General features: G+C 42.9%; 47 protein-coding genes, 2 tRNA genes and 1 other RNA gene (1 of these 50 running past the window's edge). 17 read left to right on the top strand and 33 right to left on the bottom strand.

Going from position 1 to position 57,671, the window contains the following annotated elements:
- Positions 1–166: 166 nt before the first annotated feature.
- Entirely contained in the window at positions 167–1,564 is a 1,398-nt protein-coding gene (locus IM792_RS05205; RefSeq protein ID WP_194100716.1) for an MBL fold metallo-hydrolase, read from the bottom strand.
- 124 nt (positions 1,565–1,688) lie between these two features.
- On the bottom strand, positions 1,689–2,465 hold the full coding sequence (locus IM792_RS05200) for an SAM-dependent chlorinase/fluorinase (RefSeq protein ID WP_194100715.1): 777 nt from the start codon (positions 2,463–2,465) through the stop codon (positions 1,689–1,691).
- Between the two features lie 100 nt (positions 2,466–2,565).
- On the opposite strand from IM792_RS05200, the gene IM792_RS05195 reads away from it, so the two are divergent.
- From IM792_RS05195 to IM792_RS05180, 4 genes are all read left to right on the top strand, one after another.
- On the top strand, positions 2,566–3,525 hold the full coding sequence (locus IM792_RS05195; protein ID WP_194100714.1) for a PhoH family protein: 960 nt from the start codon (positions 2,566–2,568) through the stop codon (positions 3,523–3,525).
- 126 nt (positions 3,526–3,651) lie between these two features.
- On the top strand, positions 3,652–4,596 hold the full coding sequence (locus IM792_RS05190; protein ID WP_194100713.1) for a phosphoribosylaminoimidazolesuccinocarboxamide synthase: 945 nt from the start codon (positions 3,652–3,654) through the stop codon (positions 4,594–4,596).
- A gap of 51 nt (positions 4,597–4,647) precedes the next feature.
- Positions 4,648–5,025: an STAS domain-containing protein gene (locus IM792_RS05185; protein WP_194100712.1), complete on the top strand. Its 378-nt coding sequence runs from the start codon at positions 4,648–4,650 to the stop codon at positions 5,023–5,025.
- Positions 5,026–5,046: 21 nt separating this feature from the next.
- Positions 5,047–5,964, top strand: a complete 918-nt coding sequence (locus IM792_RS05180; RefSeq protein ID WP_194100711.1) for a ribonuclease Z — start codon at positions 5,047–5,049, stop codon at positions 5,962–5,964.
- 3 nt (positions 5,965–5,967) lie between these two features.
- Here the strand turns inward: IM792_RS05180 and IM792_RS05175 are convergent, their stop codons facing one another.
- The 4 genes from IM792_RS05175 to IM792_RS05160 form a co-directional block, all read right to left on the bottom strand.
- A complete protein-coding gene (locus tag IM792_RS05175) occupies positions 5,968–6,930 on the bottom strand; it encodes a YpdA family putative bacillithiol disulfide reductase (protein ID WP_194100710.1) in 963 nt (320 codons plus the stop codon).
- Between the two features lie 147 nt (positions 6,931–7,077).
- Entirely contained in the window at positions 7,078–7,737 is a 660-nt protein-coding gene (fsa, locus tag IM792_RS05170) for a fructose-6-phosphate aldolase (RefSeq protein ID WP_194100709.1), read from the bottom strand.
- Positions 7,738–7,827: 90 nt separating this feature from the next.
- Positions 7,828–7,927, bottom strand: an RNA gene (gene ffs, locus IM792_RS05165) — signal recognition particle sRNA small type.
- 100 nt (positions 7,928–8,027) lie between these two features.
- Positions 8,028–8,579: a 2'-5' RNA ligase family protein gene (locus IM792_RS05160; RefSeq protein ID WP_194100708.1), complete on the bottom strand. Its 552-nt coding sequence runs from the start codon at positions 8,577–8,579 to the stop codon at positions 8,028–8,030.
- Positions 8,580–8,657: 78 nt separating this feature from the next.
- Here IM792_RS05160 and dinB point away from each other — a divergent pair, with 78 nt between their 5' ends.
- A complete protein-coding gene (gene dinB, locus IM792_RS05155) occupies positions 8,658–9,842 on the top strand; it encodes a DNA polymerase IV (RefSeq protein WP_194100707.1) in 1,185 nt (394 codons plus the stop codon).
- 55 nt (positions 9,843–9,897) lie between these two features.
- On the opposite strand, the gene IM792_RS05150 is transcribed toward dinB, so the two are convergent.
- The 8 genes from IM792_RS05150 to queG form a co-directional block, all read right to left on the bottom strand.
- The gene (locus tag IM792_RS05150; RefSeq protein ID WP_194100706.1) at positions 9,898–15,492 is read right to left on the bottom strand and encodes an MG2 domain-containing protein; all 5,595 of its coding nucleotides are present in this window, start codon (positions 15,490–15,492) and stop codon (positions 9,898–9,900) included.
- Between the two features lie 65 nt (positions 15,493–15,557).
- Entirely contained in the window at positions 15,558–15,962 is a 405-nt protein-coding gene (locus IM792_RS05145; protein WP_194100705.1) for a hypothetical protein, read from the bottom strand.
- A gap of 53 nt (positions 15,963–16,015) precedes the next feature.
- The gene (gene topA / locus IM792_RS05140; protein WP_194100704.1) at positions 16,016–18,346 is read right to left on the bottom strand and encodes a type I DNA topoisomerase; all 2,331 of its coding nucleotides are present in this window, start codon (positions 18,344–18,346) and stop codon (positions 16,016–16,018) included.
- Between the two features lie 206 nt (positions 18,347–18,552).
- On the bottom strand, positions 18,553–19,641 hold the full coding sequence (gene mnmA, locus IM792_RS05135; RefSeq protein WP_194100703.1) for a tRNA 2-thiouridine(34) synthase MnmA: 1,089 nt from the start codon (positions 19,639–19,641) through the stop codon (positions 18,553–18,555).
- 216 nt (positions 19,642–19,857) lie between these two features.
- The gene (locus IM792_RS05130) at positions 19,858–21,225 is read right to left on the bottom strand and encodes an NAD-dependent succinate-semialdehyde dehydrogenase (RefSeq protein ID WP_194100702.1); all 1,368 of its coding nucleotides are present in this window, start codon (positions 21,223–21,225) and stop codon (positions 19,858–19,860) included.
- Positions 21,226–21,728: 503 nt separating this feature from the next.
- Positions 21,729–22,979: a glutamate-5-semialdehyde dehydrogenase gene (locus IM792_RS05125; protein ID WP_194100701.1), complete on the bottom strand. Its 1,251-nt coding sequence runs from the start codon at positions 22,977–22,979 to the stop codon at positions 21,729–21,731.
- Between the two features lie 9 nt (positions 22,980–22,988).
- Complete coding sequence (gene proB / locus IM792_RS05120) at positions 22,989–24,065, bottom strand: glutamate 5-kinase (protein WP_194100700.1); 1,077 nt, start codon at positions 24,063–24,065, stop codon at positions 22,989–22,991.
- A gap of 144 nt (positions 24,066–24,209) precedes the next feature.
- The gene (gene queG / locus IM792_RS05115; RefSeq protein ID WP_194100699.1) at positions 24,210–25,169 is read right to left on the bottom strand and encodes a tRNA epoxyqueuosine(34) reductase QueG; all 960 of its coding nucleotides are present in this window, start codon (positions 25,167–25,169) and stop codon (positions 24,210–24,212) included.
- A gap of 156 nt (positions 25,170–25,325) precedes the next feature.
- Here queG and IM792_RS05110 point away from each other — a divergent pair, with 156 nt between their 5' ends.
- The 3 genes from IM792_RS05110 to IM792_RS05100 all read left to right on the top strand — a co-directional run bounded on the left by IM792_RS05110 (position 25,326) and on the right by IM792_RS05100 (position 27,503).
- Positions 25,326–26,792, top strand: a complete 1,467-nt coding sequence (locus tag IM792_RS05110) for a hypothetical protein (RefSeq protein WP_194100698.1) — start codon at positions 25,326–25,328, stop codon at positions 26,790–26,792.
- 125 nt (positions 26,793–26,917) lie between these two features.
- Positions 26,918–27,310 carry an STAS/SEC14 domain-containing protein gene (locus tag IM792_RS05105; RefSeq protein ID WP_194100697.1) on the top strand — a complete coding sequence of 131 codons (393 nt, stop codon included), beginning with the start codon at positions 26,918–26,920 and terminating at the stop codon, positions 27,308–27,310.
- A complete protein-coding gene (locus IM792_RS05100) occupies positions 27,300–27,503 on the top strand; it encodes a hypothetical protein (RefSeq protein ID WP_194100696.1) in 204 nt (67 codons plus the stop codon). Before IM792_RS05105 ends, IM792_RS05100 begins: the two co-directional genes overlap by 11 nt.
- Positions 27,504–27,545: 42 nt before the next feature.
- Here IM792_RS05100 and IM792_RS05095 read toward each other — a convergent pair whose 3' ends face one another.
- From IM792_RS05095 to ruvB, 3 genes are all read right to left on the bottom strand, one after another.
- Positions 27,546–28,394 (bottom strand): polysaccharide deacetylase family protein, encoded by an 849-nt coding sequence (locus IM792_RS05095; RefSeq protein ID WP_194100695.1) that lies wholly within the window; start codon positions 28,392–28,394, stop codon positions 27,546–27,548.
- Positions 28,395–28,479: 85 nt separating this feature from the next.
- Positions 28,480–29,559, bottom strand: a complete 1,080-nt coding sequence (locus IM792_RS05090) for a Gfo/Idh/MocA family oxidoreductase (protein ID WP_194100694.1) — start codon at positions 29,557–29,559, stop codon at positions 28,480–28,482.
- Between the two features lie 27 nt (positions 29,560–29,586).
- Entirely contained in the window at positions 29,587–30,609 is a 1,023-nt protein-coding gene (gene ruvB, locus IM792_RS05085) for a Holliday junction branch migration DNA helicase RuvB (RefSeq protein WP_194100693.1), read from the bottom strand.
- A 222-nt stretch (positions 30,610–30,831) separates the two neighbouring features.
- Between ruvB and IM792_RS05080 the strand changes: the two genes are divergently transcribed.
- Complete coding sequence (locus tag IM792_RS05080; RefSeq protein WP_194100692.1) at positions 30,832–32,040, top strand: GAF domain-containing sensor histidine kinase; 1,209 nt, start codon at positions 30,832–30,834, stop codon at positions 32,038–32,040.
- A 236-nt stretch (positions 32,041–32,276) separates the two neighbouring features.
- Here IM792_RS05080 and IM792_RS05075 read toward each other — a convergent pair whose 3' ends face one another.
- From IM792_RS05075 to IM792_RS05060, 4 genes are all read right to left on the bottom strand, one after another.
- Positions 32,277–33,017, bottom strand: a complete 741-nt coding sequence (locus IM792_RS05075) for a type II CAAX endopeptidase family protein (protein ID WP_194100691.1) — start codon at positions 33,015–33,017, stop codon at positions 32,277–32,279.
- Between the two features lie 61 nt (positions 33,018–33,078).
- Positions 33,079–33,459, bottom strand: coding sequence for a hypothetical protein (locus IM792_RS05070; RefSeq protein WP_194100690.1), 381 nt, complete (start codon positions 33,457–33,459; stop codon positions 33,079–33,081).
- A gap of 258 nt (positions 33,460–33,717) precedes the next feature.
- Positions 33,718–34,998, bottom strand: coding sequence for a DNA polymerase IV (locus tag IM792_RS05065; RefSeq protein WP_347343793.1), 1,281 nt, complete (start codon positions 34,996–34,998; stop codon positions 33,718–33,720).
- A 59-nt stretch (positions 34,999–35,057) separates the two neighbouring features.
- Positions 35,058–35,669: a WbqC family protein gene (locus IM792_RS05060; RefSeq protein ID WP_194100689.1), complete on the bottom strand. Its 612-nt coding sequence runs from the start codon at positions 35,667–35,669 to the stop codon at positions 35,058–35,060.
- Positions 35,670–35,705: 36 nt separating this feature from the next.
- Between IM792_RS05060 and IM792_RS05055 the strand changes: the two genes are divergently transcribed.
- Both IM792_RS05055 and IM792_RS05050 read left to right on the top strand, forming a co-directional pair.
- On the top strand, positions 35,706–36,587 hold the full coding sequence (locus IM792_RS05055) for a lysophospholipid acyltransferase family protein (protein WP_194100688.1): 882 nt from the start codon (positions 35,706–35,708) through the stop codon (positions 36,585–36,587).
- Complete coding sequence (locus IM792_RS05050) at positions 36,587–37,624, top strand: glycosyltransferase family 2 protein (RefSeq protein WP_194100687.1); 1,038 nt, start codon at positions 36,587–36,589, stop codon at positions 37,622–37,624. The genes IM792_RS05055 and IM792_RS05050 overlap by 1 nt, the downstream gene beginning before the upstream one ends.
- A gap of 59 nt (positions 37,625–37,683) precedes the next feature.
- Here IM792_RS05050 and IM792_RS05045 read toward each other — a convergent pair whose 3' ends face one another.
- Both IM792_RS05045 and lepA read right to left on the bottom strand, forming a co-directional pair.
- Positions 37,684–38,565: a tetrahydrofolate dehydrogenase/cyclohydrolase catalytic domain-containing protein gene (locus tag IM792_RS05045; RefSeq protein ID WP_194100686.1), complete on the bottom strand. Its 882-nt coding sequence runs from the start codon at positions 38,563–38,565 to the stop codon at positions 37,684–37,686.
- A gap of 106 nt (positions 38,566–38,671) precedes the next feature.
- A complete protein-coding gene (gene lepA, locus IM792_RS05040) occupies positions 38,672–40,459 on the bottom strand; it encodes a translation elongation factor 4 (RefSeq protein WP_194100685.1) in 1,788 nt (595 codons plus the stop codon).
- 80 nt (positions 40,460–40,539) lie between these two features.
- Between lepA and IM792_RS05035 the strand changes: the two genes are divergently transcribed.
- The 4 genes from IM792_RS05035 (at position 40,540) to IM792_RS05020 (ending at position 48,075) form a co-directional block, all read left to right on the top strand.
- Positions 40,540–41,397: a fructosamine kinase family protein gene (locus IM792_RS05035; protein WP_194100684.1), complete on the top strand. Its 858-nt coding sequence runs from the start codon at positions 40,540–40,542 to the stop codon at positions 41,395–41,397.
- Between the two features lie 276 nt (positions 41,398–41,673).
- Complete coding sequence (locus IM792_RS05030; RefSeq protein ID WP_194100683.1) at positions 41,674–43,095, top strand: VCBS repeat-containing protein; 1,422 nt, start codon at positions 41,674–41,676, stop codon at positions 43,093–43,095.
- A 258-nt stretch (positions 43,096–43,353) separates the two neighbouring features.
- A complete protein-coding gene (gene katG, locus IM792_RS05025) occupies positions 43,354–45,627 on the top strand; it encodes a catalase/peroxidase HPI (RefSeq protein ID WP_194100682.1) in 2,274 nt (757 codons plus the stop codon).
- A 246-nt stretch (positions 45,628–45,873) separates the two neighbouring features.
- Positions 45,874–48,075: a PA14 domain-containing protein gene (locus tag IM792_RS05020; protein ID WP_194100681.1), complete on the top strand. Its 2,202-nt coding sequence runs from the start codon at positions 45,874–45,876 to the stop codon at positions 48,073–48,075.
- Here IM792_RS05020 and IM792_RS05015 read toward each other — a convergent pair whose 3' ends face one another.
- The 8 genes from IM792_RS05015 to IM792_RS04980 all read right to left on the bottom strand — a co-directional run bounded on the left by IM792_RS05015 (position 48,076) and on the right by IM792_RS04980 (position 53,799).
- Positions 48,076–48,333, bottom strand: a complete 258-nt coding sequence (locus IM792_RS05015; protein ID WP_194100680.1) for a hypothetical protein — start codon at positions 48,331–48,333, stop codon at positions 48,076–48,078.
- Positions 48,334–48,448: 115 nt separating this feature from the next.
- Positions 48,449–48,522 (bottom strand) — tRNA-Pro (locus tag IM792_RS05010).
- A 333-nt stretch (positions 48,523–48,855) separates the two neighbouring features.
- Complete coding sequence (locus IM792_RS05005; RefSeq protein ID WP_194100679.1) at positions 48,856–49,587, bottom strand: polyprenol monophosphomannose synthase; 732 nt, start codon at positions 49,585–49,587, stop codon at positions 48,856–48,858.
- Positions 49,588–49,637: 50 nt separating this feature from the next.
- Positions 49,638–51,119, bottom strand: coding sequence for an MFS transporter (locus IM792_RS05000; RefSeq protein ID WP_194100678.1), 1,482 nt, complete (start codon positions 51,117–51,119; stop codon positions 49,638–49,640).
- Between the two features lie 113 nt (positions 51,120–51,232).
- Positions 51,233–52,156: a hypothetical protein gene (locus IM792_RS04995; RefSeq protein WP_194100677.1), complete on the bottom strand. Its 924-nt coding sequence runs from the start codon at positions 52,154–52,156 to the stop codon at positions 51,233–51,235.
- A 79-nt stretch (positions 52,157–52,235) separates the two neighbouring features.
- Positions 52,236–52,403, bottom strand: coding sequence for an Arc family DNA binding domain-containing protein (locus tag IM792_RS04990; protein ID WP_194100676.1), 168 nt, complete (start codon positions 52,401–52,403; stop codon positions 52,236–52,238).
- A gap of 9 nt (positions 52,404–52,412) precedes the next feature.
- Positions 52,413–52,931: a hypothetical protein gene (locus tag IM792_RS04985; RefSeq protein WP_194100675.1), complete on the bottom strand. Its 519-nt coding sequence runs from the start codon at positions 52,929–52,931 to the stop codon at positions 52,413–52,415.
- Positions 52,932–52,941: 10 nt separating this feature from the next.
- Positions 52,942–53,799, bottom strand: coding sequence for an SPFH domain-containing protein (locus IM792_RS04980; RefSeq protein ID WP_194100674.1), 858 nt, complete (start codon positions 53,797–53,799; stop codon positions 52,942–52,944).
- Positions 53,800–53,915: 116 nt separating this feature from the next.
- Between IM792_RS04980 and IM792_RS04975 the strand changes: the two genes are divergently transcribed.
- Together IM792_RS04975 and IM792_RS04970 are read left to right on the top strand one after the other, a co-directional pair.
- Complete coding sequence (locus tag IM792_RS04975; RefSeq protein ID WP_228084930.1) at positions 53,916–55,979, top strand: HDIG domain-containing metalloprotein; 2,064 nt, start codon at positions 53,916–53,918, stop codon at positions 55,977–55,979.
- Positions 55,980–56,059: 80 nt separating this feature from the next.
- Positions 56,060–56,149, top strand: a tRNA-Ser gene (locus tag IM792_RS04970).
- A 109-nt stretch (positions 56,150–56,258) separates the two neighbouring features.
- Here the strand turns inward: IM792_RS04970 and IM792_RS04965 are convergent.
- Both IM792_RS04965 and IM792_RS04960 read right to left on the bottom strand, forming a co-directional pair.
- Positions 56,259–56,720 (bottom strand): PepSY-like domain-containing protein, encoded by a 462-nt coding sequence (locus tag IM792_RS04965; protein WP_194100673.1) that lies wholly within the window; start codon positions 56,718–56,720, stop codon positions 56,259–56,261.
- Between the two features lie 85 nt (positions 56,721–56,805).
- Positions 56,806–57,671, bottom strand: partial view of a DUF5982 domain-containing protein gene (locus IM792_RS04960; protein WP_194100672.1) — the 3' portion only. Its footprint extends 526 nt past the window's final position; only the last 866 of its 1,392 coding nucleotides appear in the window; its start codon lies off the right edge, out of view; its stop codon occupies positions 56,806–56,808.

The raw sequence follows: 57,671 nt of genomic DNA, 5'->3' as shown, positions 1-57,671 counted from the left end.
AGAAATCTGTCGCTTGGTTATGAACGCGTACAGATTTCTCGCTAACGCTTCGAAATGACAAAAGGAATAAAAATTACGTCATTGCGAGGTACGAAGCAATCCCCGAGAGATTTGCTTGAAGAATGTCCTAAAGAGATTGCTTCGTACCTCGCAATGACGCGATATTTTACAATATATAATCAACACCCTTTTCAGGAACCACAGCCTTATAACCCGCTCCCTCAATTGAAGTAGCCAAAGTATCCATGCTCGAAGTTTCGCCGTGTACCAGGAAAACAGTTTTAAGTTTACTCTTATCCTGAGATAGGATATTACCCATCAAATCATCATGATCGCCATGCGCGCTTAGTACGTCGGTTTGTTTGATGGTGGCGTAAACGGCAAGATCACGGTCTTTAATATGGACGATTGGATCGCCACGTAATAGGCGATGGCCAAGTGTACCCTTAGCGCAATAACCTATAAAGAGGATAGTGCAATAGTAGTTCTGGATGTTGTAGAACAAGTGATCCTGTATACGGCCACCCTCCAGCATACCTGCTGATGATATGATGATGCAGGGCTCAAAATAATTGGATACCTGCCTGCTATCCTTTAAGGTTTCAACATACGTAAGATTATCAAACTCAAATTCGTCGCCCTGTTTGTTATAAAATTCCTGAGCCTCGTCATTAACCAAATAATGGTATTTGCGGAATATTCGTGTGGCCATAACCGCCATCGGACTATCAACAAAAACTTTAACTGCTGGCAGTAAACCACTGCTAAATATTTTGTTAAGAGCAAACACGAGTGATTGTGTACGCCCAATACTGAATGCCGGGATAATCAAACGACCTTGTTCTTTGATGCAGGCTTTTTCGATGGTTTCAACCAAAGCCTGCTCAACGGTTCTATCTTTAGTGTGATAACGCCCGCCGTAGGTAGCCTCACTTACCAGGTAATCAACCGGGGGCAATGGCTCCGGATCATTAAGTACCGGGTAGTCCTTTCGGCCGATATCGCCGGTAAAGGCTATAGTTTTTTCTTGGCCGTTATCATTTACCTTCAACACAGCCGCGGCTGCGCCGAGTAAGTGCCCGGCGGGTATAAAGGTAAGCTCAACATCTCCAGTAAGGCGAAAGGGTTTGTTGTAGCCGATAGTTACAAAGCGCTCCATAGTATCCATTACATGCTTTTGCAGATACAATGGTTGCGAACCGCTATTGGCCTTACCACGGTTTCGACCATGCTTGCGACCCTTGTTAGCCTTGTTCATGAAAATACTAACAGAATCCAGGAGTAGCAATTCAGTCAGATCAGCAGTGGGAGCTGTGCTCAATATCTGGCCTTCATATCCCAGGCGTATCAGCGTAGGCAAATTGCCCGAGTGATCAATATGGGCATGGGTGAGTATCACTACATCAATATCCGATGGTCTGAACGGAAAGTCCTCGTTACTTTGCAGGTGCCTTTCACGCTCATAATCCAAACCACAATCAATCAGTATCTTATAATTGTTTACCTCAAGCAAGTGCATGCTTCCGGTAACCTGGCGGGCGGCACCATGTATAGTTAGTTTCATTAAATTACTATCAGTTAGTTACCTGCGGTGCAGGCTTGGCGGAGTAATTGTACTCCATCGGCTAAGTTAAGCCAAAATGAGCTGTTTACAGTTAGTTAAAATAAATGTTACAAGGTCCGCGAGTTTATTCAAACTCGATAATCACGCTATCGCCCAGGTTAAGGCCTAATAAGCCACTGGCGTTGCCTTTGTTAATGGCAATCTCTAAATGATCGCTAATGCCAAACAAGCAAAGCTTTTCGCCCTCCGGTACTTCGTTGTAATGCCAGCTCAGGTGGTTAATGGTTTCGTTGCGCTTAAAGTATAGCGTAAACCTGCGGCCTTGCTGTATGGTATTGAAAAACTCCTTGGTTATGTTGGTAATCACGTTTTGGAACGAATCAATATAGATCACCGCGCCTTTAATCAGGTTCCTTTCAACCACCGGTTGCAGGTTCATCTTTTTCTCGATGCCGTTAATTCGTAAACCTATCTCCTCAATAGGGTCGCCATTAGCCAGGTGGCATGCCGCCTTAACAAAAATATCAGCCAGCGGAAAGTGCAAAAACTTCAAGTCCTGCATAATGTTTATCTCATAAACCTCATCGGGTTCTTCGTCAAACATCAGCGAGAATATGCCATTATCGGCACCCACAAAAAAATGATTCTTGTAATGTATGGCCAGGTATTTGGTAAACGAGTTGTATACTGTATCAATACCTATTAGGTGTACCGTATTGTCGGGGAAATAGTGGTAGCTGTTCTTTAAAATAAAGGCAGCCTGCTGTATATTAAAAGTTGAAACGCTGTTGGTAATATCAACAATATTAACCTCGGGCAACAATTTTAAAATACTCCCCTTCAGTGCTGCAAGGTATATATCCTTATCGCCAAGGTCGGTAGTTAAAGTTATTATTGCCATTAATTATTTAAATATTTATTGCTAATCTTGTACAAGCGATAAGCGCTACAAATATTCAATTTTTAATTCATAAAAATCAGCAACTAAAAATCAATTTGTATTGAACGAGTTAAAATTATCAATCGAAAACATCAATCCTGCAGTGCTTTGGGGGCCTAATAATGATCATTTTGAGATCATTAAAAAACAATATCCAAAGTTAAAAATAGTTGCGCGTGGCAGTGAGGTAAAGGTACTTGGCGATGAGCATGAGCTGTCGGTTTTTAATGATAAGTTTAAGTATCTGCTTCAGCATGTTGAGAAGTATGATAACCTCAACATAACTGATATTGAGCGCATTTTAGGTTCAAAAGTATCGCTTGCCCCGGCTATTGATGCCCCTGTAGATAAATCAACCACAGGCGAGGTTATCGTTTTCGGGCCTAATGGCATTATGGTTAAGGCGCGTACCAATAATCAGCGCCGCATGGTGGATAGCATCCTGAAAAATGATGTTCTGTTCGCTATTGGCCCTGCCGGTACGGGTAAAACCTACACTGCGGTTGCCCTGGCAGTACGTGCCCTCAAAAACAAAGAGATAAAACGCATTATACTTACCCGCCCGGCTGTTGAGGCAGGGGAGAACCTGGGGTTTTTGCCGGGTGACCTGAAAGAAAAGATAGACCCGTACCTGCGCCCGCTTTATGATGCGCTGGATGATATGATACCTCCCGAAAAACTAAAGGTTTACCTGGAAAATCGTACTATCGAGATAGCTCCGTTGGCGTTTATGCGTGGCCGTACGCTTGATAATTGCTTTGTGATATTGGATGAGGCACAAAACGCTACTGATATGCAGTTAAAGATGTTTTTAACGCGTATGGGGCCTACAGCCAAATTTATTGTAACGGGCGACGTAACACAGATCGACTTACCTAAAAAACAGCAATCAGGCCTACACACCGCCTTGCGTATACTTACCGACATAAAGGGTATCGATATTATTTACCTGAGCGGTGAGGACGTAGTGCGCCACAAGCTGGTAAGGCGTATACTGGAGGCTTACGGGGATATACAGTAGAAAGACTATAGTCAATAGTTCATGGTTCATATATTTGTGCCATGAATTATAAATTATTGGTAACAATGCTATTTACAGTTTATAGTTATTTCCATGAACTATGAACCATCAACTATTAACTCATAAATGGACGCTATAAAAGAAACAAACTTCAATTTTGACGGGCAAAATGCTTTTTACAAGGGCAAGGTGCGCGATGTATATACTATAAAAGATAAATACCTGGCCATGGTGGTTACCGACCGCATATCAGCATTTGATGTGGTTCTGCCTGAGCCAATTCCGTTTAAGGGGCAGGTGCTTAACCAGATAGCCGCTAAGTTTTTAAAGGCTACTGAGGATATTGTACCTAACTGGGTGATCAGCGTGCCTGATCCAAGTGTTACCATTGGCCGTATATGCGAGCCGTTCAAGGTAGAGATGGTGATACGTGGCTACTTGGCCGGCCATGCCTGGCGTGAGTATAGCGCGGGCCGTAGAGAGGTTTGCGGTGTTGCTTTGCCCGATGGTTTGAAAGAGAACGACAAGTTGCCTCAGCCTATTATTACCCCAACTACCAAAGCAGCAGTAGGCCATGACGAGGATATATCAAAAGAACAGATATTGGCTAAAGGGATTGTATCTGCCGAGGATTATGAGAAACTGGAAGCTTACACACAGGCGCTTTATGCCCGTGGTACCGAAATAGCTGCCGAACAAGGCCTGATATTGGTTGATACCAAATATGAGTTTGGCAAGGCCGATGGTGTGATCTACCTGATAGATGAGATACATACGCCCGATTCATCGCGTTATTTTTACAGTGAGGGATATGCCGATCGTCAGGAAAATAATGAGCCGCAAAAACAGCTTTCAAAGGAATTTGTTAGAAAATGGTTGATCGAGAATAATTTTCAAGGTAAGGATGGCCAAACAGTGCCTGAAATGACCGAGGAAAAGGTATTATCAATATCTGAACGTTATATTGAACTTTATGAAAAAATAACGGGCGAAGCATTTGTCCGTTCGGCAAGTGATGATATTTTGAAGAGGGTGGAGGCTAATGTTAAGCAAGCTTTGGCTGACTTATAATTTTTTACATAAAATTAAAAATTTGCTATATTAGCTAATAAAAATTTGACCATGAAATTTACTGTTGACAAACACGAGAAGTACATATTGGTGAAGCTGAATGAATCAAAGTTAAATTCATTGGTTACTCCACAACTTAAATCCGAATTGATCCTGATCAATACCGAAGGCCAGCGCAACATCATCCTTGATCTGTCGCAGGTTAAATTCGCCGATTCATCAGGCTTAAGCAGTCTTTTAGTTGGCCACCGTTTGTGTAAAAATGCCGAAGGTGTATTTATACTTTGTGGTTTGAATGAAGCCGTTAATCGCCTGATAAACATTTCACAATTAGAGAGTGTGTTGAGCATTGTACCTACCTGCGAAGAAGCTATCGACCTTATTTTTATGGAAGAGATAGAAAAAGAGCTTAAAAGGGAACTAAAATAACTTTTTGATTGTTCTCCGGGTATGAAGTTTGAGGTTACTATACTTGGAAGCAGTTCGGCAACACCTATCTACAACCGAAACCCTACCGCCCAGGTACTAAATATTAACGAACATTTATATATGGTTGACTGCGGTGAAGGCAGTCAGCAGCAAATGATGCGGTTTGATATCAAAGCAAGCCGCATCGATTGTATATTTATCAGCCACCTGCACGGCGACCATTATTTGGGCTTGGTAGGTTTGCTATCATCACTGCATCTAAACGGCCGTAAAAAGGCCATGAACCTGTTTGGTCCTGCACCATTGATCGAGATCATTGAGATGCAGCTCAAATATTCAGAGACCACACTTCAATATCCGCTGGTATTTAAAGCTACAAGCCCCGAAAAGCCTGAGCAGATATTTGAAAATCATGATTTTACGGTAGAAACCATCCCATTGCTGCATCGTATAGCGTGCACCGGTTTTGTGTTTCGTGGTAAAAAACGTGCCCGCAAACTGATAAAAGAACGTATTGATGAGTTGGAGGTGCCGGTAGCATACTTTAGCGCTATAAAGGCCGGCAAGGATTATACAGCGCCCGATGGTACTGTACACCCAAATGCGGGCCTTACTATACCACCGGCTGAGCCTAAAACTTATGCTTATTGTTCGGATACTTTGTATAGCTCGCATTACTTTGAGCAGATAAAGGGTTCAACATTATTGTATCACGAAGCAACGTTTATGAATGATATGCTCGAAAGGGCTAAGGATACCTATCATACAACTGCCCTGCAAGCGGCCGATGTAGCCATACAAACAGGTGCGGAAAGATTACTGATAGGCCATTTCTCAGCACGCTACAAAACGCTGAATGATCTGCTTGACGAAGCGCGTTCTGTATTCCCTGATACGGAGTTGGCTGTTGAGGGGAAAACTTTTATTGTTGATGAATAACGGTTAAGCTTTCTGCTTATTCAGTATATCACTAACTATCATCTCCGCATGCACCCGTGAGTTTTCAATAAACCACAAATGCGTATCCAGCCCGCCGCAAACCACACCGGCAAGGTACATGCCCGGATTATTGGTTTCCATGGTGTCTTGATTATATTGCGGGATGAATTTATCTTCCGATAATTCAATGCCCAAGTTTTTCAGGAAATTGAAGTTTGGCTTATAGCCTGTCATCGCCATAACAAAATCATTGGGGATAGTTACAATGCCTTCGGGAGTTTTGATGTCGGCTTCATGCTCACGCACGGCTGCCAGCTCTGAGTTAAAATATGCTTTTATGCTGCCTTCCTCAATACGGTTAATAATATCAGGCCTTACCCAATATTTAACACGGCTGCTCACTTCGCTGCCACGTACCACCAGGGTAACATCAGCTCCTTTACGGTAAGTTTCCAGCGCTACATCAATAGCCGAATTGCTGGCACCCACCACTATCACTTTTTGCATGGCATAGTAATGTGGGTCTTTATAATAATGCTTTACCTTGGGCAGATCTTCACCGGGGATATTTAAATTAACCGCGATATCATAAAATCCGGTAGCCAATACTACATACTTAGCCTGATAGGAGCTCTTAGAGGTAGTTATATCATAATGCTCTCCGTTGTGTTTTACCTCCGTAACTTCTTCAAATAAATTGATGGGTATTTGGTTGGATAATGCTACGCGCCTGTAATACTCCAACGCTTCGGCACGATTTGGTTTGTTGTTAATGGTTACGAAAGGAATGCCACCAACCTCCAACCTGTCCGAAGTGGAGAAGAATGTCATGGTATACGGATAGTTATACAGCGAATTAACCAGGCAGCCTTTTTCAATTATGCGGAATGATAGTCCGGCTTTTTGGGCTTCTAAACCACACGCCAGGCCAATAGGGCCGCCACCAATAATTAACAGATCAAGCATCAGATAAAAGTATATTTCGCTAATATAAACAATAGGGTAGGCAACAAAATGTAAATTATGTTTACTTACCCTTTACTGACCAAACAGAAATGCAAAAGGCCATCTTGTATCAAGATGGCCTTCGCGTATGTTATGCAAGTGCAATTATTATTTACCGGCAGCCTTAGCATGATCAGCCAGGAACTGAGCCAGGCCATTATCAGTAAGCGGGTGTTTTAACAATGCCGCGATAGCGCTAAGCGGAGCAGTGATAACATCAGCACCAATTTTAGCACACTGAATGATGTGCATAGGGTGACGTACTGACGCAGCTAAAATTTGAGTTTCGTAACCGTAGTTATCGTATATCAAACGGATATCTTCAATCAGTTGCATACCATCAGTAGCAACGTCATCTAAACGGCCAACAAACGGAGATACATAAGTTGCACCAGCCTTAGCAGCCAATAAAGCCTGACCGGCAGAGAATACCAAGGTACAATTGGTACGGATACCTTTTGAGGTAAAATATTTTATAGCCTTTACGCCATCTTTTATCATTGGTACCTTGACAACGATTTGCTCATGCAGTTTAGCAAGGGCTTCGCCTTCAGCTACCATCTCGTCAAAGGTGGTTGAAATAACTTCGGCGCTCACGTCGCCATCGGTAATTTCGCAAATAGCCTTGTAGTGGTTAATAACGTTTTCATCGCCGGTAATGCCTTCTTTGGCCATTAGCGATGGGTTGGTTGTAACACCATCCAAAACACCCATTTCGTGTGCTTCTTTAATTTGTGCAAGATTTGCAGTATCAATAAAAAATTTCATTTTATATGATGATTTTGTTGAATAACAAAACAATGTAATTACCCGGGTCAATAAAAGGAATACCCGGATAACATAGGTCGAGTTAAAAAAAATGGGTAAGCTACTTTTATCGCACCGCTACAACCCTCTACCCTTGCTGCGTTCCCACCCTGGGGGAGTTCAAGAGGAGCTGGTCGTAAAAGACTTACCCACCGCAAATATAGCAAAGATTTTAGCACCGTGGTAAAAAATACCGATTGTGTAATTAACACACTTATAATCAGGCTGAATATTTATTTAAGTTGCTAAACTTAGCTAAAAAAACGATTGTTAAAGGGTAATAATTGGTGCTGTTGCCAGTGCTGATCGTGCCCAAATGTGTCGCGTTTTAGTATAGTAAGGCCATCAATTTTAAAAACATCGTTGTATTGTGCCTTTGCAAAATATGGCCAAAGCACTTCAAACTGATGCACAGGTATATTGCGTACTATTGTGATGTGCGGTGTAAGGCTTAATTTAAGATTCATGCTTTGCAGCAAAAGCCTGAACCATCTTTTTACTGAATCGGTTTGGTCAATATTGGCATAAATGGTCATACTCTTATCGCCATGCTTAAAAAAATCAAAGCCCCGTATATGTAATACTATAGGAGGCATTGTGCTTAACTTTTGCGCCATGCGTTGCAGGGATGGTTCGATGATAAAAGTCTTTTGCCTGTCGGCCATGCAAATGCTGATGTGCGCCCTGGAGTGCATACTTTCAAACTCGCCGATATGCTTAACAGAAGCTTGCTTATATCTTTTTATTTCGTGATTTACCTGTTCGGGTGGCGATAACAGCATCATATAATCGGCGTAGTGCATAGTAGTAGGATTAGAATTACGTCGCAAAATTTGCTAATAAATTTAGTATTTGCAAATATTAATTTTGATATTTGTGTTATGTCCAACAAGCGCCATATTATACATATCGATCTTGATTCGTTCTTCGTTTCGGTGGAGCGTAAGTTCAATCCTGAGCTTATTGGCAAGGCGGTGATCATAGGCGGTTCGGCTGATAGGGGCGTTGTGGCATCGTGCAGTTACGAGGCACGTAAGTATGGTGTACATTCGGCAATGCCTACACGGCAGGCGCTTAAACTTTGCCCTCATGCTATTTTAATTAGCGGTAGCCACGGCCGGTATGGCGAGGCATCACGTGAGGTAACGGAGATTATCCACAATGCGGTGCCGCTGTATCAAAAAACATCGGTTGATGAGTTTTATATTGACCTGACGGGTATGGATCGTTTTCATGATCCTTACCAAATAGCCTCAGATCTGCGGCAAAAGGTAATGCGCGATACCGGGTTGCCTATTTCCTTCGGAATGGCATCCAGCAAAACCGTGGCTAAAATGGCTACAAATCATGCTAAACCTAACGGACAATTATTAGTTCCACACGGTGGCGAAATGGCTTTTTTAGCGCCTTTGCCCATCAGCAAGATACCTATGCTTGGCGAAAGTACCTGCAAAAAGCTGTACGAATACGGCATCGAAAAAATAGGCGATCTGCAAAAGGTAGAGCTGCGTTTTTTGCAAACTGTATTCGGTAAGTCGGGCTTATTTATTTGGGAAAAGGCGAGGGGGATAGATCATAGCGAGATAGTGCCACACTCCGACAGGAAATCTATTTCGAGCGAGCACACCTTTCATACTGATGTGGCCGATCGCCGTACACTGGAAACCATTTTGGTTAGCATGACGGAGGAACTATCGTATAAACTGCGCAAGGAAGATAAGCTGTCATCGTGCCTGGCTATCAAAATACGTTACGCCAATTTTGAAACCCATACCTTGCAGGAGAAAATATCGCTCACCGCGGCGGAACATATACTGATACCCGGCATAAAAAACCTGCTAAAAAAAGCCTGGAATGGTCATCGCCCTGTACGACTGATAGGTGTGAGGTTAAGCAACCTGGCTACCGGCCGTTATCAGATAAATTTGTTTGAGGATAATGAGGAGCGCATCCGGTTGTATCAGGCTATGGATAATATTAACTTTAAGTTTGGCGATAAAACCGTATGCCGTGCCGCCGGGATGGAAATAGGCACCCGTAATTTTAATCCGTTTTTAAAGGGCTGATAAACAAGAAAGGCTGCATAGTTTGCAGCCTTTCTTGTTTATATCATGCTTGTAATTATTTGATCACCTCAACCCACTGGCCTTTAATTAAGGCGTTAATGGATGAGTTATACATAGCCTCGCAATAAGTTGCAGGCAGGAAATACTTGCCTGCATAAGCCGCGTTGAGCATTACGTAATAGGTAACCTCCTGTCCATCACCTAAACCGAAGTAGGTATTTACCCTATCATCACGAATATCGCGATAATCAGATGGTGATGATTTGAATGCCTCATCATTGTTCAGCATCCGGCTGTTCAATATCTCCCATCCCGAAGGGAATATCTGTGTTAAGGCCAAATTATCATAACGCGCTTGTTTACCCGGATGGCGTAACGTTACCTGTGCTACAAAGTCGGTTCCCTGTTTCAATTTTGTAGGGTCTACAGGTTTACCACCTAAAGTAAAGTAAGCGATACGCATATCCAAAATACCTGGGTTAACATTGGTAACAACATTATCTGCCGATGATGGCTGGCCTTTTTGTATCAGCCGAACATACAATTTATTGGTGCCGTTATTTTTAACAAACACCTTTCCGCCGTTTGGCGCGGCATCGCCTTGCCATATATAGGAATTCGCGTTAACCGAACCCTTACCCGCTGCCTGATACGCAAAGGCCATTTTGCCACCGTTTTTATTCACCCCGCAATATTGTGCTATGGCGATGAGCGAGTAGGCGGTAGTTTGTGTGCTGTACCAATAATCGCGCGATAGGCGGGATGCCACGATTTTCATTAATGCTGATGCCCGTTGCTGCTGGCCTAATAGCGTGAGTGTTTCCAATATCATGGCCTGGTCGCGCAGATCAGAACCATAGGTGCCGAACATCGTGTTGTATGGCTTAATTTCGGTAGGCAGGCCTTTTATCAGGTTCATGGCTACTTCGGTTTGCCCGGCAAGTTTATAAGCCGCAGCCAAGCGCCATTTTGCTTCAATACTGATATAAGGGAATTCGCGCAACCTGTTCATGGCACCCAGTTCAGGCGAGCGGGCAAGTGCCAGCAAATACAAACGATAAGCCTGGATCAGATCGGCACCATAAAAACTGCGTGAATCCGGTGCCCAGCCAAGTGCCCTTTGTTTTTGGAATTTTTTCCATTGCTCAATAAAACCAACAGGCAGCATATAACCCTTAGCCTGCGCGGCCAGCATAAAATGACCGGCGTAGTTAGTGCCCCAATCATCAGCCTCGCCATAACCCGGCCAGTAGCTCAAGCCACCGTTGTTTGTCCTGAAGCCGTTAAGCCTGTTTATAGCAGCTTTTATGTTTCTTTCCGCTTCGGCTTTCTGGCGATCTGTCAGATCCTGCAACTGACTTAAATACAATTGAGGGAATGCTGCCGAAGTAGTTTGCTCTACACAACCGTGAGGATATTGTATCAGATAACTCAAACGTTTCGACAGGTTTAAGGCAGGTATTGCCGATACCTCAAGCGTCGCTTTATTGGTACCCACCATACCCAAAGCCGCATAAGGTACACCCCATGATTTGCCCGGCATCAGCTCGGCTTCCATTATTTTTGTAATAGGCGGATTGGGATTGCGCACGTTCAGCTCCACATCATAAGTTGCTGTTTCACTACCGCTTTTAGCTATGATCTTAACCTTACCCACGCCTACAAAATCCTTAACGTTCAGGTTAAAGGTTACCAATTGATCGCCGGTTTTGGTGAATGTAATGTTTTGGGTGTTGTTACCTGCAAGATTACTGAACGCGTTTGATTGTACCTGAACACTAACGTTCTTGATATTCTTCTCGAGCGCGAAAACGGTTACCGGCAACTGTATCTGCTCCTGCGGAGCAAGCACACGCGGCAGGGTAGCCAATATCATCAGTGGTTTTTTAACCGCCACCGCTTTCTCGGCAAAGCCATAACCACCGGCATGCCCGGCAATAACCATAGCCCTAACCGAACCGATGTATTGCGGCAGCGTAAAGCGCTGCGTTTGTTTTTCACCGGCATTAAGGTGGAACGGCCCCAGGAATTTTACCACAGGCTTAAAGCGGTTTACCGATACATTTTTATTTGTTGAACCGGTACCATCACCGCCAATACTTAATATGCGCTCTAAATCGCCGCCGAATGCGCCGATAACATAGTCGAACAAGTCCCAGGTTTTAACGCCAAGGGCTTCCTTAGCATAAAATGTACTATGCGGGTCAGGGGTTTTAAAGCCGGTTATATCTAACAAACCCTCATCAACTATCGCCACGGTGTAGGTCATTTCCTTACCCGATGCTTCGGACACGGTAATGGCTGATTGTGTTTCAGGCCGTATCTTATCAGGCATCGTGATCTGTGGTTTCAATATCGTTTCCGGATCTTCAACCTGTATGCCGATGGCGCCGTACATCCGTATCGGCAGATCATTAATGGTTTGCGAATGGCGTTGCAGCAATGTTACGTTCACAAAAATGTTTGGGGCCATACTTTCATCAACCTTAAAGCTGTAGCGTGTTTGGCCCTTTTTGGTATCTATCCATTCGGTTTTCAATACTTTGCTGCCATTTTCAAAGCTGATGAGCGCACGCCCATCGCTGCTGGTTGGTATGGTAAGGGTCGCGTCTTCGCCAACTTTATAGCTCTTTTTGTCAGATGTAAACGAAAGCATAGCCGCTTCGGTAGGGTTATCCTGTTGCAACCTTTCCGACCAGTTTGGCCAGTCCACATACATGATCTTTCCGGTTGAGTGGCCGGTTTGCGGATCTTTTACTTTTATCAGATAACGGCCCCAATCGGCTTGTGCTATGCGCATGGTCCATTTACCGCGACCATTGTTCAGGTTAACGGTTTCGGTTTTTATCAGTTTGTTATACCTGTCCTGTGTAAAGTTACTCAGCTCGTCGCCGGTTTCATCCCACCACCAGTGCCATCTAATTTTGTACAGTTCAACTTCAACTGTACGGCTGCCAGGCAGTAACTTACCTTTAGTATCAACATCGGCAATATCAATAACATGATCTTTACCCGTAACCAACATGCCCGAAAGCTCGCTGCCCTGTGGTGTTTTGATGCCGACATAAGCGGGGTAAACGTTGTATGGCATAGCCACCTGGTTAATACTGAAATTACCACCCGGTTCAAATACCTTTACCACAAAGTTGGCACGTAAGCGTCCCGGCGCCTGGCGCTCAACATTAATATCGGCACTAACCGGTGTGGTACCGTTGGCGTTTAATCGACCATCAAATACGGTTTGTGTTTGGGTGTTAAAGGCAAGGGTAGGGTCGTCAAACACATAATCGTCAAAGCCTTTAAAACTGGTTGTTTGTGCCGATAGAAATGCATCAACCTTAGCTTTCAGATTTTGCGCCGCGCCACCAAATAACCATTGAGCCGATAGTGTACCGTTTTCGCCTGCGCCTTTGGTCAATTCCTCGGCACCACCGAATGAAAGATTAAGCTTCAACCTGTTCGGCATAATGGTTTCAACCTTGATGTTCTTCTCAAACACCGCGCCGCCAACCTTTACCCGCGCCAGCCAGTTACCTGTAGGTGATGAAGTTTCGGTAGCTGTATGGAAGCTGTAAAAACCGTCGACAGATTTATTTTGCGTGATGCGTTTATAAACCTGCCCTTGCGGATTGTATAGCTCAAAGTCTACAGGGTGATCAGGAGGGAGGGTTTTCAGTTTATCCTCCAATATAAAGGTCAGGAAAATATCATCTCCCGGACGCCATACACCGCGCTCGCCATATATAAAACCCTTGAGGCCTTTTTGTATCTGCTCGCCGCTTACATCAAATCGGGTTAACGGTAACGAGCTACCATCATCCAGTTTAAGGTAACCGCGCTCGTTATTGTATTTGGCCATCAGCAGGTAGGGCTTGCGCTTCAGGTCGAACTTGGCCAAACCATCACCATCTGATGTGGTTTTAAAGATCACCTGCTTTTGATAATCGAGTAATTGCAGTTCAACCCCGGTCATAGGTTGCGCGGTAAGTAGGTTGGTAACCGCTACAAACATGCTGTTATCAACGCCACGCTTAGCTATCAAACCAATATTTGATGCCATGATGTTGCGGGTAGCCCAACGCTGTTTGGTAAAGTACGAATTGGTACAGGCATCGTTACGCTCATCCCAACGGTAATCATCAGGGTAGTAGTTATCATAGCGTTGCCAAAATTCATCGTCCTCATCGTTTACTTTGCCGGTATTGTTGCTGTACTCGTAATCGCCGTAATAATCATCTTCTTCATTATTTACCTTGGCGGTTGCTCCTGTGCGGCAGTTAAACAGCGAATACTCCTTGCGGAACCCGATAACCACCCGATAAATAGCTCCCGGTTCGGTGCGCAACAGCTGGTCAATGTCCAGCATAAAGCGGTTCTTTTTGCCGAGGTTAAGCGCTTTATCATCATCTAACCGGATCGTTTTTTGTACTACGGGTTTACCTACCTGCCGCAGTTCCGTACCACCATCAAAACCATTATTTTGGAAATATTGCGGTATATTGTTTTCATAAACCTTGATAATGGTAACATCAACGGCGTTAAGGTTCACCGCCTCAAACGGCATCATTAAATGACCAGAATCCGGTAGAATAACACCTTTACCGGGGATAGTTACCGCCGGTAATCTATTCTCGAAGAATACATTGGCTGTATAAGGTTTAGTGAGTTTTTTGTTAGATATATTCTCGATACCCGGATTTACGGTTACCGTGTAGTTGCCTTCCAGCCTTTCGGGCGCGTAAACCTTAACTACACTGCCATCAATAGTATAAGCGGCATCGCCAATATTATTGATGCTGATCAAGCCGTTCAGTTCCTGGCCGACCATGATAGCATCCGAAAATTGAACTTCGGTATATTCATCATTATTTTGTACCGCGCGTACGGCTAATACCCTAAAATCGCCAATGGCAGGAACCACAAAAGCCTGGCTGCCTTGCTTATCTACATTAAGACTGCTGCCGTTCCAGTCAACGGTTAGAGCGTTAGCCTTATTCGACGCACGTTCAAGGTTGTTTACTGTAAAAGTGTGCGATTTGGTTGCCGCGTTATGCTGCCACGTTACTTTGGCTGATGATGAATAACTTACCGACAGTATTTTTTCAATTGCTTTAGGGTCTTCAGTATCGGCTGTTTGTATGCAGCCGCCCAGTTTCATCTTATCGATGGAGGTATTGGTGGCCGTACGTAAGCCTGCAAAGCTTACGGTAAAATCGGGCTTGATGATCTGAAAATCGAAACTGAAATTCTTGTATTCTTTAGGTACGTCAATTATCTTACCCAGATCAAAATCGGCCGAATAGTTTTCTCCCGGGTCCATTGTTTCTGACGGGGTAAATTCAATGGTACGGGCATCAACCCAGCGGGCCTTGCCTTTTATAGATGGTGAGAATTGAAACAGCTCGTCATCCAGTTCGCCACCTTGCTGGTGGGCAACCTGAACCTCGCCGGAAAGCTTGATGCGTATTACACCTTGCTTTGAAATTATGCCTGTTGTATAAGCTTCAATATACTTACTAAAAACAGGATCGACAGGTGGGTGCTTAGGTCGGTGGATGAAGAAATAACTTACAACGAAGATCAATACGAGGGCTACCCCGATAGTGATTAATCTTTTGCGATGTTTAAAAAGATCGTTCTCACTTTGCATAATAAAGGTTTAAATATTTTGAGTAAATATAAACCTCTTATCATATTAAGCAAATAAAGGCGATATTATTTTATCATCACGCCGGGCTTGTTTACTACAGGTAGCTTGATCAGGTTCATGTCCACAATACTCTCGGGTAAAAAGATGAATTTTTTATCAAAAATGTTTTTGCCAATGTAGTAACTCAGCCAGTATTCGTTACTCAGGCCAAAGGTTTCCTCGTCAATAGGTTCAATAAGCGCGAATGAATTTGGCTGTACGTTGGGTATCATATGGCGCAGGGTAGAGGTTTTTACCTGTTCGCCATCTTTTTCGCCGTAACCCTTGGCAGTGATCAGTACATTCTCGATAGCCTCATTCTTTAAATTGATGAGGTATACATACCAGGTTTTGCCCTCAACATTCTCACCCTCCAAAGCCACCGCTATAGCAATATCCTTAACCGTATTATCGGGAAGATCTTTAATCATTATACAAGTATTATACGTTTAACCTTTATTAACACGTATTTACGTGCCGGTTATTACTTCTTTTTGGTGAATTTTTTAGCGCCTTTTTTCGGCTCTTTACCGGCTTCACCAGCCAATGCCTTCAAATCCTCAAACGTAATGGTATTCGGGTCCTTATCCTTTGGTATCTTGATGTTTTGCTTGCCGTATTCAATATACGGCCCCCAACGGCCATTCAATATCTTAGCTTCCGGATCTTCATCAAAAACCTTGATCAGCTTTTCGGCATCCTTTTTACGCTTTTCGTTGATGATCTCGATAGCTTGATCTTCGCTTACATCCAATGGATCTAAACCCTTTGGCAGCGAATAGAACGCGCTGTTATGACGAATGTACGGGCCGAATTTGCCAATAGCCACGGTCATGTCCTTTTCCTCATAAAGGCCTACCTTTTTAGGTAGCTTGAATAATTCAAGGGCTTCTTCAAGCGAAATGGTTTCAATACTTTGACCACTGCGCAGGCTCGCATAAAGTGGTTTATTCTCCGCATCGTCATTATCACCAACCTGTACAAACGGACCGTAACGACCGATACGTACTGATATTTTCTTTCCGTTTTCGGGATGTACACCTAACTCGCGTTCGCCACGGGCTTTATCTGCTGTTTCAATGGTGTTCTCAACGTCCTTATGGAAAGGGGCGTAGAATTTACGGATCATATCCGTCCATTCCTTTAAGCCTTGTGCTATTTCGTCAAATTGTTTTTCAACACTGGCAGTAAAATTAAAATCGACAATGCCATTAAAGTACTGCACTAAAAAGTCGTTTACTACAGCGCCAATATCAGTAGGGAATAGCTTGCCACGCTCGGCACCGGTATTCTCCGATTTTTCCTGTTTAGATATTGAGCCATCCTTTAGAGTAAGCACACGGAAATTACGTTGCTTGCCATCACGATCCTCCTTAACTACATAACCACGGTTTTGTATGGTTGATATAGTAGGGGCATAGGTTGACGGTCGACCGATACCCAACTCCTCTAACTTTTTAACCAAACTTGCCTCGGTATAACGTGCCGGTGGACGAGAGAACCTTTCGGTAGCCGAAAGTTCCTGTAACTCTAATTGCTGGCCTTTTTGTAATGGTGGCAGCATAGCGTTATCGCCATCCTGTTGGTTGTCGTCCTCGTCATCGTTGCTCTCCAGGTAAACTTTCAGGAAACCATCAAACTTCATTACTTCTCCGCTGGCAACCAGATCTTCATTACGTGTTGATATACCGATCTTTGCAGTGGTTTTCTCAAATTGAGCTTCACTCATTTGCGAAGCGATGGCACGTTTCCATATCAGTTCGTACAAACGCTTTTCAGCGTTATCGCCATCAATGGTATGCTTGTCAAAATATGTAGGGCGGATGGCCTCGTGAGCTTCCTGAGCGCTTGCGCTCTTGGTTTTGTATTTACGTTGCTGATGGTATTGCTCTCCGTAAGCGCTACGTATTTCCTGAGCTGCGGCGTTCAATGCCAGATCAGACAGGTTTACCGAGTCGGTACGCATATAGGTAATGTTACCTGATTCGTACAAACGTTGAGCTAACGACATGGTACGCGATACCGAGTAGCCCAGCTTACGGCTGGCTTCCTGCTGCAAGGTCGATGTAGTAAATGGCGCTGCCGGTGAACGTTTTGCAGGCCTTGTTTCCAGCGAATCAACCGTAAAGTTGGCGCCTATGCAATCCTGTAAAAACTTCTCGGCATCTTCCTGCTTGGCAAAACGCTGAGGCAGTTCGGCCTTGAAAGCATTTTTACCCTTGCCAAATATGGCCACTATTTTAAACGCGGCCTCGGTTTGGAATTTATTGATCTCACGCTCGCGCTCAACAATTAACCTTACTGCTACTGATTGTACACGACCGGCAGATAACGATGGCTTTACCTTTTTCCAAAGAACAGGGGAGAGCTCAAAACCTACCAATCTATCTAACACACGGCGTGCCTGTTGGGCATTCACCAGGTTGTAATCTATCTTACGTGGATTATCTATCGCTTTCAGGATAGCCGGTTTGGTAATCTCGTGGAATACGATACGGCGTGTTTTATCCTCTTTTAAATTAAGCGTATCAAATAAGTGCCATGAAATAGCTTCTCCCTCGCGGTCCTCATCGGATGCCAGCCATACCGTTTCGGCCTCCTTAGCTAATTTCTTTAACTCGCTAACTACCTGCTTCTTATCGGCAGGTACCTCGTATCGTTGTTGAAAGTTATTGGCTATATCAATAGCATCCTCAGATTTCACCAGGTCGCGGATGTGCCCGTAACTCGATTTCACTGTGAAGTCTTTTCCGAGATATCCTTCGATGGTTTTTGCCTTCGCCGGAGATTCTACTATGAGTAAGTTTTTAGCCATTAACAGTTTAAATTTTCTGCAAATAAAATATAAAGAACGCTAAACGCAAATTTGTTTTGGTTTTAATTCGGTTTAAGCATTCGGCATCGGCGTATTAACGGTGGTTTTACAACCCTGTTCGGCAGTGTGTAAGTGCCTATTAAACCATGCACTTAAGGCCCGATGCAACAATGTAAATGGAGCGGGAAAATGCGGCGGATTTTTTTTTACATCAGGAAACCGCCGCCCAGCAGGTCATTGCCTTCATAAAACACAGCCGACTGACCAGGCGCTATGCCCGATACCGCATGGTGGAAGTCAACCTTCATGTGTTCGCCCATTTGTACTATGTGGCTATCCATACCGGCATCCTTGTAGCGTATCTTGGTAATCGCCTCAATAGGTTCGGTTATGGTTTCGTATTTTATCAGGTTAAGGTTTTTAACCCAGGCTTCCTTACGTTCTAACTCATTAGCGGTACCAAGTACCACGGTATTGGTTTCGGGGCGAATTGCGGTAACAAACATCGGCTTGCCCAAAGCAACACCCAAGCCCTTACGCTGACCGATAGTATAAAAAGGATAACCCTCGTGCTTGCCTACAACAGTGCCGTCGGTAAGTACGTAGTTACCTTTGCCTATCTTTTCGTCAAGGTCTTCAACCTTGTGGCGTAAAAAGGCACGATAATCATTATCGGGCACAAAGCATATCTCGTAGCTCTCGCTTTTACCGGCAAGTTCCATCTGGCCCATATCTAAAGCCATTTGGCGTATTTCAGGTTTTGAGAAACTACCCAGCGGGAATTTAGTACGAGCCAGATTTTTTTGCGATACACCCCATAATACATATGATTGATCCTTATTCAGATCCTTACCACGCGATATTACATAGCGGCCATTATCATGCTCACGAATGTTGGCATAATGCCCGGTTGCTATAAATTCACAGTCCAGTTTATCGGCACGTTTTAACAGGGCATCCCATTTAATGTGCGTGTTGCATAACACACATGGGTTAGGGGTGCGGCCGGCAAGGTATTCGTCAACAAAGTTATCGATAACGTAATCGCCAAACTCGTTGCGTATATCTAATATATAATGGGGAAAGCCATAGCTTACCGCAAGGGCGCGGGCATCGTTAATGCTATCCAAGCTGCAACAGCCGGTTTCCTTTGAGCTGCCGCCAGCAGAGGCATAGTCCCATGTTTTCATGGTAAGGCCAATAACCTCGTAACCCTGCTCGTGCAACATCACTGCCGCTACCGAACTGTCAACGCCGCCACTCATGGCCACCAATATCCTACCGTGCTTGCTCATATTAGCCGCAAAGATAATCAATGTTTTATACTCGATTATAAGCAGGTTCTATTTTGACGATTTTGTGATAAGTTTTAGCAGAGGATTTAAGCGGAATAAAGGTCAAGAATTTTCTTGATAAGCATTCCGCCGCATTTTCATTTAAATTAATGTTGGCTGTTTATCAATTTTTTATGTGAATTATATTCATCATTACTTTATCTGTGTATTTTAGTATCACGCTACAAATACAGTTTTAATATTCACAAATTCATGAATACCAAATAACCCTAATTCGCGCCCGTAACCCGACTGTTTGATGCCTCCAAACGGCAACCTTGGGTCTGATTTTACTAGGGCATTTACAAAGCACGAACCGGCCTCCAGTTTAGTTGAGGCGATTAATTCGCCATGCGCGGCATCCCTGGTAAACACAGCAGCACCCAACCCGAACGAGCTTTTGTTAGCCAACCTGATGGCATCGTTCTCATCCTTTGCGGATATAATGGCCGCCACCGGGCCAAATAATTCTTCCTCAAAAGCCAGGTTGCCTTCTTTAACTTTTGATAGTACCGTGGGTGGATAAAACGCATGATCGCCATTTGTAACCTCGCCGCCTAATAAACATTTTGCACCTTGTTTTATGGCTTGCTTTACCTGTTTATGTAATTCGTCGCGGAGGTCGGCACGGGCCATGGGGCCAACATCGGTACCTTCGGCAAATGGGGCGCCCACGGTTTTCTCCTTCATATATTTCACGAATAGGTCGGTAAACTCTTTCTCGACTGATTTAACCACAATAAAGCGTTTGGCAGCAATGCAGCTTTGCCCGGCATTTATCAATCGGCTGTTAACACACGTTTTGGCGGCAAGCTCCAGGTCGGCATCTCCGAGTATTACGTAGGCGTCGCTTCCGCCAAGTTCCAATACCGTTTTTTTGATTAGTGAGCCGGCTTTTTGGGCCACCTTCATGCCTGCGCCTGTGCTACCGGTAAGGGTAACGGCTTGTATATGTTTGTGGGCGATGATCTTGTCAACCTTATCGCTACCCACTAACAATGTTTGAAACACGTGTTGCGGAAAGCCTGCTGCCTTAACCATATCCTCAATGGCCAAAGCGCAACTCGGAACGTTGGAGGCATGTTTAAGCAGGCCGCAATTACCCGTCGCTAATGCCGGTGCCAAAAAACGAAACACCTGCCATAGCGGAAAATTCCAGGGCATTATAGCCAGCACTACACCAATAGGCTGAAAGCTTACATAACTTTTAGTGGCATCGGTTTCGATGATCTGGTTTTGCAGGAATGAGGGAGCATTATCAGCATAGTATTCGCAAACTGCGGCGCACTTTTCAACCTCGGCAATGCCTTGGGCTAATGGCTTGCCCATTTCTAAAGCCATTAGTTCGGCCAGTTGATCCTTGCGTTCATTTAATACCGATGATAGTTTATGTAACAGGAGGCTACGTTCGGCCTGCGGCGAATTACGCCAATTAAGCCATGCCGTATGTGTTTGATCTATCTTTTTATCAACCTGCTTATCGTTATGTGCGGCGTATTTCGCTACTCTTTTTAAGTTATATGGATTTACTGAATAAATATTCATCTTGATTGCGCTTTTGAATAAAATGCTCGTACAAGAAAAATGTTTTTACTGCCAAATAATATGACGTACGATATATTTAGCGTGAATTTGTGTGAAAATTTGCTCAAAGTGTTGTTTTAACACTTAAGGTAGCGGTTAAAATAGGGCTATATATGTTCCGTTTGTTAGTATTGAAACATTGTTTTTTGAATTTTTTATATAAAACAATGTTTTGCACAATCACTTTAAAATTAAAAATATGATTTTATTAAAAATTCAATAAAAATGCATTTAGCTATTGCAAAATTTGTAATGGAATATAGATTTGTGATACCCTAATTTTATAAAGATATGAATACCATTAACTTAACTTTTGAGCAAAAGTTGCAAGGCCTAATCCTTGCAGTAGTATGCTTTGCAGTGGCGGTAAACTATTTTCTATTGTAATTTTACCCCAACAAAAAAAACCTTCAGCAGGATACTGGCATGTAGTATCCTGCTTTTTTGTTTATAAGGGGTTAATTTTAGGGTGTTCTAACCTGGCCATTACCCTTTATCAGCCACTTGTAGCTGGTAAGCTCGACAAGCGCCATAGGGCCACGGGCGTGGAGTTTTTGAGTACTTATGCCTATCTCGGCGCCTAAACCAAATTGAGCGCCGTCGGTAAAAGCGGTAGAGGCATTTACATAAACAGCGGCGGCATCAACTTCATTAGTAAAACGGGCAGCATCGGTATCATCTTCAGTAATAATCGCTTCGCTATGTTTTGAGCTGTATTGGGCTATATGCGCTAAAACCTCATCAATACCTTTAACTGTTTTTATGGCGAGTTTATAATCCAAAAACTCAGTACCAAAATGTTCTGTTTGGGCTGGCTGAAGCAGGTCGGCAGGGTAGTTGCCATCGAGTATTGCATAAGCTGGTTCATCCGCGTAAATGATCACCTGCTTATCTGCCAATGGTTTTACAATAGTGGGCAGCTCAGCTGAGCGTGATTCATCGATCAACAAACAATCCAGCGCGTTGCATACGCTTACACGCCTGGTTTTGGCATTGAACACTATGGCAGCAGCTTTGTCAATATCTGCTGAGGGAGCCACGTAGGTATGCACAATACCCGCCCCTGTTTCAATAACAGGGACTTTACTGTTATCTCGCACATAGTCGATTAAGTTTTGACTGCCTCTCGGTATCAAAACATCAACCTTACCAACTGCGTTTAACAATGCATGTGTAGCCTCCCGGTCGACAGGCAGTAAGGTAGCCGTGTTAACATCAATATCATTGCTTTTTAGAACCTCGTGTATTATACTGATGATGCTGCGGTTTGAGAAATCGGCATCACTGCCGCCCTTTAGTACCGCTACATTGCCTGTTTTTAAACACAGTGCGAAAACATCAAAAGTAACATTCGGCCTTGCCTCATATATAACGCCAACAACGCCAAGCGGCACAGTCACCTTTGAAATATGCAAGCCATTATCCAGATGCCGGTCATCAAGTATGCGGCCTAAAGGACTATCAAGCTTGGTTACCGCTATAATATCATCAGTTATACCCTTAATGCGTTCGGCGGTAAGTTTTAGCCTGTCGTATTTTGGGTCGTCCTTGTCCATGCGGTCAAGGTCTTTTTTATTTTCGGCAAGAATATACTCTGTTTGAGCGATAGCGGCAGCGGCCACTTCGGTCAGTATCTTATTAATAACATCATTGGTTAGCAAGGCCATTTTACGGCTCGCCACCACGGCATTATCAAAATAGTGGTTAAAACTCATCGGTTTGTTTTATTGCAGATAAAGATAATCATAATGCACCAGTGGCTTTTGGTTCTTTTGGCCTATGCGTTCGCGCGCTTTTTCGGCACCGTATTCGGCTCTGCCTAAACCTATCAAACTGCCTTGGCTATCTATCAATTTAATAATGTCGCCTTTTTTAAAATCAGTATTGATGGCCGTAACGCCTACAGGCAACAGGCTCGTTGCCTTGTCGGATGTAAGGGCTTGTTTGGCGCCGTCGTTCAGTTCAACCACGCCCGTAGCCGATGTTTCTGAATGGGCTATCCATTTTTTTCGCCCCGAAGCATTTTTTTGCGGGATGAAACGGGTGTGGGGCATATCGCCATTTAATATACTGGTGAGTATATTATCCCTGGTGCCGTTAGCGATATGTACGGTTATGCCCAGCTGCGCTACCTTTTGCGCCATGTGGGTTTTGGTGATCATACCTCCACGCCCAAACTGCGATTTACGCTGGGACACAAATGCCGACAGATCAACACCTTTGCCGTTTACCTCGATGATTATCTTTGAAGTTTCCAACTGCGGGTTGCCATCATAAATACCATCCACATTGGTAAGTATTATCAATGCCTGCGCGTTAAGCATGGATGCTATCAGCCCGGCAAGTTCATCATTATCAGTAAACATTAATTCGGTTACCGATACCACATCATTTTCGTTAACAATGGGTATTACCTGGTGTTGCAGTAATATTTCAAGACAGTTTTTTATGTTGAGATAATGCAGCCTGTCCCTAAAGTCTTCTTTGGTAACCAATACCTGCGAGCAAAGTATATCAGCCTGCTCAAATAGCTGAGCATAGGTATTAATTAGTTTTACCTGACCGATAGATGCCAGCAACTGCCTTGCCGAGACAGCATCACATCTGTCAGATACAGTAATTAAACTACGCCCTGATGCCACCGCACCAGACGATACCAGGATAACCTCAATACCGTTTTTTTTGACCTCGGCGATTTGTTGTACAAGGTGTTCAATACGGTCTGTATCAGGCAGTCCATCGGCTCTTGTAAGTACATTTGAGCCTATTTTTATTATAATTCGCTTGTATTTTGTCGACATTTATGTCTTTTTGAAGCAAATAAAGTAATTTTAGATGGATTTGAGTATTTAAATATTCTTGAATAATCAATTTTATTTAAAAATTGATTATTTGATGATTTTTCAATCTTATTTGTGTTTTTTGTTTGTGAAAATGATGGTTTTTTATTTCGATTTACTATCAACCTCATGTACATCTAAAAACTTGATGTTTCGCTCAAGCCCTGAGAATTTGGCTCTTTTTACTGCCGATTTTTGGAATACCTTTTTAAATGTTTCTTCGGTGAGTTCTGTCCAGTCGTTCGATGAAAGGTCTAAAAGATCGGGGTGGGGGTTAAAGGCCGGCTCGTTATGTATAACCGAAAACCGGTTCCAGGGGCATACATCCTGGCAAATATCACAACCGAACATCCATCCGTCCATTTTATCTTTAAAGGCCGATGGTATCTCATTCTTTAGTTCGATAGTTAGGTATGATATACAGCGGCTGCCATCAACCACATAAGGGCCAACAATGGCATCAGTGGGGCAGGCATCAATACAGCGGGTGCAGGTTCCGCAATGGTCGGCTGTGGGTTCAATATCATATTCCAGCTCCAGATCGATAATCAGCTCAGCCAAAAAGTAAAATGAGCCCGATTTCTTATTGATCAGATTGGTGTTCTTACCTATCCAGCCTAAACCTGCTTTTTTGGCCCAGGCCTTATCCAGCACCGGTGCCGAATCAACAAATGCCCGCCCGCCAACATCGCCTATCTTTTCCTGAATAAATTGTAGCAGGTGTTTTAGCTTATCCTTAATAACATGATGATAATCGGCGCCATAAGCGTACTTGGATATTTTGGGCGCATCAGGGTCGGCTTGTAACTTATCTGTATAATAATTTAACCCTAATGATATTACTGACTTTGCGCCCTCAACAAGCAGGCGAGGGTCCAGCCGTTTATCAAAATGGTTTTCCATGTACTGCATTTCGCCGTGCATGTTGTTATTCAACCATTTCTCAAGTCGCGGGGCTTCATCCTCCAAAAAATCAGCTTTGGCAATACCGCAAAACAAAAAACCAAGCCGCAAGGCTTCTTCTTTTATTAGTTTGCTATATAAGGCTTTATTATTTAATGCCATTGCTTTTGTACCGATGGGGATATACTATTATTCAGCAAAATTAGGCAAATCTATTTTACTGTGAGAGCAAAATATTTTCACAACTATATGTTCTTTTAATGTATACTTGACATGATATTTTTATATTTAACTGACAATTGTGATTATTGAGTGCGTATGCTAAAACGGAAAAGCATTTATTTAATACTCTTATTTTTCTGTTTAGCAACAGCTAATACACATGCTGAAGGTATTGATACTACGTTAGTTAAAAAGATGCTGGTTGATGACCTGCAAAGCACAAATGATGGTGACCTTGCCCGTTATCTGAATAACTATTTTTTCAATACCCCATTTACGGATATACCTGCTGCCCGAAATTACATGACCGGCATGTTAAAAAAATATCGTTCTAAGGACGCCGCAGCTTTTGAACTTTTTATTAGTGGCGTAATTGAAAAAAGACTCACCAAATACAATCAAGCCGAACGTAACTTTAGTAAGGCGATAGCTATAGCACAAAAAACAGGAAATCATTATCTGTTATTCTCATTACATAGCAATCAAGCTTTTATACAGGCATCAAAGGGCAACAGCGCCGCTGCTATGATCAATTATCGCCTGGCGCAAAAGGAAGCCATCGCCCTTGATGATATTAACCGCCATATATTGCTGGCTATCAATATTTCTGATCTGTATTATAAAAACAACCTGTTTACGCAATCGCTGCAATATCTCGATCAGGCCGAGGCTATGGCAACATCCAGTAGGTCAAAGCAGTTTCATCACGAAAACTTTATATATTTCAATAAGGCCGAGATCTATTTTAAGATGAATAAGCGTGATTCATTGAACAAATATTACCGGTTACTGCTTAGCCCCAAAAGAGCACCGACAGGAATATATAATTTCAGGAAAAGAGCTGCCTATTTTGTTGAGATGGCGGAGGGTGAATACCCGAAGGCCATTAACGACATAAATACCTTACGAAATGATAGTCAATTCAGTTTTGGTGATGAGGATCTGATCTACTTGGCTGATGCCTATCATAAGGCAGGTATGAATGATTCGGCCAAGGTAACTATCAATACAGTTTTTAAAGCTATCGGCAAGGATCATAATCCTTTTCTTAAACATCATTTATATCAGATGCTTGGGCAAATAGCTTTAAGTGAAAGCGATAGGGCATCGGCTGCAAAATATCTCTCATTGGCGCTAACTAACCTGCAAGATCATACCGACCATATGGTACAGGTAGCCAACATTTCATCCGAAATGAAGATAGATCAAATAGCAGGCGATTTTATACGGCGAGAGGAACAATATAAACGCCAGCGCCTGATGCTCACCTTTGCCGTAGTTGTATCCGGATTATTGGTGGCCATTATCATTATGTTCTACCGCAGCGTAAGGCAAAAACGCTATTACGAGCAACTCATATATAAAAATAAACAGCAGGAACTTGCTTTTATAAATTCGCACGAAGTGCGCAGGCACCTGTCGAATATATTAGGCCTGGTTGATTTGGTTCAAGATAAAAGCCTTACCAATGATGAAGGTGACCGCATTATTAAAGATCTCCATCACTCTGCCGAAAGCCTCGATCGCGCAATCAAAAACATCTCCGAAAAATTAGACAGTTGACCTTTACCAGGTACATAAATCTGTAATTATTACAATTAATCGTGTTAGGGCATGCAATGGTATGTTGTTTGCTCAATGGTTAATTAATTTATGCAGATGTTTATGATAATAGTATATACCAGGATATGTTAAGTGTGATAGATGAGTTGCCGGGACATGTAGTAGGTATACACACTGTTGGTAGGATAACCGGTAAAGATATAAAAAATACACTCGAGCCTCTTTTAAACAGCATGGCGGGCACGCAACAGGAAGTAAATTATTTGCTGTTGGCTGAAAGCGGACTGGCTGATTTTACAGTAGGAGCTATGTTAGCTTACAGCATGCTGATCATAAAATATTATGCCCGTTGGAATAAGGTAGCCGTGGTTACCGACGATAACATGATACGCAGTATTACACGCTTTTTCAGGTTTTTGATACCCGGAATATCAAGGCAGTTTAATTTGAATGAAATGGACAAGGCTATACAATGGATAGCCCGAAAGGATATAAAACTAAATACCTATGACGACTGAGAATAATGATCACAACAGCGATCCTAAAAAGGAAACGACTGAAAATGGTAAAGATGAACACGATCTGGCCAAGGGTAATCAACCCACCGAGCAAAAGAAAGATGATGACGAGCGTGTACATACCGTAACACCCGATAATGATAGTGGCGACCCGGGGCCTCCGGTAGAAGAACGGACTAAAACTGATAACTAAAAACAACAAAGCCCGAAGTATTAATCAATTCGGGCTTGGTTGTTAAAAGCTATTTTTCATGTTATTATGCAATGTTTTCGCGCTCCAGTGGCCGCTGCCCAATATGCGACGAACGGTCATCAACGGATCTTGCTGGTCGCGTTTGGCTGATAGTTGGAAAGCCAGCTTAATGCCCCTGATCTTTAATTCGGGTAAACCATCGGTATTCCATAAACCGAAAGGGTAGGCAAAGTATTCAATCTTTTTACCGGTTATATCTTCAAGGCGTTTGGTTGGTTTATCTAATTGTATTTTCCAATCATCGCCGGTAAGCTTTTTAAAGTTATGATGATCCCAGGTATGGCTGGCGATGATATTACCCTCGTCAGATAATTCTTTGATCTGCTCGCTATTCATGTAATTTGTCCGGCCTATTGATACCGTCATGATAAAATACACAGCCTTGTAGCCATACTTTTTAAGTTCGGGTGCGGCTATGGTATACTGGTCAAGGTCGGTATCATCAAACGTAAGCATTACCGGCTTGCTTGGCAGCTCTTTGCCGTACACCAGGTAATCATATAACTGACCGGGCAAAATGGTATGGTAGCCACTATCGGCCAGCATTTTTATTTGTGCCTTGAAGTTTTCAGGTTCGATGATGTAATCCTTAGCGCTTTCCGAATCACGCGGCCGCCATTCACGTATTTGGTGATAGCAAATTACAGGCACTTGTGGCCTCGAAAGTATGGTTGTTGCATCAGCAGGTTTTGCGTGTACAGTTTTTATTGAATCGGTTGATGAACCTGTATTTGAAAGACTATCCGTAGATAAATTACCGTTAGATACTGATTGACAGGCTGTAAACAAAAAGCCCGCCAAACAGGTGATAGCAATAAATTGCTTTAGCATAAAAATAAATACAATAAATTTTAAAGGGCGCTAAAATATAAAATTCAGGCGCATAAAACCGGTAGGAGTAAAAAATAAAAAGCGACTATAAAACTATGCGTTTTCCCTGTTCGATGGAACGCTTGGCAGCGTCCAAAATCTGCATAACTATCATGTTATATTCGAGTGATGCCTGGTCGTTCTTTTCATCTATCTTACCATCAAGCACGGCGGCTAAATACAATAGCGGATCATTAAACGGTGCAGCTAATGGTGCGGCTTTACGTGTATTGCTGCTGTTCTCCTTTAAGCGTACTTGCAAATTATTACCATCAAGGGCATGCAGATAACCAGTGCTGCCAAAAACTTCCCAGTCTTTAATATTAAACGGCCAGTTCCATGAGGCTTCAATTTGCCCCATAGCATTCGGGTACTCAACCAATATGGTGGCATCATCCTCAACCTTGGGGTATACCTGGGGCTTGTAATGGCGGGCTATAGCGGTAACGGCAATGGGTTTTTGTCCTTTCATTATCCAGGTCATCAGGTCGGCGCCATAACAGCCAAAATCGTTTAGGGCACCCGCGCCGTTCAATACCGGGTCGGTAAGCCAGCTTAAAAACTCCTCGCTGCAACCAATTTCGCGCGGGCCTTTGTGGCCATCATGTACCACCATTTTGCGTACAGTGCCTATGCTATCGCTCTTTACCAGATCGTAAACCTCCTTGAACGAATTGTACCAGGTGGTTTCGTAATTGGTGAGCACTTTTATTTTATACTGATCGGCAAGTGTTTGTATGCGCTGCGCTTGCGTAAGGGTAGCGGCCAATGGTTTTTCAACCATTACGGGTATATGCAGCGGGGCACAGGTTTCAATAATATCAACGTGTTGTGCTACCGCGTTGTAACCTAAAACAGCATCCGGTTTTTGAGCCTTCAATGCTTGTTTTAAATCGCTGTAAAAAATGTTTTTAGGTACATTATATAACTTGCTGTACTTATCCCAAAGCTTTTTATTGGGTTCGGCAACGCCAACTATATCAACCTCGCCTTTACGGTATTGGTTCATTACATTATGCACATGATCGTGCGATAGGCCCGCGACAACCACTTTTAACTTACGTTGTGCAGATGCTGAAGTAAATATGCTGAATACAAGTATTACAGCGCAAATTATATGTTTCATTCTCATTAGGATAGATAGGTTATATAATTAAAACAGGGAAGGAGCGCCGCCCGGTTTTATTTTGCCTAAATGTTTGTATGCAGCTTCGGTAACCTCGCGGCCACGGGTGGTACGCATTAAAAAACCTTCTTGTATCAGGAAGGGTTCGTAAACCTCCTCAATGGTTCCTTCATCTTCGCCCACTGCGGTGGCTATGGTTTTTACACCAACAGGCCCACCCTTAAATTTATCAATAATGGTGGATAATATCTTGTTGTCCATCTCGTCGAGCCCATGCTCATCAACGTTAAGGGCGTTAAGGGCGTAGCGGGCTATTTCGGTATCAATGTTGCCATTACCTTTTATCTGGGCAAAATCGCGCGTACGGCGTAACAAGGCGTTAGCTATACGTGGGGTACCACGGCTGCGGCGGGCAATTTCGTAAGCGCCTTCATCTGTAATTTCAGTATTCAGGATGGATGATGAACGCATCAAAATAGTGGTAAGTAACTTGGCATCATAATACTCCAAACGCGCATTGATGCCAAACCTTGCACGTAATGGTGCAGTAAGCAATCCCGAACGGGTAGTAGCACCAACCAATGTGAACGGATTAAGTGTTATCTGTACCGAACGGGCATTGGGGCCGCTCTCCAGCATAATATCTATCTTGAAATCCTCCATTGCCGAATACAGGTATTCCTCAACCAGCGGACTCAAACGATGTATCTCATCAATAAATAAAATATCACCGGTTTCCAGATTGGTTAATAAGCCTGCCAGGTCACCGGGCTTATCAAGTACCGGGCCTGATGTTATTTTAATACCCACGCCCATCTCATTAGCGATAATGTGCGATAGGGTGGTTTTACCCAAACCCGGAGGGCCATGCAGCAATACATGATCAAGCGCTTCGCCACGCTGGCGGGCAGCCTGTACAAATATTTTAAGGTTGGCTAATATTTTATGCTGGCCAGTAAAATCTTCAAATGCCTGCGGGCGCAATACCTTTTCAATATCGCGTTCAACAGGACTTAAACGTTCACGTGCCGGGTCGAGATGCTCATTCATTGCCAACGAAATTAGTAATTTTTTACGATTACCTACAGCCCTAAAATGGATATAATTTATCGTTTAATACACGTGTTGGCACTTTGTTTGCGCCGATTTTTGATATGGCTTTTAGCCAAAGCGAACTAAATTATGGAACTGATTAAATGACAATTATGTTGCAACCCATTCATATACAAATCGTAAACGTAATTGAAGCCATTTATTATTATACTTTAAATTATGCAAGCTGATACGTTACCGATACCTGCAAAAGAGGTAGAAAGGATCATTGAACTTTCTGATTACGACCTTGACTATGGCAGTATGCAGGATCAATTTAAAGATCTTACTACCCTCGCGGCAAAAATAGCCGGTACCGAGATATCTCTGATCAATCTTATAGACACTTATACCTTATGGTCAATATCAAGGTATGGCCTGCCTGTTGAGCAATTGCCGCGCGAAGAAAGTGTATGCCAGTATACCATACTGGGCGATGATAACTTTGAGGTTGGCGACCTTACCTTAGACGAGCGCTTTAGGGACAAAGCCTATGTTAGCGGTGCCCCAAACCTTAGGTATTATTTTGGTGTGCCGCTACGCACAGCCCACGGAAATAATATTGGCGCGCTTTGTTTAATGGATACCGAAACCAAGCATCTTAGTGCCGAAAAGGTAGAGATGCTGAAATTAATAGCTGACGAAATTGTAAGTCGCTTACAGCTATATAAACATGCCCAGGATTTGAAACGGGAAGCTGCCGAGGCTATGGAGAGCAAGATGCGTGTAGCTCATGACATTCGAGGGCCGGTAGGAGGCATCATTGGGCTGGCCAACATCATTACCGATCAGGGTAGAGAAAATACGCTGGATGAGATGATAAAGTTTATTAATTTAATTTCAAAAAGCGGTAACTCTATACTTGAACTTGCCGACGAAATATTAAATACTGAATCATACAGATTAAGGGCGCGCGCCAACTCATTCAATCAGTTAGTACTGAAGGATACACTGGAGAAACTTTATGTACCGCAAGCGCTGAATAAGGGTATACATCTAACTATTACTACTAATGCCGATACAGAAAATGTGCCATTCTCGAAAAATAAAATATTGCAGATCATCGGCAACATAGTATCAAACTCAATCAAATTCACTCCGCAAGGTGGAGGGGTGGCTGTGGGTATTGATCTGCACTTGGGGGGCATGCAAAACACACTGATATTTACCGTTGCCGATAATGGCGTGGGTATGTGCCCGGATAAGATCGCGTCAATTTTAGCCGGCGAAGGTACATCAACCGATGGTACCTTTGGCGAGCATGGTTATGGGTTTGGCCTCTCATTAGTAAGAGATTTGATAGAGAGCTTAAGCGGAAACATGGACATCGCCTCTACACCGGGCGAGGGTAGTGTCTTTACTGTTACGATACCGCAACGTAAGGTTTAAAAAATAGAAAGCCCCACGCACTCGCTGCTAGGGCCTTCAAACCTAAACCTTATCACATAGCAGACAGGTGTCTGCTGGTACAATAGTAGTACAAAAAATCGAATTTGAATAATGAATTATACTATTTCTAATGCAATTTTAATACAAATTAACTATTGTTATATGATTTAAATAATATTTACTATGTTCATTCGTAAAGGATAATATTATTTATTTGTTAGTAAATGATATTAAAGTCACTTTATCAATAAGTTATCTATCAAAGAATCACTGCTTATGTCAAATAAACAGGTGACAAGGTTAAAAGCGAAATGAATGAATACACCGTACCACATGGTTTTTTCTTTTATAAAAATGTACGCTAAAAAAATGCTGAAAGGCAATAACCAATAAAGTGATATAATACTCATATGAATTAATGAGAACAGGGCTGCTGAAATAAAGATAGCCTGTTTAAGGTCAACTATTTTTAAGAGTGCATTTATGAGGTAGGCCCTAAAGCCAAGTTCTTCAGACAGTGCCGGCGACACTGCTACTGTCAATATCAGCAATATCTTACCGTACTTTAAGTGTGCGAAAGCATAATAGTAGTTAATGCTTTTATCAAACAATGTTTCGTTTAACCAGGTAATGGTATAATGAGTAAACATTGATAATATTAAGGCGATGCCTAAATACAGCGAAAGTTTCTGTAGCGAAAAATCGGGCCACTTAAGGTATGTTTTAACAACTTGCCAGTTAATGGCAACAAATGTTATATTAACCAGGGCAAGCGTTGCATCAAATATGGCAAGCCAAAACAGATCATCAAAATAATCCACAAAATTTATCAGGCAACATAGTAACAAGTGTATGCCAAAAAACAGCCCCACTTGTTTAAGCTGTTTTATTCTGTATGTTGTTTCGGGTACGTCATCATCAGTTTGGCTATGGCCACATGCGCCGCAGTAGCGGCTGCCGGTAATAACAACAGCCATGCAATTGTTGCACAGCTGTTTTTCCGTATTTTGAATGATCTCGGATGTATTCAGATCCATCTTAATTCAAAACTTTTCTGATCTTTTCGGCGTCCATAGCCGCTTTCATACCTCTTATTAGCCAGGTAACGATAAATATTTTTATAATGAGGCCACTCGCTATTGATTTAGGATCAACTACAGCATTTAGTATAATGATCAATCCATAAAGCGTTAGTGCTACTATAAAGGCTGTTAACGGTTTGCTGCGGCTCCACAGGGCAAGTAAAACAAATATGCCCGATAGTACAATGTTTAGTCCAAGCGTAAATCCGGCATCTTCAGCTTCCTGGTTCATGAAGTACATAATAAAGCCGAATATTGTGAACGAACCTGCTATCCAGTACAATGAATTGCCAGCCTTTTTCATGCTTGCAGCATGTGCGTCAAGGTCTATTTCCATTGACATACGATTGGCTAAAAAACTGTTTTGTTCTTCTTCAGTGCCTTTTAAGGGATAACCACAATTATTGCAAAAACTGTTGTCGAGTACAATTGCAGTGGAGCAGACAGTACAGTTACTGTTTACTTGCTGGGGGATAATAGGAGAGCTTTCCATTTCTTAAATACCGATAAGGTTTAAATTTTAACAACACTAAGATAACCGTTTTAGTTGGTTCGTAAAAAAAACAGTATGCATTTTTTTATAGCCTGCGGTTCTCTAAACCATCTTATAATCCAGATCGGTAAGGTCCTTTACCGAGCCAAATCCTATCACATCTTTTATCACCTTGCCGTCGGTCATTTCAACAGCGCGCACCAGCTTATCGGCACCAAATTTACTTTTAATGGCGTGCATGGTTTTCAGGGCGGTTTGTTTTTGCTCCATATCTTCAAACAAGCTGTACAGCATATCGCCATTGTCAACAAAATTGGTAACGGCTACACGCATTTGGGTAACGTAGGTATTCAGCACTGGTCCGCATCCTGTTTTCTCACGGAATTTATCTATTCGCAGGCGTATCATGCGCATCAGGCTAACAGCGTCCTGTACGGGTGTGGTAATGGTAAAGGCATCATCCCAACGTGTATCATCCTCATAGCGGGCAGTAAAACCAATCGACTTACAATAAAACTTATGATGCACCATCCGTTTCTCCAACGTAAGGCACAAGGTCATGAATAATTGGTCGATATACTCAATATTCTTACGCTTCTCAGCAGAAATCTGTCGCATGGCCTGCATGCCTCGGTAATCATGCGCCACAATATTGGTTTCAATAAAATTGAGGCGATAGTGCCAGTAAATACCATCAATACTTTTAAATATGGCTTTTAACCTTTGCGGGGTAGCATAGCGCATCTCAAGCGGTGTTTTAATGCCGTTACGTTCCAGCCGGTAACTCATATTGTTGCCTATGCCGGGCAGATCGCCAAGTCTTAACGGGCGTAAGATATCATCAATATTATCGGGCGTTATCATTACCAGGCCACCACGTTTTTTTCCTTGTACCGATGCCAGTTTAGCCAAAAAGGCATTAGGCGCAATACCTATAGAGCAGGTAAGCCAATCGCCTACCTTGTTTAAAATATCATGCTGTATCTGTTTGGCAATTTCAAAGGGCGTGGTATGGTCGTAATGGGTGAGGTTAACAATGGCCTCATCAATACTTTTGGGTACCACATCATTGCAATAATTACGTACAACGTTTATTATCTTTTTATGGAAATCGCGGTAGTGGGTAGGGTTGCTTTCTACCGGGATAAAATCAGGGCATTGAGCCATTACATCATTCAGGCGCATACCGGCTTTTATGCCGCGTTCCTTAGCCTCGGTTGATAGGGAGATCACGCAACCATATTTACCAGTGTACACACAAACCCCCACAGGGCGGTTGCGCAGCCAGTAGTTTACCTGCTGCTCGCAACGCGCGAAAAAGCTGTTCATATCAATAAACAGTACACGCGCTTCTGTCCGGGCCTCTATGGAGTTTTGATTCACAAAACAAAAATGCTAATAAAATTAGCAAAAGCAAAATTGTTTTATGATAAATAATATGCTTACAAGTACAACTGTGCTTGCGGCCCTTGATTAAAAAGCAGGTCGACAATACTCAGATCGGGTACAAAACCATTACGCTCCTCAAATACCTGAAAATATGGTTTATTATCCGTGATCAATCCTTTTTTAGGGTGGATGCTATCACGCAGATCGGCAACGTCCGGATATTGCGCCTCATAGCTTTCAGTGAACTTAATATCGGTTTTTATTTTCAGCAGCTTTAGTATCAGCTCCAGCACTTGCTGATTATAGTCGAACAGGTATTCGATCTTTTGCTCGTAAAACGGCGAGAAATCATCCTCGTAATATTCAAAATAAGCCGAACGACGGTAGCAAGCCTGCAAGCTCATCCAGTGTAAACGCTGCCAGTTAAAATCATAACTAATGCGTACATCTTTTATTTTAGTATGTTTTTTTGAACCTTTAATAACAGGCACCACCAAGCTTAAAACACCATCGGGCGAGTATATATTGGCGCGGTTACGATAGGTTTGCTTCGGGAAATGCTCCTCACGCTCTATCCATACATCGGGCTTATACTTATTAAATTGTGTAAAGTATGATACCGGTGGTAGATAAAACAAGGGGAGTACTGCGCCTTTATCGATCATATATTTTATGTTTGTGGTCAAATTTCGCAGAAATAAATGATAAACAAAGGGCTTTCATATATAGGTATCGGTTTTTTATACCTGGTATCGTTGTTGCCTTTTTGGTTTTTGTACCTCATTGCTGATGTTGTTTTTGTTGTAATATACTATGTTACAGGCTACAGGCGCAAGGTGGTTCAGCAAAACTTGCGCAATGCCTTCCCCGAAAAGAGCGACGAGGAAAGAAGTAAAATTGAATACGATTTTTTTCGCTATTTTGCTGACTTGATGGTGGAGATAGTAAAGGGTATAACTCTTTCGGAAGGGCAATTACTTAAGCGCATCAAAATTTTAAACATGGAGTTGATTGAAAATTACTTTGATCAAAACCGCAGTGTGATAGGGGCAGTAGGGCATTACGGTAATTGGGAAATGTCGGCATTACGTTTAGGTAAAATTACTGATAAACCAAGAATCATAGTTTACAAGCCGCTTACTAATAAGACATTTGAAAGTTTTTTCATATACGTACGATCTCGATTTGGAGCTACGCTGGTGGCCATGAAAAATACCCTGCGTAAACTCAGCGAGGTGCGCAGGCAAATTTCGATAACCGTTTTGGTGGCTGATCAAACACCGGTACGCCACGAGGCGCATTATTTTACCACATTTTTAAATCAGCCTACAGCGGTTTTTTTAGGGGTGGAGAAACTGGCCAAGATGATGAATTCGGTAGTGGTGTTTTGTGATGTTAAGCGGGTAAAGCGAGGGTATTACACCTGTACGTTTGTACCCCTTACCGAAAATCCAAAACAAACGGCCGAATATGAGGTTACTGAACTTCACGTAAAATATTTAGAGAACATGATAAGGCAAGAACCCCGCTACTGGCTTTGGACGCACAGGCGGTGGAAATTTAAGCCGGAGGATAAGCATTAATGAATTATACACCAAAAGTTGCCGCCGTTATTTTAAACTGGAACGGCCTTAAACACCTTCAGCAATTTTTGCCTTCGGTAATAGCCTCAACATGGCAAAACCTTGAAATTGTACTTGGCGATAATGGCTCAACCGATAGTTCGGTAGAGTGGGTTTCGAGCGTTTATCCATCGGTAACTATTATCAAAAATGATGAGAACTATGGCTTTACTGGCGGATATAACCGCGTGTTGGATAAAGTAGATGCTGATTATTTCATCCTGCTAAATTCAGATATTGAGGTACAGCCCGACTGGATAGAACCTGTTATCCGTTTAATGGAAAGCGATGAGTTGATCGCCGCTGCATCGCCAAAAATACGCTCGTATGCTGATAAAAAGATGTTTGAGCATGCCGGTGCTGCCGGTGGTTTTATTGATCACTTAGGTTATCCGTTTTGCCGTGGACGAATATTTTATGAGATAGAGGAGGACAAGGGTCAGTACGATCAATCGGGTGAAGTTTTTTGGGCATCGGGCGCGGCGCTGTTCATCAAAAAGAAATATTGGCAGCAGTCGGGTGGGTTTGATGAGCGTTTCTTCGCCCACATGGAGGAGATCGATCTTTGCTGGCGATTAAAGAACATGGGCTACAAGGTAATGTATTGCGCCGAATCAAACGTTTACCATGTTGGCGGTGGTACATTAAATACCGAAAATCCATTCAAAACCTATCTTAACTTCCGTAACAATCTATTGCTGTTAAAGAATAACCTGCCGTTTGGCCGGGCTACTTTTGTTATTGGTCTGCGTTTTTGGCTGGATCTGCTGGCGTTATTCCGCTTTTTGGGCGAGGGTAAACGTAAGGATGCCTGGGCGGTGAGCAAAGCCCATCAAAACTTTGTGAGGCAGTTGTTCAAATCATCAAAGCAAAAAGGGGATAAGCGCGGCAGTATTAAATCGCTTACGGGAATGTATAAAGGCAGTATAGTATCGGCCTTTTTTGTGGGAAAGAAAACAAAGTTTACCGATATACCTGCTGAATTCTTTTACAAGTAGGAGAGTGCATCCTCATAACAAAAACGGCTCGCCTTATAATTAAAGCGAGCCGTTTTTGTTTATTGATAAACTTCTTTATTGGCCGAAGCTAAAGTGTTTTTTAGTAGTCCGACGATGGTCATCAAACCAACGCCGCCCGGTACCGGGGTTATCCATGATGATTTTGGCGCCACGTTCTCAAAATCAACATCGCCATATAATTTATAGCCCGATTTTGTTGTGGTTGATGTTTCGCGATTCATGCCTACATCGATCACTACCACACCATCCTTAACCATATCGGCCGTGATGAAATTCTTTTTACCGATGGCTACGATCAATATATCAGCATCCAGCGTAAATTTTTTGATATCAGGCGTGCGGCTATGGCAAATAGTTACGGTACAGTTACCCGGTTGAGTGTTGCGAGCCATCAATATGCTCATTGGCGAACCAACAATATTACTACGACCAACCACCACGCAATGTTTGCCCGCGGTTTCAATGCCATACTCCTTAAGCATCAGCGTAATACCATAAGGTGTAGCCGGAATGAATGATGGCAAATTACGCTGCATACGGCCCAAATTTACCGGGTGAAAGCCATCAACATCCTTACGGTGATCAATACGCTCGGTTACCTTCTCCGGGTCGATGTGTTTTGGTAAAGGTAGCTGAACAATAATACCGTCAATATCGGCATCAGCATTAAGCTCCTCTACTTTTTTCAGCAGTTCTTCCTCGGTAACGGTATCTTCATAACGCACCAGTGTCGATTTAAAACCCACCTTTTCGCAGTTCTTCATCTTGCTGGCCACATAGGTTTCGCTGCCACCATCGTGCCCAACCAATACCGCCACCAGATGCGGCTTTCTGCCGGTTTTTTCTAAAATTACAGCCGCTTGTTCGGCTATCTCCACCTTAAGTTTTTCTGATACGTATTTTCCGTCTAATAAATTCATTAAGCCCCCTAACCCCCTAAAGGGGGAATAAAAGTTTGGCTCCTCAATCCCCTAATGAGAAGCAATATACAGCCGTTGACAACACCCCCTTCAGGGGGCAGGGGGGCTAATCCAATTTAAGCACCGCCATAAACGCGCTTTGAGGTATCTCTACGTTACCTACCTGGCGCATGCGTTTTTTACCTGCTTTTTGTTTTTCTAATAATTTACGCTTACGCGATATGTCACCACCATAACATTTAGCGGTTACGTCTTTACGCATGGCTTTTACCGTTTCGCGGGCAATGATCTTGGCACCGATGGACGCCTGTATCACGATCTCGAACTGCTGGCGAGGTAAAAGCTCTTTCAATTTCTCGCATATCTTTTTACCAAAATCGTAAGAGTTGCTGCGGTGTATCAATGATGATAGCGCATCCACAGGCTCGGCATTCAGGCGTATGTCCAGTTTTACCAGATCCGACTGGCGGTAGCCTATCTGATGGTAATCAAACGAAGCATAACCCTTAGATATGGTTTTCAGCTTATCATAAAAATCAAATACGATCTCGCCCATTGGCATCTCAAAAATGAGTTCCACACGGTCGGATGTCAGGTATGATTGATTAACGATAACACCACGCTTGTTGATACACAATGACATTACCGGGCCCACAAATTCAGATTTGGTGATGATGGTAGCCTTAATGAATGGCTCCTCTACATAATCAATCTTGCTTGGGTCGGGTAGGTCAGACGGGTTATTTACCAGCAGACCGTCGCCTTTGGTAGTGTATGCGATGTACGATACGTTGGGAACGGTAGTAATTACCGTCATGTTGAACTCACGCTCTAAACGCTCCTGGATGATCTCCATGTGCAACATGCCCAGGAAACCACAACGGAAACCAAAGCCTAAAGCCGCTGATGATTCCGGTTCGAAAACCAGTGAAGCATCATTTAGTTGCAGCTTGGCCATTGATTCGCGCAGTTCCTCGTAATCTTCAGTATCTACCGGGTAAATACCGGCGAATACCATTGGTTTTACTTCCTCAAAACCTTGTATACCTTCGGCACACGGGCGGTCAACGCGGGTAATGGTATCACCAACCTTAACCTCACGCGCTTCCTTAATACCTGATATGATATAACCTACGTCGCCGGTTTTAATAACATCCTTAGCCAGCGGACGTAATTTTAAGGTACCCACCTCATCAGCAAGGTATTGCTTTTCGGTAGCTACGAATTTTACTTTATCATTTTTGCGGATCTCGCCGTTAACCACCTTAAAGTAAGCGATGATACCACGGAACGAGTTGAAAACCGAGTCGAATATCAAGGCTTGCAACGGTGCTTCCGGATCACCAACAGGGGCGGGCACACGCTCAATAATGGCGCGTAAAATGTCGTGCACACCCATACCGGTTTTGCCGGATGCCGCTAAAATATCCTCACGTTTACAACCTATCAGATCAACAATCTGGTCTTTAACCTCCTCGGGCATAGCGCCGGGCAGGTCCATTTTGTTCAGTACCGGGATTATCTCCAGATCATTGTCCAGCGCCAGGTACAAGTTCGAGATAGTTTGTGCCTGTATACCTTGTGCGGCATCAACAATCAATAAGGCACCCTCACAGGCTGCAATTGAACGTGATACCTCGTATGAGAAATCCACGTGTCCGGGAGTATCGATCAGGTTCAGCGTATATTTTTCACCGTCGAGCTCATAGTCCATTTGTATGGCATGGCTTTTAATGGTGATACCGCGTTCGCGTTCAAGATCCATATCGTCAAGCAACTGGGCCTGGCTTTCGCGCTGGGTAATGGTGTTAGTATATTCAAGTAACCTATCGGCTAAAGTGCTTTTGCCGTGGTCAATGTGGGCGATAATACAAAAGTTACGAATGTGCTTCATCAGAACCGCAAAAATAGCTTTTTGCAATGATAAATTTGCACGGCCTGTTACGGATATTTATTAACGCTAAATTTAGCTTTATGAAAGCATTACTTAACGCCGTTGAACAACAATTAAACGAACATATAATTCGCTATGAGCCCGTAAGTGGCGGCGATATTAATGATGCATATTGTTTGCATACCGATAGCGATACCTACTTTATAAAGATAAACAGCAAAACCCGCTTCCCCGGCATGTTCGCTGCCGAAGCAAAAGGACTAAGCCTGATAGCATCAACCAATACTATAGCTACCCCACGGGTAATATTACAAAGCGATGCAGGCTATAATAGTTACCTGTTGCTTGAATGGCTCGATACTAAAAGTGCCAACGCAAGTGATATGCAAGCGTTGGGCGAACAATTAGCCACTATGCACCGTGTAAGTGCCGATAGCTTTGGCTTGCCCTACAATAATTATATGGGCTCGTTACATCAAAGCAATAAACAATACCTCCGCTGGGCTGATTTTTTTATTGAGGAACGCCTGATGCCCATGGTTAAGTTAGCAGTAGATAAAAGCCTACTTAATAATAATGACCTTAAGCAGTTCGATAAACTGTATAATAACCTCGCTAACCTGTTTGATGAAGAAGCACCGAGCCTTATTCATGGCGATTTGTGGGGAGGCAATTACCTCATAGCAAATAACGGTAAACCTTACCTGATCGATCCGGCGGTAAGCTACGGACACCGGGAGTTTGATATCGCCATGACCACACTATTTGGTGGCTTCAGTAATGATTTCTACACTGCATATAACGATGCTTTTCCATTAGCTACAGGCTGGCAGCAACGCTTGGCTTTATGGAATATATACCCATTACTGGTACATCTTATTTTGTTTGGAGTGATGTATAAGCAACAAGTTATGGGTAATTTAAGCAAGTATATATAACTTCTAAAATAAGGTTGCATTATCATGCAATTGTAATACAGGTGCATTGTATCAAACATGTTATGGTGTTACAACTATTGCCGCTGCTTTATTGTCTACATTACCGGTGATCACTTCACATCATCGATAAAATAGATGAGCTTTAAAGCTTTCATTATTGCAGGTCTTTTATTTGCTGTGTTTTCGCTCAGTCTAATTTCCTTTGATACCCAACATAGCCATATTGCTGACGATGATGGGCGGGCATTATTTATAAAAAATTGCAGCGCGTGCCACATGTTGCCCGATCCTGCCAGTTTAACTAAACAGATATGGCATAACCATGTATTACCGGTTATGGCTGCCAGGCTGGGTATTATCTATCCGGCATACGATCCGCTGCGAGGCTTATCTGCCGAAGAAAAGAAGATAGTGAACAATAATTATATTATCCCTGATCAGCCGGCCATGAGTGATGCGGACTGGAAAAAGCTCAGCGATTATATTGTCAGCAACGCGCCGGATACTGTAGTGATAGATGAATCACGCCTCACTCGTAACGCCCCGTTAAAAGCATTTAAACGGCAGGATATTGTGCTTGATGGGCAGCAACCATCGTTAATAACCGGCCTGAAGTACAACAATGCCAAACAAACCTTGTGGATAGGCACACTCAACAACAAAGTTTTAAGGTGGAAATATGGGAGAGGAGTAACCGGGACGATTAATACATCAAGTCCGGCAGTTAGTTTCGTGTTTAAAAATGATACTACGTACCTCACACAAATAGGCAAACTATATCCAACAGAATTAAGCACGGGTTTAATATCTCAATACGTCAATGGCACCAACCCAACGCTTTTGCCTGCACTGCACCGGCCGGTTAGTATAGCTGTTGATGACATGAATGGCGATGGCTTGCCCGAGATAGTAGTTTGCAGCTTCGGTAACAAAACAGGTCAACTATCATTATTCAGCAAAAAGAAAACTAATGGCAACTATTCAGAAAAAGTATTGCTGAAGCTGCCCGGCGCGGTAAAATGCTATATACGGGATATGAACGGTGATGGCAAAAAGGATATTGTAGCCATGTTTTCGCAAGGCGATGAAAGTGTGTATGTATTTTATCAAAAGGATAAACTGAAATTCACATCAAGCAGGGTGTTACGCTTTCCGCCGAATTATGGCACTACTGATATGGTGCTTACTGATTTTGATCGCGATGGTAAAACCGACATTATTACCGTACATGGCGACAATGCCGATTACTCCAATATTTTAAAGCCTTATCATGGCATCCGCATCAATATAAATAATGGCAATGGTAAGTTCAGCGAGAAATATTTTTACCCTATATATGGTGTTACCCGTGTGCTGGCTGATGATTTTGATAAGGATGGCGATACCGACCTGGTGGCTACCGCGTTCTTTCCGGAATTTACAAAGCTGATAGATGAATCATTCATTTACCTGGAGAATGTAGATAATAAGGCTTTCAAATTTAAATCGTACACCACAAAAAACGCAACGCCCATTAAAACGCTCACGCTTGAAAAGGCTGATGTTGATGGCGATGGTGATCTGGATATTATAACCGGGCATTTTGCCCAAAGTCCCGGCGCTGTACCTGATAGCCTTGATACCAAATGGCGATCTGCCAATTATGGTTTATCTATATTTTATAACCAGTTGTATCAGCCTAAGAAGGTGAAACAGTAATTACAGAAGGCCAAAAATATCTGCCGGTTTTCAACGCTTTCCATAAATCTTATTAGTTAAATAGCTGCCTTTGCAAAATTTGTTAAGCTATGTTTAGATAGTGTTTTACATGCAGCTCAAACACTTAGCTATTATAATAGTTTTTAGCTATTTAGCATAGAATTTATTGATTGTGATTCTATTTTTCAATGCTCTACTTTTATCACGTTTTTAAATCAATAGTTGCAATTTAATGTTTAACCTAATAAACTTTTAATTATGGAAAACGGATCAAATGACATCAGTAAATGCCCGTTTCACAATGGGGCGATGAAACACAATGTTGGCGGCGGCGGTACCCGTAACCGCGACTGGTGGCCAAACCAGTTGAAGGTTGGCATCCTGCGTCAGCATTCATCGCTAACTAACCCGATGGATAAGGATTTTAATTATGCCGAAGCTTTTAAGAGTCTTGATCTGGAGGCCGTAAAAAATGACCTGCACGCGTTAATGACCGATTCGCAAGAGTGGTGGCCGGCAGATTTTGGTCATTACGGTGGCTTGTTTATCCGCATGGCATGGCATAGCGCCGGTACTTACCGTGTAGGTGATGGCCGTGGAGGTGCTGGTGCCGGTATGCAGCGTTTCGCGCCGCTTAACAGCTGGCCCGACAATGTGAGTTTGGATAAAGCCCGCAGACTGCTTTGGCCTATCAAACAAAAATATGGCAATAAAATATCATGGGCCGATTTGATGATCCTGACCGGAAACATCGCGCTGGAATCAATGGGCTTTAAAACCTTTGGCTTTGCCGGTGGGCGTGAGGATGTTTGGGAAGCCGATGAATCAGTATACTGGGGCGAGGAAACCACCTGGCTTGGCGGCGACCTGCGTTATGCGCATGGCTCCGAGGGGGTAAGCGGGCATGGTGTGCTGGTGTCTGACGATGATGCCGATGGCGATGTACATTCCCGTAACTTGGAAAAACCACTTGCAGCCGTACAAATGGGCTTGATCTACGTAAACCCCGAAGGGCCGGATGGTAACCCCGACCCGATATTAGCCGCTAAAGATATACGCGATACTTTTGGCCGTATGGCGATGAATGATGAAGAAACCGTAGCCCTTATAGCAGGTGGCCATACCTTTGGTAAAACCCACGGGGCTGCCTCTGCCGATAATGTAGGCAAAGAGCCCGAAGCCGCAGGTATAGAGCAGCAAGGCTTTGGCTGGAGCAATGGTCATGGTTCAGGTAAAGGTGCTGATACCATTACCAGCGGATTGGAGGTGATATGGACAAAAACACCAACCCAGTGGAGCAATAACTTTTTTGAGAACCTGTTTGGTTTTGATTGGGAGTTGACCAAAAGCCCGGCAGGCGCGCACCAATGGGTAGCAAAAACCGACGAAGCTATTATTCCGGATGCTTATGATAGTGCTAAAAAACATAAGCCTACTATGCTGACAACGGACCTGGCTTTAAAGTTCGATCCGGCATATTCGAAAATATCAAGACACTTTTTTGAGAACCCGGATGCCTTTGCTGATGCTTTTGCGCGTGCATGGTATAAGTTAACACACCGCGATATGGGCCCACGTGCACGTTATTTAGGCCCTGATGTACCAGAAGAAGTGCTGCTATGGCAAGACCCGATCCCGGCGGTTGACCATGTTTTGATAGATGAAAATGATATATCATCCCTGAAAGAAAAAGTACTGGCATCAGGCTTAAGCGTAGCCGAATTGGTATCTACCGCCTGGGCTTCTGCCTCAACATTCCGCGGATCAGATAAGCGTGGTGGCGCTAATGGTGCCCGTATACGTTTGGCTCCGCAAAAATACTGGCAGGTAAATACTTCATCACCTGTACAAAAAGTATTGGGTGTGTTAGAGGGTATTCAAAAAGAATTTAACGCGGCGCAAACCGGCGGTAAAAAGGTTTCATTAGCCGATCTGATAGTACTGGCCGGTAACGCCGGTGTAGAAAAAGCGGCTAAGGATGCCGGGCATGATGTTGTGGTACCATTCACCACAGGTCGTATGGATGCCTCGCAGGAAGATACCGATGTAGAATCATTCGGTTACCTTGAACCGCTTGCTGATGGTTTCCGCAACTATCGTAAAGCAAAACTGCGTGTATCAACCGAAGAATTATTGATCGACAAGGCGCAACTATTAACGCTTACCGCGCCTGAACTGACCGTATTAGTTGGTGGCCTGCGTGTATTAGGTAACAACTACGATGGCTCAAGCCACGGTGTATTTACCACTCGTGCCGGACAGTTGACCAATGATTTCTTTGTAAACCTGCTGGATATGGGCACCGCTTGGAAAGCGGCATCGCAGGATAGGGAAGTTTACGAAGGCAGCGATCGTGCTACCGGCGAAGTTAAATGGACCGGCACCCGCGCCGATCTGGTATTCGGTTCAAACTCCGAACTACGCGCCATTGCCGAAGTATATGCCAGTAGCGATGCACAAACCAAGTTTGTTAATGATTTTGTTGCCGCTTGGAGCAAGGTAATGAATCTGGACAGATATGATCTGGCTTAATGCCGAACACTGATCTTACAATTAAAAAGACACCTCAAAAGGGTGTCTTTTTTTGTTGATACGAGTTTGAATAGTGATGTGTAAAACAGGGTATCACAATTTAATATACAACCTGTGTTTGCCCATAATATTAAATTTTACCACAGCTAACTTTAAGCACCTCCTGAACAATATAAACTATCACAGCATTTTGTATTTAGCTGATACTTGATACACGGCAACCAATTTTATTAAACACACCACAAAATGATAAACATCTACAAAAGCATCCAAGCGGGCAGGTTCTTCCTGTGGCTGGCAATTGGTTTGCTTATGGCAAACGTTGTATCGGCGCAAAGCGTTCCGGCGGCAACACGGTCAGATATTAAGGTTACTGCATTATTGAACGTGCCCTCGGGTTGTTCCCGCTTAGCACGCGATCCTGTTTCAGGACACTTATTCTTTGTAAACCAAAATGGCGATGTGTATGAGGTATTGGCTAATAACACCAGCGTAAAGCGGGCAACCAAAGCCGACCATAACATCACTCTACTACAGGGTATGGCATTTAAGGGCAATACACTTTTTTTAATAGGCAACCGTAATGCCGATAGTATAAGTTACGAGGGCAAGATAGTTAAGGGAGTATTGCAGGCCAACGGCACCCGCGTATGGTCGCCGGTTTTAACAACCGAAAAGTATGGCTATACCAATACTGCTTACAATCATGGCTATAGCGGCATGGTTATCAGTCCGGATAGTAATTATATATTTTTGAGCAGTGGCTCACGCACCGATCATGGTGAGATACAAACCCGCGCCGGGCTTGCACCGGGTTTGCGCGAGCAGCCATTAACATCGGCCATATTCCGCATCCCTATAAATTCTAATAACATCATTCTGCCTAATGATTCGGCACAGCAGGTAGCTTTGGGGTATTTATATGCTGATGGCACACGTAACTCCTTCGACCTGGCATTTGACCGTAACGGAAACCTGTACGGCTGCGAAAACTCAGGTGATCGCGACGACCCGGATGAAATGAACTGGATAAGGCAGGGGAGGTTTTACGGTTTCCCGTGGGTAATGGGTGGCAATGAAACGCCGATGCAATTCGCGGGATACGATCCATCAAAAGATAAGCTTATTGATCCACGTAGCACCGGGTTCAAAAAAGGCTTTTTCTATAACGACCCAACTTACCCAAAACGACCAAACAGAACTTTTACCGGGCCAATCATCAACATTGGTGCTTATGCCGATAAATACCGTGACCCGGCAACGGGAGCCATTCGTGATGCTAATGGCGATGGCTTGAAGTTCGGCACATTCACCAGCCACCGCTCACCGCTGGGTTTGGTGTTTGACCGTGATAGTTTACTTACGGATGAATTTAAAGGCCACGGCTTTGTGATGGGCTGGACAAAGGGCGCTACGCCAACATCTGTTGAGATGGGCCCGTTTGATGACCCTGGGCAGGATCTGCTGCATATCCAGTTGATATATGATGCCGCTACCGATAACTATAAAATGCAAACGCAACGCATTGTTGGCGGCTTCAACAACCCTGTAGATGCCGAGATGGTGGGCAATATTATTTATGTGCTTGAGCTTGGTGGGTCATCACCCAAAATATGGAAGGTTGAAATGCCGAAAGCGGTAGCATGCGATGCGAATGCTTACATAACCCGCGAGCAGTACAATAATATTACAGGCAGCAAGGTTAGCGATTTGACAAGTAACAGCAATTACCCTAACAATCCATCGTCAGTAACCAGGCTTACATCATTTGAAGCGCCGATAGGGGTAGGCGATAATTACGGTGTTCGCATAAGGGGGTATGTTACAGCCCCGGCTACCGGAAATTATACCTTTTGGCTTGCCGCCGATGACGCTGCCGAGCTTTGGCTGAGTACGGATGCCACCGTTGCCAACAAGAGAAAAATAGCATCTACAACAGCATATACATTATCGCGTGTGTATACTAAATATCCATCGCAAAAATCAGCCACTATCAGGTTAACAGCGGGTCGCAAATATTATATAGAGGCATTGCATAAAGAGAATGGGGGTTCTGATAACCTGTCGGTAAAATGGCAACTACCCAATGGCACAACTGAGCTGCCAATTCCATGTTCAAGGCTATCACCTTACATACAGCCCAATACTTTGCAAACTTTAGCTATAGATGCCGATACCGCAGCTATTACGCCGGAAAACAGCGTACAGATATACCCGAACCCGGCCAACAGTGTAATCAACATCAGCTTTAAAGCAGAAACTGCCGGTAATGGCGAGGTTTACCTTACCACATTGCAGGGGCTGAATGTGTACCGGTCGGCAATAAAAATAAATAAGGGGCAAAATACTTTAACGGTAAATAGTAGCAAATTTGGTCAGGGTATTTACGTTGTGCATACCAGGTATGATGGTGGAGATCACGTAAATAAAGTAATTATTGAAAAGTAGTTAATGCTGGTGTTTTACCTCAAGCTCATCAATAGTCAACTTGTCGATATGCAGGTTATTTATCCTGGCTCTTTTAACGGATAGTTGCCCCAGTTTGAACGCTCCAACAGCAAGCGCGCCTATGGCTATGGCACCCACAGCTAAACTGCCAAAAGCCACTGCGCCGGTAGCAATAGCACCAGCTGCATTTGCACCAACGGCTAATGCGCCTTTTTTAATTATGGTCGGTTTCGTTATTGGTTTTTTGAATTTGAACATGGTAGTGTATTTATCGAAGTAACACACCACAAACTCAAGGGTTTTAAGAAAAATAGGGGATAAACAAAAAAGCCTGTAGATAAAATCTACAGGCTTTAATACTTTAATGGTATCGTCGGGATGGCAGGATTCGAACCTGCGGCCTCCACATCCCAAATGTGGCGCGATACCGGGCTACGCTACATCCCGAAAGGGTTTGCAAAGGTAAAATTTTAATGCTTTAATGCAAAATAAAATTTAATCATTTTTATCAGTTTCCTGATGTAATGCTTTGCTATGTTAAAGTACTTCGCTTTGCTAAACAGTAGTTGTTTTTTCTGAAGCGCATGCAAAAGTAAGTTTTTAATGGTTAATTGCAATAGGCTGCAAACTTAAATATATACTATATGCTATAGTTGGCAGATTATCAGCAGAATAATTTTTTATTAATTTATTTCACGCATCACAATCAGTCTTATTAAAGCAAAAAAGCCCGTATTAAACGGACTTTTATATATATACTACTTTAATGAATGATCAGTTTTAACCCTCCGGGTATTTACGGAATATGCTGTTTATGCGCATTTGTATCACGCCCAAAAATGCTTCGCGAAATATACGGGTCGACATTTTTGATTCGCCGGCAGTACGGTCGGTGAAAATTATTGGTACCTCAACCACCTTAAAACCATGTTTAATGGAGGTGTACTTCATCTCTATCTGGAAGGCGTAACCCACAAACTTTATTTTGTCGAGCTGTACGGTTTCAAGCACCTTGCGTTTGTAGCACATAAAGCCAGCGGTGAAATCCTGAATATCAATACCGGTAATCATGCGTACATATACTGATGCGAAGTAGCTCATCAAAACCCTGCTCATGGGCCAGTTTACCACGTTGACGCCCTTTATATAGCGTGAGCCAATGGAGGCATCAGCACCATCAATACAAGCCTGGCGCAGTTTTAACAAATCGTTAGGGTTGTGCGAAAAATCGGCATCCATTTCAAAAATGAAATCGTAATGCCGGGCTATGCACCACTTAAAGCCATGAATGTAGGCTGTACCTAAACCTTGCTTACCTGCCCGCCTCTCCATAAAAAGGCGATCGGTATATTCGGTTTGCAGGCTCTCAACTATTTGCTGGGTGCCATCAGGCGAGCCATCATCAACAATAAGGATATGGAAATCATGCGGGAGGGAGAACACTTTACGTATCATTCGCTCAATGTTCTCCTTCTCGTTATAAGTAGGAATTATTACAATACTATCAGGCACTACAGGTAAACGCTATCGTTAAAAAAAAGTATGCAAAGCAAACAAATTTTTTAAACAATCGGGTTATCAGGATGAATTTCCTGTGTTTTATTGCCTTTAATATCTAAGGCTCCACCAATGGTATCATCGGCCAAATAGCTGCGTTCCTTTATATGCGGACTAACAAATAAGAACAACACAAAGAAAACACCGATAATACCTACAAAGAGCCAAAAGTATTTATCGCCCTCAAAGTATGCGAAAAAGCCTTTTTCAGAAATGTTCTTGTTGATCAGCGTAGTAAAGAATGTACCTACCGAATAAGTAAGGTACCATATACCGGTCATGGTGCTTTTCATTGATGGTGGCGATTGCGTGTAAGCGTACTCCAAACCCGTAATAGATACCATAACCTCACCAGCAGAAAGAATAATGAAAGCCAATATTTGCCACCACATTGATGGTTGATGGCCATTTTGCAGACTGGTTTGTATCAGAGCGATAACTACAAAGCTAAAACCTGTAACAAATAAACCAGCACCAATTTTACGCAATGGCGTGACCTTAATACCAAGTTTTTCAACCAATGGATAGATTCCGTAATTGAATACAGGGATCAATAATAGTAAGAAGATGGCATTTGCAACTTGTAATTGTGATGGTAATATTTTCCAGCCGAATATACCAAGGTTTAGATCGAGCTTAGCCGCTTGTAAAGCCCATTCTGCACTGTTCATGTCCCAAAGCGCCCAAAAAACAGGTATAAAAGCAAATACACTCATAACTCGCCATATTGAACGAATAGCATCTGCGCGTTCCTGGCCATAATGTTGTTCGGCTGTTTTCCAACCGTTTCTAAAAGCATAAAAGCTAACTGTTATAAAGTTTTCTTTTTTAATACCACTTGCCGGCAGTCTAACATACATTTTACGACCTAAGAAAAATATGACGGTAGCTAATGCCATTAGTATTCCCGGTACGCCAAATGCTATGGCTGAGCCATAGTTTTTATACAATACCGGCACTAACCACATACTAACGGTTGAACCTGCATTGATACTGAAATAAAACCAACTGTATATTTTACTCATTAAGCCTGAGTTGCTATGATCAAACTGATCGCCAACATTGGCTGATACGCATGATTTTATACCGCCAGCTGCAATAGCGATAACAACTAAGCCGAATATGAAACCGCTTAAGCTTTCATCATACATTGATAGTATAAAGTGACCGATGGTGTAAATTATTGATCCCATTAATATAACCCTGTACTTGCCAAAAAACCAATCGGCCATTATAGCACCCAATAATGGAGTAAAATATACCAGGGTTGAAAAAAGGTGGTTATAGTAATTTGATTGCGCTTCGGCCTGTGCGGTAAGTGCAGGTATTTTGTTAGGATTAAAAAACTGGTTTACCAAAAATATAGCCAGTATGCTGCGCATGCCATAAAAGCTAAAGCGCTCCGCAAATTCGTTACCTATAATGAAAGGAATACTGCGTGGTATTTTACCTTTTGGAGTTGTAGCTGGGGTTAATGTTTCTGCCATTTAAATTTTATGAGGTTTTGCGAAAATAGCATAAATACCCGAAATCAAAATTAAATGTTGAAAGTGTTACACTTAGTGCCGCTAAAATTCGGTACTATTTAATAAGCTTAATATTAATGCTTTGATGGCACCTGTTGCCTATCCTTAACGGCTTGTTTTTTAGGGTCGAGATATTCGTTTTGATCCTGTGAGGTAGCGATATTACGCATATCCAGATTTTCAGTAAATGTCCATTTACCGTTGGTTAATTTATAAGCATCATAGCTCAAATCGGGGCCAAAGGTTTCGGGTTTACCTTCCGAGCGCTGATCAGGCGGGGCAAGATGATCAAACACGATAATGTTTTCATCAGGGATATACCTTAACAGCATGGATGCCTGGCGGGCGTATTCAAATACAACACGTTTACGGGTCTTGTTTTTGGCGACAAAAACAGGTGCGCCAAATACGGGTTCGCCATTTCTGTTGAAGGAGATGGTTTCAATAACTTTTTTGGTAGATACAACTGTGTTGCCCTTCCAACCCAGCAAAACATAATGTGGGGTAGCGCCATTTTTTACAGGGATGATCTTGTAATACTGAGCGCCATACCATTTGCGGTTATCGGTAACTGAATCTTCGGGGTTTTTAAGCATGGGGGAGTAGTCCTCCAGCGGGAACATTTTTAACGCGCCGCCGGTGTTCATTTGCACTGTGCCATAAAAACGATAGCTGCCATCCTGGTTCATAACATGCCAGGTAAATATGCGAAAGCGGTTGTCGGGCGCGTTGATTACGCTTATGGCTTTCACGCTATCAAACGGGTAATTAAATGAATTCGGCGTTTTAAGCGCGCTTACCAATGTACGGATGAATTGATAATTGGCATTCTTACGCTCCATATCATCCTGATCATTAATAAACTTGGCGCCGAGATTTTTCAGGCTATCGCGATAAGTATTTAGCTGTTGCAAATCGCGGCTGCTGATCCCGTTTTGAGCCATTGATAGCATAGGGATTAACAAAACAGCCGAAATAATAAGTAGTACTTTCTTCATAAATGTAGCTTGGCAACGTATAAAGGTAAACGAAAATTGTTGCCTGTAATTATGGACTCTACCAGTCTGAGGATAATGCTCAGGGTGTATCCTTTTTCTTTTTAGTTTTTTTACGCGCGTTGAGGGCCTGCTGCAAAAGGTATTCTATCTGCCCGTTGGTGCTTCTGAATTCCTCTGCTGCCCAGCCCTCCACTTCCTTTAGCATGTCGGGATTGATACGTAATATAAATGCTTTTTTTTCAGCCATATTATTACTTTATACACCCGCGGCTGCCGCCTGGCGTTGTTTAGTTATAATAAGATAAAACCCTACGAACGAGAGTAATGGCACCCAAGCTAATGGAGCCGTGCTTTGTTCAATAAATACCTCATCGGTTTTAGTAAACGCATGGCAGTGTATATGCAGTAAGGGGCCATGCGCATCACTCCGCCAAGTGTAGCGCGCTTTCCAAAATGATGAGCGCTTTAAATAAAAGATAGTGCCATCGGCCAATATAAATTCCGCTGTCGAACTAAACGCTTTTATTTTTAGTTTACCTACAAGTACATCATTCCCATCAACAACACTAACCCGCTTTTGCCAAAAGCCCTCGAGTTTGAAATTCAACAAACCATCGGCAAGCGTAGCAGTACCGGCGTGTTTTATAGATACGGTTTTGAACGTTAACTTGCCATAGCTGTAAACATCATCCCTAAGTTCAAACTCAGGCTTTACCCAGCCATGCCGCTGCATGTATAGCTTGCTGATGTTTCGGTTATTAAATTTGCTGAACATAAGCCTGATATTAATGATAAAGGGTGCCTGTGTTTACTACCGGAGCTACGTTGCGTTCGCCACACAGTACTACTAAAAGGTTACTTACCATAGCGGCTTTGCGTTCTTCATCCAGCTCAACAATGTTTTTGGCTGATAGCTTATCGAGCGCCATTTCAACCATACCAACTGCGCCTTCAACTATTTGCTTACGGGCGGCTATAATGGCTGTGGCTTGCTGGCGTTGTAACATAGCGTTGGCAATTTCGGGCGCATAAGCCAGGTGTGATATGCGGGCTTCAAGTACTTCAATACCGGCACGGGCCAGTCTTTCGTTTAGTTCCTTTTCAAGCAGTATGCTAACATGTTCGGCACCATCGCGCAGCGTAATTGATGCCTCCTCATCCTCAAAATGATCATAAGGGAATGAATTAGCCAGATGACGGACAGCTGCCTCACTTTGTATGTTTACATACTGCGTATAATTCTCTACCGAGAAAACAGCGGCGGCGGTATCACTCACCCGCCAAACAATTACCGCGGCAATTTCAATAGGGTTGCCCACCTTATCGTTAACCTTAAGTTGCTGGCCGTTTAGGTTGAATGCACGTAACGATACTTTCTTTTTTACTGTAAATGGATTCACCCAGAAAAAGCCGTCCTTTTTTACGGTGCCGGTGTATTTACCGAACAAAGTAAGCACTTTTGATTCGTTAGGGTTAACTATTACCAGTCCGGGTAGTACAAGGCAAAAGTCTATTACAAATACAATTACGCCGATAACCGGCATACCTTGCCATATCAAAATGCCTGATGCTGCAATGAGCGCTAAGAACAAGGCGAATGTGGCGTATCCTGATGGCGGATTGATTATTTTTTCGTTTTCCATGATGTTGGTTTTGATTTTAAAATGATATCATAAAGATATCAAATACTATTTGATAAATGCAAGAAAAAATACGCAACACAGAAACTTATATTATTTTTGAGAGGTTAACACAATAAATGGTACAGATCTCTACATCCCGACGAAAAGCCTTATGGCGTAAATATGCCCGCAACATTAAGTTTTTAATGATACTGGGCAGTGTATGCCTTATTGTTGCGGCCCTGCCTAAACAGGCCCAATTCAGGTACGAGTTTGAAAAAGGAAGGATATGGAATCAAAAGGAGCTGATATCTCCTTACAGCTTTGCCATTTTAAAAACTCCGCAGGAAATAGAGAACGACCGAAAAACCGCGTTAGCCAGTATAACCCCTGTTTATCGTTTTGACAGGGATTTAGGAAAGCAACAAATTGAAGGTTTCAGGAATGATCTTGAAATTAAATGGCACACCGCCGGTTTGCCCGAAGTGCAAAAAGAGAAATACCTGGCCGTTGGCGTTAATTTGCTTAGTGATGTTTATAACAAAGGCATTATAAAGGTTAACCAAAAACACCAGCGTAGCGAAGCGTTAAACATTAGTGTTATCAATAATAATATATCTGTTGATCGCAATATAAATGATCTGTTCACCCGCGACAGGGCTCTTAATTATTGTGAACAGACATTGAATGCACGCAAGGATATTGACAAGGCTTTTTTGTTAGACCTGATCGGCGACAGACTGATGGTTAATTTAACCTTCGACGAGAAGTTTACTGCCAAGCTGGAAAAAGAAGCCGTAGATAACTTATCCATTACCCGTGGTATGGTACAAAGCGGCGAAACCATTGTAACCAAAGGTGCGGTAGTAAACGATGATGTTTTTCAAAAGCTGCAATCGTACAAAAAAGCTTTTGAGGACAATGCTCGAATTGAAGGTAACGGCAATTTAGTTTTGTTCGGCAGGTTTCTGTTGGTGGGTTTGGCTATTACCTTATTAATGGTATTCCTATACCTGTTCAGGCGGGATATTTATGGGGATAACCGTTTGGTAGGATTGATACTGATGGTGGTTACTGCAATGCTGGCCACACTGTCCATCGCCATAATGCTGCAAATACCTACATTATATTATATACCATATTGTATTGTGCCGATCATCATCCGCATATTGTTTGATACACGTTTGGCACTTTACATCCACCTATTGGTAGTACTGATAGCAGGCTTCTTTGTGCCCAATAGCTTTGAATTTGCCTACTACCAGATCACCGCTGGTATGGTGGCCATTTATACCATCAAAAACCTGATACGTCGTGAGCAATTCCTAACCTCGGCTCTGATCATCACGGCTACATACCTGGTGGCGTTTTTAGGTATATCATTCATCAGGCAGGGGAGTATAGCTACTATAGACTGGCTTGATTTTATACCATTCACCGTAAGCGTGCTTTTAACCTTGCTGGCATATCCGCTTATTTATGCTTTCGAGAAATTATTCGGTTTAACATCAGATATTACCCTGATCGAGCTGACCAATACCAATTCACCTTTGCTGCGCGAAATGGCGTTTACCGCGCCAGGTACCTTTCAGCACTCGTTACAGGTGGCTAACCTCGCCGAGAACGCCATATATGCTATAGGTGGAAATGCTTTGTTGGTTAGGGCAGGGGCATTGTACCATGATATAGGTAAAATAGAGAATCCTTTATTTTTTATCGAGAACCAAACCTCCTCATTCAATCCGCACGATAAATTGCCTTATGAGGAAAGCGCGCAGATCATCATTCGCCACGTGAGTAAAGGTATCGAGATGGCGCGTAAATCAAACCTGCCCGATATTGTTACCGACTTTATCCGTACGCATCATGGTAACACCAGGGTCGACTATTTTTATCAATCGTTTTTGAAGAATTTTCCTGAAAAATTCATCGATGAGAACATTTTTCGCTATCCCGGGCCTATCCCTTTTTCAAAAGAAACCGGTGTTTTGATGCTTGCCGACTCAGTTGAGGCCGCATCTCGCTCAATAAAAGAGCCGGATCAAAAATCGATAAGTGATCTGGTTGATCGTATTGTAAAATACAAACTCGATCAGGACCAGCTGAAAGACAGCAACATAACGTTAAAGGATATTGAAACTATTAAAACGATTTTTAAGCGCATGCTGATGAGTATTTACCATGTGCGAATAGAATATTAAAAAAGCTCACTTTTTTTTTTGACAGGTATGCACTTTTACTATATTTGCAGACCTCAAAAAAACGAGGCGTACTTAAAAATGGTGAGGTGCCTGAGAGGCCGAAAGGATCAGTTTGCTAAACTGACGTACGGGAAACTGTACCGAGGGTTCGAATCCCTCCCTCACCGCCAGATTAATATTCAAAGCCGTTAGATCGTAGATCTAACGGCTTTTTTTTGATATATGAAAAAGGCACCCCGATTAAGGATGCCTTTGAGTAAGAACATGGTTTTTATACCATTAATCGCTGTCCTTTTCTTCTTTACCTTCTTTTTCTTTCTTAAGTATCTTACCCTCCGGCGATATTTCTATCAGATAGCTTTGCTCTCCTTTTTCTACTTTCATTTCATAGTACCTCGGTTTACCGGGTTTTTCAACCTTTTCTATATCTTCAATTTTATAACCTGTAAATTCCTTGTTAACAACAGCTGTTATAACGGCCGGCAGTGCGCTTTTCTTTATTTCAGTTTCGGTTACTACCAAAGTGCCGCTTGTTTTAAAGTTGGCGGCCTGTTTTACACTACCATTTGTAAACTCAGCTTCGAACTCCGCATCGTTCTCCTTCGACCATTTAACAGCCTTAGCATTTGGGAAGGATTTTGTAAATGTACTCTTGACAGCGGCTGGTACAACTATCGCTTTTTGAGCAAATGATGGCGCACATAATAGTAAGGCAGCGCCTAATAGAAATGTCTTTTTCATGGTTTGTTTTTTATCAAAAAAAAACACTGGATTCTGTGTTTTTTCTGGAAACATTCTGTAGTTAAGCAGTTTTAGCAATTAAGCGTTAAAAAGCCTGACCTATGCCGAAGAAGAATAATTTATCTTCTTTTGATAAGCCATAGTCAAAGAAAATAATGGTTGATTGATTCCAGGCAATACGGGCACCTGCACCATAAGAGGTTTTGATGTTTTTGAAGTTCAGATCCTGCCAGCGATCTCTTACTGTTCCGGCATCAACAAACGGAGCAACTCCAAAACCGAAACGTTGCTTGCCCAGTCTGGCTTCCGCTAATCTGATCCGCAACTCGAGGTTTGCAAACCATAATGATCTGGCAAGGAACCTGTTTGCCCGGTATCCTCTTAATGATTGTTTGCCGCCCAACGAGTTAATACTTCCATCCGGCGACCATTGGTCTTGATATTCAAAAAAAGGAGCGTTGCTGCCAAATATATTACCTACCGCGGCACGCCCGGCAAGCACTGTACGTTTGCCAAAAGGTAATTTCTGATAATATCGGCCTTGTATAAATACTTTGTCAAACGAGAATTGAGATCCGATGATCTGATCGGAGAACTCGTTGGCCAGCTCAACATAAGCGCCACGGGTAGGGTCGGGTTCAAAATCTCTTACATCATAAATAAGCGCGGTCTGGATCAGCGAAACCCAGCCGCCATTCAAACCGGATGCCATACCCTGATCAAAATCTCTACGTAATAAAGAAAACCCATTTGGTGCTTTTAAACCTTCGCCGTTATCAGGTTGTATAGCGCCAGTTTCAAAATTCTCAAAGGTTTTGTAACTCAAATGCTGTATTTCATAACCACCCATGATCCGGAATTTGCCTTTTTGCCCCAGGGCATAGTCGGCTTTTAAGTTCAGCATAAATTCGGTTTCCCTGAAGCGGTTGGATAGTGCATCTGTAACCTGTG

The sequence above is a fragment of the Mucilaginibacter sp. JRF genome (assembly GCF_015223065.1).
In the GTDB taxonomy this organism is placed as follows: Bacteria; Bacteroidota; Bacteroidia; order Sphingobacteriales; family Sphingobacteriaceae; genus Mucilaginibacter.
The sequence above is the reverse complement of the archived record's forward strand: the minus strand, read 5'-3'. Positions and strand labels throughout refer to the sequence as shown.

Coding starts and splice junctions, on each gene's coding strand:
- IM792_RS05205 (WP_194100716.1), bottom strand. CDS start 1,564: ATGAAACTAACTATACATGGTGCCGCCCGCCAGGTTACCGGAAGCATG.
- IM792_RS05200 (WP_194100715.1), bottom strand. CDS start 2,465: ATGGCAATAATAACTTTAACTACCGACCTTGGCGATAAGGATATATAC.
- IM792_RS05190 (WP_194100713.1), top strand. CDS start 3,652: ATGGACGCTATAAAAGAAACAAACTTCAATTTTGACGGGCAAAATGCT.
- IM792_RS05185 (WP_194100712.1), top strand. CDS start 4,648: ATGAAATTTACTGTTGACAAACACGAGAAGTACATATTGGTGAAGCTG.
- IM792_RS05180 (WP_194100711.1), top strand. CDS start 5,047: ATGAAGTTTGAGGTTACTATACTTGGAAGCAGTTCGGCAACACCTATC.
- IM792_RS05175 (WP_194100710.1), bottom strand. CDS start 6,930: ATGCTTGATCTGTTAATTATTGGTGGCGGCCCTATTGGCCTGGCGTGT.
- fsa (WP_194100709.1), bottom strand. CDS start 7,737: ATGAAATTTTTTATTGATACTGCAAATCTTGCACAAATTAAAGAAGCA.
- IM792_RS05160 (WP_194100708.1), bottom strand. CDS start 8,579: ATGCACTACGCCGATTATATGATGCTGTTATCGCCACCCGAACAGGTA.
- dinB (WP_194100707.1), top strand. CDS start 8,658: ATGTCCAACAAGCGCCATATTATACATATCGATCTTGATTCGTTCTTC.
- IM792_RS05150 (WP_194100706.1), bottom strand. CDS start 15,492: ATGCAAAGTGAGAACGATCTTTTTAAACATCGCAAAAGATTAATCACT.
- IM792_RS05145 (WP_194100705.1), bottom strand. CDS start 15,962: ATGATTAAAGATCTTCCCGATAATACGGTTAAGGATATTGCTATAGCG.
- topA (WP_194100704.1), bottom strand. CDS start 18,346: ATGGCTAAAAACTTACTCATAGTAGAATCTCCGGCGAAGGCAAAAACC.
- mnmA (WP_194100703.1), bottom strand. CDS start 19,641: ATGAGCAAGCACGGTAGGATATTGGTGGCCATGAGTGGCGGCGTTGAC.
- IM792_RS05130 (WP_194100702.1), bottom strand. CDS start 21,225: ATGAATATTTATTCAGTAAATCCATATAACTTAAAAAGAGTAGCGAAA.
- IM792_RS05125 (WP_194100701.1), bottom strand. CDS start 22,979: ATGAGTTTTAACCACTATTTTGATAATGCCGTGGTGGCGAGCCGTAAA.
- proB (WP_194100700.1), bottom strand. CDS start 24,065: ATGTCGACAAAATACAAGCGAATTATAATAAAAATAGGCTCAAATGTA.
- queG (WP_194100699.1), bottom strand. CDS start 25,169: ATGGCATTAAATAATAAAGCCTTATATAGCAAACTAATAAAAGAAGAA.
- IM792_RS05110 (WP_194100698.1), top strand. CDS start 25,326: ATGCTAAAACGGAAAAGCATTTATTTAATACTCTTATTTTTCTGTTTA.
- IM792_RS05105 (WP_194100697.1), top strand. CDS start 26,918: ATGTTAAGTGTGATAGATGAGTTGCCGGGACATGTAGTAGGTATACAC.
- IM792_RS05100 (WP_194100696.1), top strand. CDS start 27,300: ATGACGACTGAGAATAATGATCACAACAGCGATCCTAAAAAGGAAACG.
- IM792_RS05095 (WP_194100695.1), bottom strand. CDS start 28,394: ATGCTAAAGCAATTTATTGCTATCACCTGTTTGGCGGGCTTTTTGTTT.
- IM792_RS05090 (WP_194100694.1), bottom strand. CDS start 29,559: ATGAAACATATAATTTGCGCTGTAATACTTGTATTCAGCATATTTACT.
- ruvB (WP_194100693.1), bottom strand. CDS start 30,609: ATGAATGAGCATCTCGACCCGGCACGTGAACGTTTAAGTCCTGTTGAA.
- IM792_RS05080 (WP_194100692.1), top strand. CDS start 30,832: ATGCAAGCTGATACGTTACCGATACCTGCAAAAGAGGTAGAAAGGATC.
- IM792_RS05075 (WP_194100691.1), bottom strand. CDS start 33,017: ATGGCTGTTGTTATTACCGGCAGCCGCTACTGCGGCGCATGTGGCCAT.
- IM792_RS05070 (WP_194100690.1), bottom strand. CDS start 33,459: ATGGAAATAGACCTTGACGCACATGCTGCAAGCATGAAAAAGGCTGGC.
- IM792_RS05060 (WP_194100689.1), bottom strand. CDS start 35,669: ATGATCGATAAAGGCGCAGTACTCCCCTTGTTTTATCTACCACCGGTA.
- IM792_RS05055 (WP_194100688.1), top strand. CDS start 35,706: ATGATAAACAAAGGGCTTTCATATATAGGTATCGGTTTTTTATACCTG.
- IM792_RS05050 (WP_194100687.1), top strand. CDS start 36,587: ATGAATTATACACCAAAAGTTGCCGCCGTTATTTTAAACTGGAACGGC.
- IM792_RS05045 (WP_194100686.1), bottom strand. CDS start 38,565: ATGAATTTATTAGACGGAAAATACGTATCAGAAAAACTTAAGGTGGAG.
- lepA (WP_194100685.1), bottom strand. CDS start 40,459: ATGAAGCACATTCGTAACTTTTGTATTATCGCCCACATTGACCACGGC.
- IM792_RS05035 (WP_194100684.1), top strand. CDS start 40,540: ATGAAAGCATTACTTAACGCCGTTGAACAACAATTAAACGAACATATA.
- IM792_RS05030 (WP_194100683.1), top strand. CDS start 41,674: ATGTTGCCCGATCCTGCCAGTTTAACTAAACAGATATGGCATAACCAT.
- katG (WP_194100682.1), top strand. CDS start 43,354: ATGGAAAACGGATCAAATGACATCAGTAAATGCCCGTTTCACAATGGG.
- IM792_RS05020 (WP_194100681.1), top strand. CDS start 45,874: ATGATAAACATCTACAAAAGCATCCAAGCGGGCAGGTTCTTCCTGTGG.
- IM792_RS05015 (WP_194100680.1), bottom strand. CDS start 48,333: ATGTTCAAATTCAAAAAACCAATAACGAAACCGACCATAATTAAAAAA.
- IM792_RS05000 (WP_194100678.1), bottom strand. CDS start 51,119: ATGGCAGAAACATTAACCCCAGCTACAACTCCAAAAGGTAAAATACCA.
- IM792_RS04995 (WP_194100677.1), bottom strand. CDS start 52,156: ATGAAGAAAGTACTACTTATTATTTCGGCTGTTTTGTTAATCCCTATG.
- IM792_RS04990 (WP_194100676.1), bottom strand. CDS start 52,403: ATGGCTGAAAAAAAAGCATTTATATTACGTATCAATCCCGACATGCTA.
- IM792_RS04985 (WP_194100675.1), bottom strand. CDS start 52,931: ATGTTCAGCAAATTTAATAACCGAAACATCAGCAAGCTATACATGCAG.
- IM792_RS04980 (WP_194100674.1), bottom strand. CDS start 53,799: ATGGAAAACGAAAAAATAATCAATCCGCCATCAGGATACGCCACATTC.
- IM792_RS04975 (WP_228084930.1), top strand. CDS start 53,916: ATGGTACAGATCTCTACATCCCGACGAAAAGCCTTATGGCGTAAATAT.
- IM792_RS04965 (WP_194100673.1), bottom strand. CDS start 56,720: ATGAAAAAGACATTTCTATTAGGCGCTGCCTTACTATTATGTGCGCCA.